This window comes from Streptomyces sp. NPDC005775, assembly GCF_042871565.1.
Lineage (GTDB): Bacteria > Actinomycetota > Actinomycetes > Streptomycetales > Streptomycetaceae > Streptomyces.
Map to the genome: position 1 here is coordinate 1 of NZ_JBIAIU010000023.1, position 57,671 is coordinate 57,671.

The window sequence follows — 57,671 nt, forward strand, 5'->3', positions numbered from 1 at the left end:
CCGAACTGGGCCGACTCCTGCTGCTTGAACACCGCGTCGACCTTGGCCTGGATGTCGGGCGTCGACGGGTCGAACACCATCACGTTCGGCCCGAGGTCACCGCCGCCGGGGATCTGCGGGCCGCCCCCGCCACCGGTGGTCCCGAAGACCTGGAACTCCCAGAGCGAGTAACCGTACTGCGTGGCACGGGCGGTGCCGGTGAGCCGGACGTAGCGGGCGGTCCCGGAGACGTTCAGCGTCTCGTTGCCGCCGGGGCCCGTGGTGGTCGAGTAGGCGGTGCTCCAGGTGCTGTCGTCCGTGGAGAACTCGATCCGGTAGCTCTTGGCGTAGGCGGCCTCCCACCTCAGTGCGATCTGGCTGACCGAGGCGTTGGAGCCCAGGTCGACCTTGATCCATTGGGGATCGGAGAACGCGCTCGACCAGCGGGTGCCGTTGTCGCCGTCCACGGCGGAGGTGGCGGGGGTGCCGCCGTTCTCCTGACTGGACGTGGTCACCGTCCTGCCCTGCGAGAGCAGCGAGGGGGCCGCACTCGCGGAGGTGGACGGCACGAAGGCCAGCAGCGAGACGACGAGGCCGGCGACGGCGGCCAGCACGCCGGTTCGTCTTCTCGCGGTCGATGGCGCGGGTCTGCGGAACAAGGGGGGTGCGTACATGGGGGATTGTCTCCTGAGTCGCGGTACGGGTGCACGACACGAAGCCGGAGAGCGCTCTCTCCGGCCGATGGGGATACTTCTCCCTTGCGTCCCCACGCGTCAATAGGTGTGCAACACCCGCTTGAAAGCAGGCTGTTGAGAACAAGAACTGATGACTGGAACCTCACGATTGACCTCATTGCCTATGGCTTGAGGCCGCCGGCGCAGGGAACGTGACGGTTCGTTGATTCAGGTGCTGACACTGGGCCACGGGCAGCCCGGCCGGCGCGCCAGGGTGTTACCGGACAACTTGCCGACGCCCGGGGACAGCCGGCCCGGCCGCTCGCTATCCTCCGGGGCATGAGCCGTGAGCGTGGCACGGGTCGCGCCGTTGACCAGGCGCGACGGGGGTCGGGGTGAGCGGGACGATGGGCCCTGCTCCGGCGGACGCCCGTACCGCGGAGGTATGGCGCTCGTTCGGCGCCCGGTTGCGCCGGTGGCGCAGACGCGCCGGGCTCACCCAGGCGCAGGTGGGCGCCCGGGTCGGCTACGACCACACCGCCATCAGCAAGCTGGAGCACGGCAGCCGCAGGACGCCGCTGCCTCTCGCCCGCCGTCTCGACGAACTGCTCGGAGCCGCAGGCGAGTTGCTGGCCGCCTGCGAGGCGGCCGAGGGGCAGGAACGGGCACAGGACACGCCGGGCGCGCCCGCCCCCGTGCGGAGCGGTCCGTTGCCCGGGGAGCCCGCGGGCGGCGCCCTCCCCGCGATGCTTCCGCCGGGGACCGTCCTGCCCGCGAGCCTGCCCGCCTACGGACTCGTCTGCCCGGTCCACGGGCGGGACGGCTGCTCGGTCCCCGTACTCACGGATGTCATCGCCCTGCACGCGGCCTTCTGCGCGCTGGGCCCCGACACACAGCCACGCCCGGCCCTGGATCACGACACGGTGCACGCACTGACCGCCCTGCTCGCGGTCTGTCTGCGCGCGGACGAGGAACGGGCCTGGCCCGGAGCGACCGCCGTCGTCGAGCGCACGCTGCACGCCATGCTCCGCTGGATGGCGCTCCCCACGGCTTCGTACCAGACCCAACTGGCGCCTCTGGCCGCCGAGTACGCCCAGTCGGCCGGGTGTCTGCGGCTGCTGTGGGGGCGCAACGGGACGGCGATGGCCTGGCTCGACCGCTCGCTGCTGTGGGCCGCCATGGCCGGTCATGTCGGGACGCAGGTCGCCGCCCTCAGCGATATGAGCACCCTGGCCCGGCTGGAGGGCGACGGCCCGTCGGCGCTGGCCTACGGCGGAGCGATAGGCCAGGCCGCCGAGGGCCGGCACTGGGCCGGAGCCATGAGCGATCTGTACCAGGCGCGCGGTCACGCGGTCCGCGGCGACGCCGCCCGGACCCTGAGACACATCGACCGGGCCTGGTCGCAGATGGACCGGGCCGGCGAGAGCGACGAGACGGAGGCGCCCTGGCTCTCCGTCGCCTCCGTGCGCCTGCGGGTGGAGTCGGGCGCGGCCGGCGCGCTGCGCGATCTCGCCGCGGCCACCGGCGAGCGCCGGTTCGCGCTCCGCGCCGTCGGGGCGGCCCGCACCGCGGTCGGTCTGCTGCCGCCGGGCATGCACTCGGCGCGGATGCTGTTCCTGGCCCGGATGGCCGACGCCCACGCCTGCGCCGGTGACCCGGAGGCGGCACAGGCCGTGGCAGGACCGGTCCTCGACACCACCGAGGTGATTCCGGCGACGCTGCTCGGACAGGAACTGCGCGGACTCCACACCAGACTGCTCTCCCGGGCCGGTGGCACCCCGGACTCCGACGACTTCGTCAGCAGACTGGCGGCGGTGGTGCGCTGACACGCGGAAGGCGGGGCGTGTGGATCACGCCCCGCCTCCCTTCCCCCTGCGGTGGATCAGCTCACATTCAGGGCCACGTCGTCCACGACGAAGCTGGTCTGCAGGTAGGCGTCCTCCTTACTGGTGAACCCCAGCGTCACCGTCTGCCCCGCGGCGGAGCCGACATCGAAGGACTGCTGGACATAGCCGCTGCCCGCGTCGAGATTCGAGTACGTCGCCAGCGTCCGGGAGCCCAGCTTCACGGTGAACGTGTCGTAGGCGCTCGCGTCACCCGCCGACTCGTCGGTGTCGGTGCTCAGATAGAACGACAGCCGGTAGGTCGAGCACCCCGCCGGAACGGTCAGTGACTGCGTGGCCGTGTCGCTGTGGGTGCTGCCCCAGCCACCGAACCAGGCCTGATACGCACCGCTGTGCGCGGGCTTCTCGGAGGTCCGGTTGTTGATGACCCCGCTCGTCTGGGTCCACGGCGTGGTGCCGTTCTCGAAGCCTCCGTTGGCGACGACCTGCCGTGCCTGGCAGGTACCGCCGCCCCCGACGACCAGCGAGTACGTGGTGGTGTGGGTGGCCGTGCCCGTCCCGGTCACGGTGAGGGTGTACGTACCCGCGGTGACCTGTGCCCCGGCGGTGACGGTCATCGTGGACGAGGAGCCCGACTGTACCGAGGACGGGGCGAAGGAGACGCTGACCCCGCTCGGCGCACCCGTGGCCGTGAGCCGCACGGTCTGGGCGGAACCGCCGGTGGTGGCCGTGGACACGGTCGCCGTGACGGAGGCGCCCGGCTGGACACTTCCGGTGACCGGGTTCACCGAGACGGAGAAGTCGTCGGCGGGCGCGGTGGTGCCGACCGCCGTCTTCCACACGGTGTAGGCGACCCCGTCCGCGCTGCGGTCGAGCGCGGTGGCGTTGATGTTGGCCGTGGTGTCGCACGACTGGTGGTAGCACGGGTCGTACGAACGACCCGCGGTGCCGCCCCACTTCGCGGCCTGCGCGGAGGACTTGGTGTCACTCGCCCCGGTCGCGTACCCCGAGGTGGCGATGCCGCCCTGCTGGAACGAGTAGTCGTCGGAACGGCCCTGGCCCTCGACGTTCTCCTCCGGTGCGAGGCCGAGCGACGTCCAGTACTCCTTCATCGGGGCCGAGGCCGTGGAGTTGAGGTTGTTGATGAAGTAGCCGCCGTTGGTGGAGGCGACCATGTCGAAGTTGTAGTACGCGGAGATGGCCGACCGCTGGGCGGCGGAGAGCTGGCCGACGTAGTACTCCGAGCCCTCCAGGCCCTGCTCCTCGCCGTTCCACCAGGCGAAGCGCACGTGCTTGGTCATCGTCGGGTTCTGCTGGGCCAGGGCGAGCGCGTTCTCCAGCAGTGTGGCGGAACCGGAACCGTTGTCGTTGATCCCGGGACCGGCGGACACGCCGTCCAGGTGGGCGCCGAACATCACGGTCCGGTCGGCCGCACCGCCCGGCCAGTCCGCGATCAGGTTGTTGCCCCGGTAGGTGCAGGTGGTGCAGGTCTGCTCGCTGACGGTGTAACCGGCCGCCTGCAGCTTGCCCTTCACGTAGGCGAGCGAGGCGGTGTATCCGCCGCTGCCGGCCCGCCGGTTGCCGCCGTTCTGCGAGGCGATGGTGCCCAGCTGGGCCAGATGCGTCTGCACGTTGGCGACGCTGATGTCGGGGGCCGTGCCACCCGGATTCCCGCCGTCACCGATGGTCAGGGTGTACTGCGCGGTGTGGTCCTGGGTGCCCGCACCCTTGACGGTGAGGGTGTACGTACCGGGCGCGGCGGCCGACGTGGTCGACACGGTCATGGCCGAGGTCGCGCCGGACTGCACCGAGGACGGGCTGAAGGAGACCGTCACCCCGCTCGGCTGTCCGGTCGCCGACAGGTTCACCGTCTGCGCGCTGCCGGACGAGATGGTGGTCCTGACCGTGGACGTCACCGAGCTGCCCTGCTTCACCGAGCCGGAGGCCGGGTCGAGCGCGAGGGAGAAGTCGTTGTTGCCGCTCGGGACGCAGGCCGGGTCGCCGCTCTGGGCGGGGACGCTCACCGCGTCCCAGGCGGCCTTCGTCCGGTTGAACAGCACACAGGTGGCGTCGAGGTTCTTGGCCGAGGTCAGCGTGGCGGTGCGGTAACGCTTGTACGTCATCCCGCTGGTCTTCAGCAGCATCCCGCCGTAGAAGACCTTGCCCGCGCTCTGGATGCCCACGCCGGTCACCGAGGAGCTGTTGCAGGTGGGGCTGGACGGCTTGCCGCCACCGGGGTTCGACCCCTCGGCCAGCAGGTAGAACCAGTGGTTGAGGGGGCCGGCCGCCGCGTGCTCCTCGGTGCTGGGTATGGAGGAGCTGTAGCAGTTCGGGTCGCCGATCTGCCCCGGGTTGTACATGATCCGGATCGGTCCGTCGCCGACCAGGTTGATCTTCTCGCCGACGGTGTAGTCCGGGTCGTCGTACGGGGCGGGCTCATTGGTGTACGCCTCGGTCAGCGCGCCCATGATGTCGCCGGTGGCCTCACCGAGACCGGATTCGTTGTTGGCGCCGCCGGGCGTGTACTGGTCGATGCCGTGGCCGAACTCATGGCCGACGACGTCCATGGCGCCGATCCACTGGTTGGCGTTGTTGTGGCCGATGGAGACGGTGGAGCCGTCCCAGTAGGCGTTCACGTCGTTCAGTCCGACCTTGACCGGCCAGCTGCGGCCGTTCCCGTCGTGGCCGTTGCGCCCCAGCCAGTCACGCAGCATGTCCCATTCGTGCTGGGCAGCCCACATGACGTCGACGCAACCGGTCTCCTTGCTGGAGGCGTTGCCGGTGCCCCATGAGTCGCCCGACTTCGTGAAGACGCTCCCGGTGCTGTAGTCGGCGCAGCTGAGCCCGGGCCGGGCAGGATCGCGCAGCGAGTAACTTCCCCCCGAAGAGGTGGTGTTGATGGACAGCGGAGACGGCCCGTTCCACTGGCTGTTGCCCGTGCCGGCCTTGACGTCGTCGTAGCTGCCGAGCACCTTGCCGGTGCCCGCGTCCACGAAGACGTGCAGCCGGCTCGGTGACTTCGAGGTCCGGCCGGTGAGTACGGTCTCCCATGCGAGCCGGGACTTCGTGCCGGTGGCCCGGACGACCAGCCGATGGCTGTCGATCCGCTCCACCGTGCGGAGCTCCTTGCGCGAGGTGGCCTCGGCGGCCTTGGCGGAGACGGTCGCGGTGACCGGCACGTTGATGCGCCGGGAGACCGCCGACTGGGATCCGCGGATGTGTCCCTCGGAGTCGGCCACCACGACGGCGTCACCGCCGACGACCGGCAGGCCGCGGTAGGTGCGTTCGTACGCGATCGAGTAGAGCCCGTTGACCCAGGGGGTCACCATCTGTCGCTCGTAACGCTCCTCGGGCCCCTTGGCCAGGGCGTCGAGGCCGCCGGCCGCGGCCCGGTCGGCGGCCGACACGGCGGCCGAGAGTGCGGTCGGGGCCGGCGGGGACGGTTCTGCGGAAGCCGACTGGCCACTGGTGGCGACCAGCATTCCGGCGAGGACGGCCAGGGTTGTCCCGGCCGTCATCGGTCTGCGTTTCATCGAGGCTCCTCGTTTCGTGGGGACCTCGGTCACGGGCAGCGGCGTGGGCGGACGGACCCGCCCGTGGTGCCGGTGCCGGTCGTCCGCCCAGGTGGTGTCCGTGATCGGGCGACCGAACACTCACACGTGGACATAGACCCGTCAACGAACTACGGCCGGGCGCAAGGGACTTGGCAAGTCTGGTCAAGTCGGCATGGTGCGATCGCACAGCCGGTGCACAGGAAGGTGCGGCGGGAGGGGCCCGAAAGGCCTGTTGAGGCCTGGGGGCCGGGACGCGGCTGGACAGAGCGGTGGAGTGGATCTATCCTGCATTCACACCAAATGACAGTAGAGACAGACGCGTTGGCGCCAACGTACCATTTATTCGCGTCAATTACAAGGCTTCTGGCGTACCGTCATGTTGCCGATCTCCCCGCACCGCTTCACGGAAGGCTTCACTCGTGACCTCGGAAACCCCCGACGCGGCGGCTGCCGGCACCTGGCAGCTCGGCGACCTCACCGTCAACCGGATCGGTTTCGGCGCCATGCGCCTGACCCAGAACGGCGCCGCGTTCGGCGACGACCGCGGCCCGCACGACCGGGACCGCGCGATCGCCGTGCTGCGCAGGGCCGTTGAGCTCGGCGTGAACCACATCGACACCGCCGCCTTCTACTTCTCACCCCTGCGTTCGGCCAACGAACTGATCAACCGGGCACTGGCCCCGTACGCGGACGACCTGGTCATCACCACCAAGGTCGGCCCCAGCCGCGGGCCGGGCGGCGACTGGCCCGCGTGGGCCAGGCCCGAGCAACTGCGCGGACAGGTCGAGGAGAACATCCGCCAGCTCGGCCGTGACCACCTCGACGTCGTGAACCTGCGGGTGAACGGGCCCGCCCCGATCGGCGAGCACGTCGGCGCGCTGGCCGAGCTGCGGAAGGAGGGGCTCATCCGCCATCTGGGCCTCTCCAACGTCTGGCCCGACCAGATCGCCGAGGCCCGGGCCATCGCGCCCATCGTCTGCGTACAGAACAGGTACGGCGTCGGCGAACGGCGTGCCGACTCCGAGGACATCCTGCGCACCTGCGGTGAACTCGGCATCGCCTTCGTGCCGTTCTACGCGATCGCCGCCGGGGGCCGCGAAGCCGGCGCGGACCACACCGCGGAGCACGAGGCGCTGCTCGACATCGCCCGGGCCCACGACGCCTCTCCGGCCCAGGTCCGGCTCGCCTGGACGCTCGGGCGGGGCCCGCACGTCCTCGCCATCCCGGGCACGGGCGACCCCGCCCACCTGGAGGCCAACGTGGCGGCGGGCGCCCTGCTGCTCACCGAGGACGAGACGCGGCGGCTCACCGCGCTGGGCCGGGCCGACGGCTGACAGCCGGCCGGGGCGGGGGACGAGGCGTCCCGCCCCGGCCGGCTGCGGCCTCCTCCGGCCGACCGCCCGGCGGACGTAGCATGATCCTCATGGAGCAGCGAGAACTGGGCAGGACCGGACGGAACGTGTCGGTCGTCGGGCAGGGCACATGGCAGCTCGGCGGGGACTGGGGTGAGGTGCGCGAGGCCGATGCCTTCGACGTGCTCGACGCCGCCGTCGGAGCGGGCGTCACCTTCTTCGACACCGCGGACGTGTACGGGGACGGACGCAGCGAGCAGCTCATCGGCCGCTACCTGAAGGAGCGCCCCGACGCGGGCGTCCTGGTGGCGACGAAGATGGGCCGGCGCGTCGACCAGGTGCCGGAGAACTACGTCCTGGACAACTTCCGTACGTGGAACGACCGCTCGCGCGCCAACCTCGGGGTCGACACCCTCGATCTCGTGCAGCTGCACTGCCCGCCGACGGCCGTCTACTCCTCGGACGAGGTCTACGACGCCCTCGACACACTGGTCGCCGAGCAGCGGATCGCCGCCTACGGGGTGAGTGTCGAAACGTGCGCCGAGGCCCTGACGGCCATCGCCCGCCCCGGCGTCGCGAGCGTGCAGATCATCCTCAACCCCTTCCGCCTCAAGCCGTTGGACGAGGTCCTGCCGGCCGCGCGCGCGGCCGGGGTCGGCATCGTCGCACGCGTGCCGCTCGCCTCCGGCCTGCTCTCGGGGAAGTACACCGCGGACACCGTCTTCGCACCCGAGGACCACCGCACGTACAACCGGCACGGGGAGGCGTTCGACCAGGGCGAGACCTTCTCCGGCGTCGACTACGGCACAGGGGTGGCCGCGGCGGCGGAGTTCGCCGGACTGGCTCCGGCCGGCGCGACCCCCGCGCAGACGGCGCTGCGCTGGATCATCCAGCAGCCCGGCGTCACCAGCGTCATCCCGGGTGCCCGTTCGGTGGAGCAGGCCCGGGCCAACGCGGCCGCGGCGGCACTGGACCCGCTGCCGCAGACCACGCTCGACGCGGTCCGCGACCTCTACGACCGCAGGATCCGCGCGGCGGTCCACGACCGCTGGTAGCGGACCCCGGCTACCGGCCGGGGGACGGCGGCGCGCTCGTCGAGGTGTCGCCGTCCGGAGTGGTGGCCGAGCTGGATTCGGGCGAGAACAGGCTCATCCCCAGGTAGACGGCGGCGAGGAAGGCGACCGCGCCCGCGATGGCGCTGGCCACTCTCGGTCTGCGTCTGATCGCCTCGCCGGTGCTGCGCCGCCGGGTGTTGCGGGGCCGGCTCGCCGCCCGCCGCCCCCGGCCCTGCGCCTGGGGCAGCCGGTACGTCGTCGGCGCGCCGGAGTCCGCGCCGGAGTGCCGGGCGGCGGGCGAGAGCGGCGCGGGCGTGGGCGCGTAGGCCGCGGCCGGAGCTCGCGGGGGAGCGGGCCGGTGCTGCGGCAGCGGCTCCGCCTGCCCCCGCCAGGCCTCGCTGTGGAACCAGTCGGCGACCTGCTGTGCGGTGGGCCGGTCCTCCGGCTGCTTCGCGAGGAGGCCCAGCAGGTACGAGTCGAAGGCGGCGGACATGTCGACGCCCCGCTGCCGCAGCGGCACGGGAGGCGTGTCCACGTGCTGGTACAGGGTCGCGGTCGGCGTGTCGGAGCGGAACGGCGGCTGCCCGAGCAGCAGTTGGTAGATGACGCAGCCGAGGGAGTACATGTCCGAGGCGGCACCGGCGGTGCGGCCGAGGGCCCGTTCCGGAGCGAGGTAGAGACTCGTGCCCACGATGTGCCCCGTCGTGGTGAGGGCGGCCGAGGGGTCGTCGACGAACTGGGCGATTCCGAAGTCACCGATCTTGACGGCGCCTTCGGCGTCCAGCATCAGGTTTCCCGGCTTGATGTCGCGGTGGACGATGCCCTGCCGGTGGGCGGCCGCGAGTCCGGCGGCTGCCTGGCCGGCGATCCGGGCGACCTGTTCCGGTCCCAGCCGCTCCTGCGCCAGGAGCAGGTCGGACAGGCTCCTGCCCTCGACGATTTCCATCACCAGGAAGAGCCGGTCCTCCCAGGACCCGAAGTCGAACACGGCCACCAGATGCGGGTGGCTCAGCCGGGCCGCGGTCTGGGCCTCCAGCCGGAACCGCGCGGTCGCCGACTCGTCGGCGTGCTCGCCGAGCAGCAGCTTCACGGCGACGGCCCTGCCGAGGACCTCGTCCGTGGCCCGCCAGACCTCACCCATCCCGCCACGGCCGATGGCGGATATCAATCGGTACCGACCAGCAACCAGCACCTGTGCACACCTATCTCGAATAGCTCGCGTAACTCGAACAGCTCGGGCCGAGGACCGCTTCGGCTGCCGCGGCGGCGACCTCGCCCGCAACGGGGAACGAGGTGGGGCACGCGGCAAGATCAGGATATCCGGCGCGCGGGCCCGGGGCGACCGGCCGTCACCCCGCTTCGGCCGCACCGGCGGTGACGGGCCGACAGACCTGGCCGGAAGGCGGCCCTCCGCCGTTTCCGGAAGGCCGGGCGGGTTCCGTGCTTCGCCGGAGCCGTAGGGCGGGACAGCCACGCGCAGGTGGGTCCGGATGCTGAACTCGCCCTGCCCGCCGGGGAAGAGCCGCCCCGCCGCATCCGGATCCGGCTCGCCCCGCCTCATCGGGTCGGCGGTGGCACAGGCCCTGGGGAATGCGCCGGGACCGTCATCCCCGGCCGGAGGAAGCCACCCGGCCCACCGACTCCACCAGGGGCAGCAGCCGGTGCGGTACCCGTTCGCGCAGCGCCACCTCGGTCCGGGTCCTGACGACGCCGGGGAGCTGGATGAGTCGCTGGATCACGTCCTCCAGATGCCCGTTGTCCCGTGCCACCACCCGGGTCAGCAGATCGCCGCCGCCCGTGGTGGAGAAGGCCTCGATGATCTCGGGCACGGCGGCGAGCGCCTCGCCCACGTCGTCGAGATGCCCCTGGGTCACCTCCAGGTGCACGAAGGCCAGCACGGGGTGGCCGAGGGCGGCGGGGGAGAGGAACGGGCCGCTGCCGGTGATCACGCCGTCCCGTTCGAGGCGGTCGATCCGCGCCTGCAGGGTGCCCCGGGCGATGGAGAGGATCCGTGCGTACTCGCGCACGCTCGTCTGCGGCTGCTCGATGAGCAGTCGCAGGATCCGGGTGTCGAGCGCGTCCACCGCCATGGTCCGCCGGCCTTTCCCTGGTACATCGGTCGGGGCAGCGACTGTACCAATGGCGCACTGCCGGGCCCGGCTCCGTCCCGGGCCCTTCCCGTACGCGAGCGGAAGGACCCGGAACGGAGCCGGCGCGTCAGAACCGCACGTCGGAGCAGGCGTAGAACGCGTTGCCCGTGTCGGAGATCGTCCAGACACCGAGGATGAGGTGCTTGCCGGACTTCTGCGGCAGCACACCCGAGTGGGACACGGTCGAGCCCGGCTGCCGGCCGCCGAAGGGGACGGTGAGGAACGGCTGCGGCTCGAGGTCGGCCCGGGTGAGCGGCCGGGACGGGTCGTAGCCGTCCTTGGTGATGTAGTAGCGGAAGTCGGTCGTCGCGTGCCGGGCCTCGATCCGCCAGCGGAAGGTGTAGTTCTGTCCGGCGGTGACCTGGGTGGCGGGCCAGGCGCCGCCCCGGGGGTCGTCGAGCTCGGAGAAGCGGCCGATGCCGCCCGAGCAGATGTGGCCGTCGGCCGGGCCCCGGGTGGGGAACCCCTTGGGCCCTTCCACGCTCGGCGGCTCCCACTGGATCTGGCCGCAGTGCTTGACGGTGCCGATGCCGCAGAGCTGCTGGCGGCTGACGGGGGAGTCGGTGTATCCGTGGCCCTGCGCGCTGCTGGAGGTGGCGAACAGTGCCACGCCGGCCAGGCCGAGCCCGGCCAGTAAGGAAGTGATCTTTCTGCGCATACGTCGCTCCTGGAGATGTGGGGTGATGTCCGGAGAGTGCTGCGGTCTAGACCAAGGGTGAGCGTAGTGATGTCAACCCGACGTGTCCATACCGTCCGGAGCGGGTGGTGCCGGACGGTCGTCTCCGCTCTCCGTGGCGAGGGAAGTCCCGCTCGGCGGGTGCTCGGTGGTCCGTTGGCCGACTGCCGGTGCCTCGCGTCAGTGATCGATTGAGCCATTGGCCCAGTGTTCGGAGGTCAATTTGAGCCAACAGGGCTGCGGGTGCTCTGATGTACCTGTCGATGGCGCTGCGGATCCCGTGGCGCCTTTTTCATGCCGGTACGCGGAACCGGTGAGCGGAGGCGGGGAGCAGTAGTGCTGAAGAAAGCGTTCGTGGCCCGGGACCCGGGACGGCTGCGGCTGCGCTTCGCCGGGCGGGCCGTGCTCGGCATCGGGCTCGCGGTGACGGTGTGCGGTCTGGCCGGGCACTCGCTCGTCGCGGCCATCACCGGAGGGCTGGCCGCGCTGCTCGCCCTGTTCACGGTGACCGATCCCGGCGTCCGCGGGCAGGCCGTCACCACGGCGCTGCTGCCGGCCGTCGGCTTTCCGGTGCTCGCCCTCGCCGCGCTCCTCCACGACCATCCGGTCGCGCGCGACGCCGCCTTCCTCGCGGTCATGGGCGCGGGTGTGTACGCCCGGCGATGGGGCCCGCGCGGCCATTCCCTCGGCGTCTTCGCCTTCATGGCCTTCTTCACCACGCAGTTCCTCCACACGCTGCCCGGGCAGCTGCCCGAGCTCTACTCCGCCGTCGCCCTCTCCCTGCTCTCCTCCTCGGCCGTCCGCTTCGGGCTGTGGTGCTACGAGCGCCGGCTGACACCGCCCGCCGTACCCGCTCCGGCCGGCGGCACGGGCCTGGCCCGGGTCACCACGCGGCAGGCGGTCCAGGCGGCCGCCGGCGGAGCCGTCGCGCTGATGGCCGGGCAGTTCCTCTCCGACCAGCGCTGGTACTGGGCGGTCGGCGCCGCCTGGTGGGTGTTCGTGAACACCGCCTCGCGCGGCGAGACGCTGGTACGCGGCTTCCGCCGGGTGCTGGGCACGCTGATCGGCATCCCCGTCGGCCTCGCCGTCGTCGTCCCGCTGCACGGGGCGCCGGTTCCCACCGCGCTCGTCGTCGCCCTCGGGGTGTTCGGGATCTTCTACACCGCCGCCGTGTCGTACACCTGGATGATGCTCTCCGTGACGGTGATGGCCGGCGCGCTCTACGGATCCCTCGGCGTGCTCGACCCGGACCTGCTCGCCCTGCGGCTCAGCGAAACGGCCGTCGGCGCGCTGGGCGCGATGCTCGCGGTGCTGTGCGTGCTGCCCGTCACCACGCACGCCACGACCGACGCCTGGATCCAGCGTGCCCTGCGCTGCGTGCACGCCTGCACCGAGGAGGCCGCCGCCCGGCTCTCGGGCTCGGCCACCGCCGACCCGGCGCCGCGCGTCGCGGAACTGGAGGCGCTTCTCGGCCGCGTCCGGCTCTCGCTGGCCCCGCTGGTCCACCCGCTGAGCCCGCTGCGCGCCCGCAGGGCCCGGGCCGGACACGTACTCGCCCTGCTCGACGACTGCGCGCGGGAAGTGCGCGGACTGGCCACCGTCGCGGCCGACCCGGAAGCCTCCCACGATGACCGGCTCGCCGCGGCCTGCTGGCGCGTCGAGAGCGCCGTGGAGGCGCTCACCGCCCCCGAGCGCCCGGCCGTCGCAGCGGTGACCGCCGGCCTCCCGGCGTACCCCGCGGCGACTGAACCCGCCCTCGCCCACCTGCACGGTCTGGAGCGCGCGCTCGCCGAAATGGCCGCGCCCCTGCACGCCCCGCCCCGCGCGCCTCTCGTCCCGGCGCGATCCCGCACCCCTGGTCCAGACCTTAGGGGGGCACTGCTACGGTCGCCGCGGAAGATCACGGCGGCTGCCGCCGTCGCGATCAGTCGGCGGAGAGAGGCAGTGCGGTGGACAGCAGCAACGGTGCCGGACGGGCATTCATCGGGTCGTTCACCTCGGCCGGCGGGCGCGGTGTCACCGTAGCCGCCGTGGACGAGGAGACCGGGGCGCTCACCGTCCTCGGGACGACCGACGCCGTACCCGATCCCTCCTATCTCGCGCTCGGCCGGGGCACCGGCCCCGGTGGCGCGGTCCTCTACGCGGTGAGCGAGACCGAGAAGGGCGCGGCAGCCGCCTTCGACATCAGCCACGACGTGCCGCGGCTCCTGGGGGAGACCCGGCCGGTCGACGGCGACGGCCCCACCCATCTCGCACTCGCGGGGGGCCATGTGGTCACCGCCAACTACGGCTCCGGCAGCGTCACCGTCCTGCCCGTGCTCGCGGACGGCTCGCTCGGCGAGGCCGGCTGCGTACTCGCGCACGAGGGCAGCGGCCCGGTCATGGAACGCCAGGAAGGGCCCCACGCCCACCAGATCCTCCCCGACCCGTCGGGGAACTGGGTACTCAGCGTCGACCTCGGCACCGACTCCGTACGGATCGGCGCGCTCGACCCGGACACCGGGGAGCTGCGCCCGCACGGTGAGACGGTGCTGCGGCCCGGCACCGGGCCGCGCCACCTCGCGTTCCACCCCGCGGGCGGTCACGCCTATGTGCTGAACGAGCTGGAGCCCACCGTCACGGTGTGCCGGTGGGACGCCGGCACCGGGGTGCTGGAGGCGGTCGGTGAGACGCCCGTCCTGCCCGCCGGGGCGACCGGCGGCACCCGCCCGGCCAGCTATCCGTCCGAGGTCGTCGTCGCGCACGACGGCAGGTTCCTGTGGGTGGCCAATCGCGGGCACGACAGCATCTCCGTGCTCACCCTCGACGCCACGGGCGAGCAGGCGTCCCTGGTCACGACCGTGAGCTGTGGCGGACACTGGCCGCGCGACCTCGCCCTCGACCCCACCGGCCGGCGGCTGTACGCCGCGAACGAACGGTCCGGGAACGTCAGCTGGTTCACCGTGGACCCGGAGACCGGGGTTCCGGCTCCGGAGGGGTCCCTGGACGTCCCTGCGGCCTCCTGCGTGATCTTCGCCTGAGGCCCTGAGGCCTTGAGGCCTTGAGGCCTTGAGGCCCTGAGGCCCTGAGGCCCTGAGGCCCTGAGGAACGGCGTACGCCCCGGAGGCCCATGAGAGGGCCCCGGGGCGTACGTGTGTCACGGGCGGGCGGGGCGCGCCGTCCGTCCCGCTCCCGTGACGGTCGTACGCACCCGGCCTGCCGTACAGGTCAGTGGGCCTGGGCCCCCTGCACCACCGCCGGGGCGATGCCGAGCGTGGCCATGTACGTCGAGAGCACCAGCTTGCCGATCGCCGGGTACGCGCCGAGCGGCTCGGCGCTCGCGCAGCCGGCCTCCTTCACCGCGGCGTCCAGCAGGCCGTCGGCCACCTCCGGGCCGACCAGGTAGGGCGCCACGGCCAGCTGCAGCGAGCCGGAGCCCTTCAGCTGGTCGGCGATCGAGGCGACCGAGCCCTCGACGTCGAGCGCGGCGGCCATGACCGGCACCGCGAGCCGTGCGGCCAGCAGCATGCCGGTGATCCCCGCCGCCTGCACGGCCTCCTCGCCGCCCACGGTGGCCAGCACGATGCCGTCGGCGGCCGTGGCCACGGTGAACAGCCTGGCGCGGTCCGCGCGGGCGAGACCGGCCTCGGAGAGGCGCACGTGCAGCGCCTCGGCGAGCAGCGGGTGCGGGCCGAGGACGTCGGTCAGCTCGGCCGGAGCCCGGCTGTCATCGATCGCGAGGCGTATCCGCTGCACCAGCGTGCTGTCGGGCCCCGCGAGCAGCGGCACGACGACGGCGGCCGGGCCCTCGGGCTCGGCGACCTCACGGCCGACGGCCTTCGCCTGCTCGAAGCGCGCGACGCGCTCGGCGGCGGCGTGTGCGAGAACGGAGGCAAGGGCGGGGTACTCGGCGTCGTCGCCGTCGAGATAGCCGATCAGGGCATTCAGGCCGGGCAGCTCGGAGCGGGCGATGCTGATCACCTCTTCGGCCAGACTGCGGCTGGCCGAAGAGGGGGTACCGGGAACGGCGAGAACGAGCGCGGCAGCGCCCTCAGGTGCGACCACGGGCTCCGGGCGGCGGTGCCGTCCGGACTGGCGAGGTCGCGGCATTCGTACAGGCAGGCCGGAAGCGGGCCCAGTGGGGGTGCTCATGGCGCCGCATGCTACTGGTTTTGGGTACCCCGCTGCTCGGGGAGGGGCCGGTCGAGCGTTGTCTGTCCGCATTTATCCGATCAGTGGCTTACCGGCCGACTGCCCTGCTCTGTCGCACCCCTGGTGGTGCCTGTTTCGGGTGGGGACACGGCGACCCGCAGCAGTGTGGGGTGGAGCGGCAGCAGCAGACCTCCCGTGGCGAGCGCCCGCGCGATGCGCAGTGAACCGAGCAGCGGATCACCCGAACCGGGGACTGCCCGTGCGTGCGGCAGCTGTCGCGCCAGTTCCTCGCGCAGCGGTACGAGCAGCGGGTCGCCCATCCGGAACAAGCCGCCCGTCAGCGCCACTTCGCACCCCGCGTCATGCGCACCGGCTGGGGGGCACACCGCGGCGGCCGCTTCGGCGATGTGACAGGCGGCTTCGCGGAGGATGGCCTCGGCGACCGCGTCGTGACCCGCGCACGCGGCCACCTCGGGGGCGAAGGAGGCGAGGACCGCGGGCCGGTCGGTCCGTGGATAGAGCCGGCCGGGCAGCTCCGTCGCCGGGCCGAACATCGCCTCCAGCCTGGCCAGCAGCGCCGGGGAGCCGCCGCGCCGCCCGTCGTGGGCGCGCATCGCCGCGTCGAGTCCGGCCCGCCCGATCCAGGCACCGCCCCCGCTGTCGCCCAGCAGGTGCCCCCAGCCGTCGGCCCTTCGCCACTGCGTGAGATCCGTTCCGAGCGCGATCAGGCCGGTGCCGGCGGCCACGACCGCGCCGGCCCGCTGCCCGACCGCCCCGGCGTAAGCGGTCACCGCGTCGGCGGCGAGCGCCAGCTGCCGCAGCCCGAGCGCGTCCGCCAGGGCCGCGGGCAGTTCGGCACGCAACTGGTCGCCGAGTGTGGCCATGCCCGCCGCCCCGATCGCGCCGGTGGCGATGCGGTCTCCGCCGCCCTGCCGCGCCAGCAACTGCCGGACCGCGGGGAGCAACTGATCGAGGAGGTGGGCGGCGTCGATGCCTGACGGGCCGGTCCGCACCGGTTCGGCGCACGCCGCCGTGGCCAGGGGCGCGTCCCCCCTCACGGTGCCCAGCGCCACCCTCAGGCCGGAACCGCCCGAGTCGACGCCGAGGACGTACTCCTCGGTCGCATGCCCGTGTGACTCCATGGAGCGGCTCCCGTGAACAGAGGAATGGCGGCTGAGCGGAGGAATGACGGCTGACTGAGAGGAATGACGGCGGCAGCCTATCCCCAGCCCCTTCGCGACGAGCCGGTGGTGTCGGCGGCGGGGCTCTCCGCTCCACGCCGTCACCGCAGGTGGGGGAAGGGCGGGACACCTGCCGTTACGCCGGTAGGGTGAGCCCGTGACAGCGCGACCGTTGAACGAAGTTGTGGAGCCCGGATGGGCTCAGGCGTTGGCCCCGGCAGCGGGACGCATCGCCGAGATGGGGGACTTCCTGCGGGCGGAGGTCGCGGCAGGCCGTACGTATCTGCCGTCGGGAGCCAATGTGCTGCGCGCGTTCCAGCAGCCCTTCGACGAGGTGCGGGTCCTGATCGTCGGTCAGGACCCCTACCCGACACCTGGCATGGCCATCGGGCTGAGTTTCGCGGTCGCACCCGAGGTGCGTCAGCTTCCCGGCAGCCTGGAGAACATCTATCGCGAACTGCACACGGACCTGGGTCTGCCCCGACCGTCGAACGGCGACCTGACCCCGTGGACGCGCCAGGGCGTGCTGCTGTTGAACAGGGCGCTGACAACCGCACCCCGCAAGCCCGCCGCCCATCGTGGCAAGGGCTGGGAAGAGGTCACCGAGCAGGCCATCCGCGCGCTGGTCGCGCGCGGCACCCCGCTGGTCTCCGTCCTGTGGGGGCGCGACGCCCGCAACCTTCGCCCGTCGCTGGGGGACTTCCCGGCGATCGAGTCCGCCCATCCTTCCCCGATGTCGGCGGACCGGGGCTTCTTCGGGTCGCGCCCCTTCAGCAAGGCCAACGAACTCCTGGCCCGCCAGGGGGCGCAGCCCGTGGACTGGCGCCTGCCGTAGCCGAGCGCCGGTCAGCCGTCGATCGTGGCAGCCCGCACGCACAGGACGTCCGGCAGGTGCGAGGCGAGCTGCTGCCAGCTGTCCCCGTCGTCCGCGCTCGCGTACACCTCCCCGTTGCGGTTGCCGAAGTACACCCCGGCCGGATCGGCGTCGTCGGTGCAGAGCGCGTCGCGCAGCACCGTGCCGTAATGCGCGCCGTCGGGCAGCCCCGCCGACAGGGGTTCCCAGCTGTTGCCCGCGTCGGTGGTCCTGAAGACGCGGCAGCGGTGCCCGGCCGGCACCCGGTCGGCGTCGGCGTTGATCGGGAAGAGGTACGCCGTGTCCGCGCGGTGCGGGTGCGCCGCGACCGCGAAGCCGAAGTCGGAGGGCAGGCCCGCGCCGATGTCCGTCCAGTTGTCCCCGGCGTCGTCGCTGCGGAACACGCCCCAGTGGTTCTGGAGATAGAGCCGGTCGGGGTCGGCGGCGTCCCGGCTGACCTTGTGGACGCACTGGCCGAACTCCGGGTCCGGATCCGGCAGGAAGACCGCCGACACCCCCCGGTTGGCCGGGGTCCAGCTCTCGCCGCCGTCCGCGGTCCTGAACACCCCGGCTGTGGAGACGGCTACGGTGACCGACCGCGGGTCCCGCTCGTCCGTCAGCACGGTGTGCAGCCCTTCGCCACCCCCGCCCGGTACCCACTTCGAGCGCGTCGGATGCTCCCAGAGGGGGCGCACCAGCTCGAAGGACTCCCCTCTGTCCCGCGAGCGGAACAGCGCGGCCGGCTCGGTGCCCGCGTACACGACGTCGGGCGCCTCGGGGCCCGCCGGGTGCAGCTGCCAGACCCGCTCCAGCGAGGTCCCGGTGAACTCCGGGAACTTCACGGCCGGTTGCTTCGGCTCGACCCAGCTCGCGCCCAGGTCGTCCGAGTGGAAGACGGACGGGCCCCAGTGCGCACTGTCACCGCCCACCAGCAGCCGGGGGGCGTCCCCACGCTTGTCGATGGCGATCGAGTAGATCGCCTGAGCATTGAAATGCGGTCCGTCGAACTCCCATGCGCCGCCGCTCCTGCGGCCGATGAAGAGCCCCTTGCGGGTGCCGACGGTGAGCAGAACATCGGTCATGACCGAACCTCCCGAAACGCCGTTGTGCCGGACAGGCGTCAGTCTGCACCCCGCCACTGACAGCGGCGCGCAGGACAGCTCCGAACCCCGCGAGCCCAGCATGTTCCGGACGAGAGTCAGCGGCGCCCCGGGCCGGCTGCCTTCCGGCGGCTCAGGAGGCGGGTCGTGCCCCCGTCGGCCTCGGGGATGTCACGGACGTGGCGGAAGCCGATCCGGCCCAGCAGGGCGAGCGACGCCTCATTGCCGGCGTCCACGGTCGCCAGCACCTCGGTCAGGCCCAGGGCGCCGAAGCCGCGGGCGACCAGCGCCTCGGCGATCTCGGTGCCCAGCCCCTGCCCCCAGGCGGCGGGGGTCACGGCGTAGACGATCTCGTGGCCGTCCACACCGGGGGTGCGGGACGGCTTGATCTCCGCGTGGCCGACCGCACGCCCGCCCTGCCGCACCACCCACACGCCGAACAGGTCCTGCGCGTAGACCTTCGTGAAGATCCGCCCGAAAAGTGCCCGGTCCTCGGCCTCCGCGTCCACGCCGTCGCCCATCCAGCGCCCCACCCGGGCGTCCTGGAAGAGCGCCACGAAGTCTTCCTCGTCGGCGGGCACGTACGGCTCCAGCAGCAGCCGCCGCGTGTGCAGGACGGGAGTCTTCATGCCGCGCGACGCTACCGACCGCCCGCCCGCGGTCGCAACGGACTTGATCAGCGGCCGGGCGCCGCCGTACTGCTGCGCACCACCAGGTTGGTGGCCAGGTCGACACGGGTGGTGGCGGGCTGCCTGCCCCGGCCGAGGTCGAGGACCAGCCGGGCGGCGGTCTCGGCCATCTCGATGAGCGGCTGGCGCACCGTGGTCAGAGGCGGCCCGATCCACCGGGTGAGGGGGAGGTCGTCGAAGCCGACCACGCTGAGGTCCTCGGGAATGCGCAGCCCCAGTTCGCGTGCGGCCTCGTACACACCGAGCGCCTGCAGGTCGTTCCCGGCGAAGACGGCCGTCGGCCGGTCCGCCATGCGCAGCAGCTCCAGGCCCGCGGCATAGCCGGCCTCGTGCTGGAACTCGCCCTCGCGGACCAGATGGGGGTCGATCGGCAGGCCCGCGGTCTCCAGGGCGGCACGGTAGCCGTCCACCCGGGCGCGGCTGCACATCATGCGCGACGGGCCGCTGATGACGCCGATCCGCCGGTGCCCGAGCCCGGTCAGGTGGCGGGTGGCGGCGAGCCCGCCCTGCCAGTTCGTCGTCCCGACCGAGGGGATGTCGTCCCCGGGATCGCCGGCCGGGTCGACCACCGCGTACGGAATGTTGCGGCTGGTCAGCTGGGCGCGCTGGGCGGCGGTGAGGTCGGACAGAACGAGGATCACCCCGACCGGCCTGCGGGCCAGCACGCCGTCCACCCAGGTCTGCCCGGGGGTGAGGCGGCCCGCGCTCTCGGAGAGCACCAGGCTCAGGCCCTCCTCGCGCGCGACGTTCTCCACGCCGCGCACGACCTCCATGGCCCATGCGCTGTCCAGCTCGTGGAAGACCAGATCGATGAGCTGCGACTGGGTTGTGGAGCCGCGTCTGCGCCGGTAGCCGTGGAGCAGGAGCAGCTCCTCGACCTTCGTGCGCGTGCCGGGGGCGACATCGGCCCGCCCGTTCAGCACTTTCGAAACTGTCGGAGCCGAGACTCCGGCCGCTCGGGCGATTTCCGCCAGGGTGGCGGTGCCGTCCGACGACTCGCCGGCGGGCGCCTTCTCCTGATGTGACTGGACGTTTGCGGGGCTCATACAGGGAATCGTAACCGCCTGCCGCAAGGAGGGAGGGGTGGGCCCCCGACGAAAATTCCTCCGCCCGGACCTCTTGACTGGCCCGAAACACGACCGTACGGTTCCGGCAACATTCGCAAGCAGGGCCGAAACATTCGACAGAGGTGCGGTCATGGGGTCGGGAATTTTCACTCAGAGTACGCGTGCGGCGAGATGGACCGCGGCCGGTGCGGCCATGGTCATGGCGGGCGTGCTGGCGGGCTGCGGGTCGGGTGGTGACAGCGGCGGTGACGGCGGCGGCACCCTCACCGCGTACGTCTACGGCGACGACGCGGTCAAGGTCCAGGAGGCCGCGGTCAAGGAGTTCAACAAGACCTCGAAGGTCAAGGTCAAGCTGATTCCGGTACCGGGCACCGAGTACGTCAACAAGCTGCGCAGCGCCATGGGCTCGCCCAGCGCCCCGGACATCTTCTACAACTGGGGCGGCGGCTCCATCAAGCCGTACCTCGACGCCGGCCAGCTGGTCGACCTGACCTCGACCGTCAAGAGCGACGCCACCCTCAAGGACGGCTTCCTCCCGTCCATCGTCGAGGCGGGCAGCCTCGACGGGAAGATCTACGGGGTGCCGATGCGCGGCATGCAGCCCGTGATGCTCTTCTACAACAAGAAGCTCTTCGCCGAGAACAAGCTGGAGGCGCCCAAGACCTGGGAGGAGCTCCAGCACGCCATCACCGTCTTCAAGGACAAGGGCATCACCCCCTTCGCGCTCGGCGGCCAGGAGAAGTGGCCCGAGCTGATGTGGATGGAGTACCTGCTCGACCGGATCGGCGGCCCCGACGTCTTCAAGAAGATCCAGAACGGCGACGCCTCGGCCTGGGGCGACCCCGCGGTCCTCAAGTCCGCCCAGACCGTGAAGGAACTGGTCGACGGCGGTGCCTTCGGCAAGAACTTCAACTCCGTCGACTACGGCAGCGGCGCCGCCCCCACCCTGCTTGCCAAGGGCAAGGCGGCCATGCACCTGATGGGCTCGTGGGAGTACTCGACGCAGCTCGGCAAGGCGCCGGAATTCGCCAAGAAGGACCTCGGCTGGGCCAACTTCCCGACCGTGGCCGGCGGTGTCGGCGACCCGGCCGACGTGGTGGGCAACCCCACCAACTACTGGTCGATCAACTCCCGCACCAAGCACAAGGACGCCGCCATAGCCTTCCTCAAGACCATGGCGTCCAAGTCCTACGCCCAGGCCCTGGTCGACAACGGTGACGTACCGACCACGTCCAACGCCGCCTCCATGCTGAGCGGATCGCCCAACCCGCAGTTCGCGAGCGACCAGTACGACATGGTCCAGAAGGCACCGAGCTTCACCCTCTCGTGGGACCAGGCGCTGGTGTCCCGTATCGCCACCCCGCTGCTCACCGAGATCAGCAAGCTGTTCGCCGGCAAGTCCACGCCCGAGCAGTTCGTCGCCGCGATGAAGGCCGTCAAGTAACAATGTCCCACGTCTCTTCGTACAAAAAGGTGCGCGGAGGAAGGAAGGCGGCCGCCGGCAACGTCGGCCGCCCCTCGGTCGCCTGGGCCGTGCCCGGCATCGTCTTCTTCGCCCTCTTCGCGATCGTCCCGCTGGCGATCGCCGTCTACCTCTCCTTCTGCCGCTGGGACGGGCTGAACTCCCCGTCCCCCGTGGGAATGGACAACTGGACCCGGCTGTTCAAGGACCCGGAGTTCCGTCAGGCCGCCTGGCTCAGCCTGCTCCTCACCTCGATCAGCTGGGTGTTCCAGACCCCCGTGGCGCTGCTCCTCGGCGTCTGGGCGGCGGGCAGGCAGCGCAGCCGGGCCGTACTCTCGGCGATCTTCTTCATTCCGCTGCTGCTCTCCACCACGGCCATCGCGATGCTGTTCCACGCGCTGCTCGACCCCAACTTCGGCGTGATCAGGACGATCGGTCCCTGGTTCGGCATCGACCCGAACATCATGGGCTCCTCCACCGGGGCCCTGCTCACCGTGGCGTTCGTCGGCGGCTGGCAGTTCATGCCCTTCCACACGCTGATCTACCAGGGCGGCACCCGGCAGATCCCCCAGGTCCTGTACCAGGCGGCGGAGATCGACGGAGCGGGCATGTTCCGCCAGTTCTTCCACATCACGCTGCCGCAGCTGCGCCACACCATCACGACCTCCTCGGTCCTGATGATCGTCGGCTCGCTGACCTACTTCGACACCGTACTGATCATGACCAGGGGCGGCCCCGGCACGGACACCACCGTGCTTCCGTACCTCATGTACCGGACCGGTTTCCAGACCTACGACCTCGGCTACGCCGCGGCGATCGCGACGGCCCTGGTCGTGGTGGCCACCGCCCTGTCGCTGATCCTGGTCCGCTTCAGCGGCTTCGGGAACATGCGGTCCACCCGGGAAGGTATGTGACGAGATGTCAATCGACACCCGCCCCGTGGCACGCTCCGCGTCGCCCGTGACCCGGAGCCGGCTGGCCGCCGCCCGGCGGCGCAGGAAGTGGGGCAACCCACTGGCCGGCCTGGGTTCCCTGGTGTGGCTGCTGCTCGTGGTCGTCCCGCTCTACACGCTGATCTCCTCGTCGCTCATGCGCCAGGACGAGGCGCTCAACGGCGACCCGCTGGCCCTCCCGACCCACCCCACGCTCGAGAACTACCGCACCGTTCTGGACAGCGGCTTCTCCACGATGCTCACCAACACGGCGCTGGTCGCCGTGGCCACCGTGGCCATCGTCCTGGTGCTCGCGGTGCCGGTCGCCTATGTCGCGGTACGGACCCGCAGCCGGCTCTCCTCGCTCGCCTTCCGGACCTTCCTGCTCGGCGTCGCGATCCCCGCGCAGGCGGTGATCGTGCCGCTGTACCTGCTGATCAGCAAGATGGGCCTGTACGACAGCCTGCCGGCGATCATCCTGCCGACCGCGGCGTTCGCCATGCCCGTGGCGGTGCTGATCCTCAGCGGCACCATGCGTGACGTCTCCGAGGAGATGTACGAGGCGATGGCGCTCGACGGCGCGTCGCCCCTGCGGATGCTGTGGCAGCTGGCGATCCCGATGTCCAAGGGCGGCATCAGCACGGTGGCCATCTACACGGCCCTCCAGGCGTGGAACGGCTTCCTGTTCCCGCTGATCCTGACCCAGTCGGAGGAGAACCGGGTGCTGACCCTCGGCCTCTTCAACTTCATGTCGCAGTTCGGGATGAACATCCCTGCCGTGCTGGCCGCGATCGTGCTCTCCGTCGTGCCGATCTTCGCCGTGTACCTCGTGGCACGCAAGGCACTGGTCAACGGACTGATGGGGGTGGGCGGCAAGTAGCGCTCCGGGGCCTGTCTTTCGGATCAGGCCCCCACGCCGCCCCGCACCACCGCACTCATGAGAGGAACCCCTGCCCCCATGGCAATCCCCGCTGTCCCGCACGCCCGCAGCACCGAAGCGGCCCCGGCCGCCGACGGCCCCTGGCGCGACCCCTCCCTCACCCCGGAGGAGCGGGTGGCCGACCTGATCCCCCGGATGACCCTGGAGGAGAAGGCCGCGCAGCTGTACGGAATCTGGGTGGGTGCCGACGCCGACGGCGACGGGGTCGCCCCGCACCAGAACGACATGGTCGACCCGGTGGACTGGGACGACCTGACCACCCGCGGACTCGGCCAGCTCACCCGGCCCTTCGGCACCGCGCCCGTCGACCCCGGCGTCGGGGCCCTCGGCCTGGCCCGCGCCCAGAGCCGGATCGCCGAGGCCGGCCGCTTCGGCATCCCGGCCCTCGCCCACGAGGAGTGCCTGGCCGGCTTCACCGCCTGGGGCGCCACCGCCTACCCCGTCCCGCTGTCGTGGGGCGCGGCCTGGAACCCGGACCTGGTCGCCGAGATGGCGCACCGGATCGGCGCCGACATGCGTGCCGTCGGGGTCCACCAGGGGCTGGCGCCCGTCCTGGACGTGGCGCGCGACCTGCGCTGGGGCCGGGTCGAGGAAACGATCGGCGAGGACCCCTATCTGGTGGCCACCATCGGCACCGCCTACGTCCGCGGACTGGAGTCCGCCGGGATCATCGCCACCCTCAAGCACTTCGCCGGATACTCGGCCTCCGCCGGCGCCCGCAACCTCTCGCCGGTGCGGGCCGGGGCCCGTGAGATGGCGGACGTGATCCTGCCGCCCTTCGAGATGGCGCTGCTGGAGGGCGGGGCGCGTTCGGTGATGCACTCGTACGCCGAGATCGACGGCGTACCCGCGGCAGCCGACCCGGCCCTGCTCACCGGACTCCTCCGGGACACCTGGGGGTTCACCGGGACCGTCGTCGCCGACTACTTCGGCATCGGCTTCCTGGAGACCCTGCACAAGGTCGCCGCCGACCGTGCGGACGCCGCCCGGCTCGCACTGACCGCCGGCGTCGACGTGGAGCTGCCCACCGTCCGCAGCTACGGTGACGTCCTCGTCACCGCCGTGCGGGACGGTGCGGTGGAGGAGGCGCTCGTCGACCGGGCCCTGGGGCGTGTCCTGCTGCAGAAGTGCGAACTCGGACTGCTCGACCCGCAGTGGTCGCCGCTGCCCGCCGCGCTGAAGGACGCCGACCCTGAAGAGGCCCGCGACACCGTCGACCTCGACCCGCCGGAGAACCGGGCCCTGGCCCGGGAACTCGCCGAGCAGGCCTGCGTACTGCTCGCCAACCCCGGCGGCACGTTGCCGCTGCGGGACGCCGGACGGATCGCCGTGGTCGGGCCCCGTGCGGACGACGCGCTGGCCATGCTCGGCTGCTACTCCTTCCCCAGCCACGTCGGGGTCTCGCACCCCGAATTCGACATGGGGATCGACGTGCCGACGGTGCTGGAGTCGGTGCGCGGGGAGTTCCCCGGCTCCGGGGTCGGCTTCGCCGCGGGCTGCGAGGTGGACGGCACGGACACGTCCGGGATCGCGGAGGCCGTCCGGCTGGCCCGGGACTCCGACGTCTGTGTCGCCGTGCTCGGTGACCGGGCCGGTCTCTTCGGCCGCGGCACGTCCGGCGAGGGCTGTGACGCCACCGACCTCGCGCTGCCCGGTGTGCAGGCCGAGCTCCTGGACGCCCTGCTGGCCACCGGGACCCCGGTGGTCCTGGTGCTGCTGACGGGCCGCCCGTACGCGCTGGGACGCTGGGCGGACCGGACGACGGCGATCGTCCAGGCCTTCTTCCCGGGCGAGGAGGGCGGACCGGCGCTGGCCGGAGTGCTCTCCGGGCGGGTCAACCCCTCCGGCCGGCTGCCGGTGAGCGTTCCGCAGGGTCCGGGCGGTCAGCCGTGGACGTATCTGCAGCCGCCGCTCGGGCTGGTGAGCGGGGTCAGCAACCTGGACCCGACACCGCTGTACGCCTTCGGGCACGGTCTGTCGTACACGACCTTCGACTGGGGGCAGGGCGATCCCGCCCCGGCCGATATCCCCACCGACGGCTCCGCCGACATCGAGGTCACGGTCCGCAACACCGGGGAGCGCGAGGGGGCCGAAGTGGTGCAGCTCTACCTCCACGACCCGGTGGCCCAGACCACCCGGCCGCAGGTGCGGCTGATCGGCTACGCCAGGGTTCCGCTCGCCGCCGGTGCGGCGGCCCGGGTCCGGTTCCGCTTCCACGCGGACCTGGCGTCGTTCACCGGCGTCGGCGGCCGTCGTGTCGTCGAGCCCGGTGAGCTCGAACTGCGGCTCGCCGCCTCCAGCGACGCGTCCGATGTCCGCCGGACGCTGCGGCTGCGCCTCACCGGTCCCGAGCGCGTGGTCGACCACACGCGACGGCTCGTCTGCGGCACCTCGGTCGAGTCCGCCTCCGTACCGGAGCCGGCCGCGCGCTGACCGGCGCCGTCGCACAGCCGCACCATCCCTCTCGTGAACCTCCCCGCCACCGAGCGGTCCGCCCGTCGGCTGCGGGGAGGTTCACGAAACTTTCGAAGCATCTTCATCGAACGCGCGTCGATCCCGGCACCCAGGTCCCGGGAGGCGCGTCCACCGAAAGGGATATGTCATGCGCAAGACAACCCAGGCTGCGATGATCGGCACCGCCGCAGCGGCCCTGCTCGTCTCCTCCTTCACCCTCAGCGCATCGGCGGCCCCGGAGCACTCCGGCTCCCACGGGAAGCCGAAGCCTCCCGCCGCCGACACCCTGGGCAGCCTCGGCAAGCGGGCCGACCTGCGCATCGGCACCGCGGTCGACATGGCGGCACTCGCCGCGGACGCGCCCTACCGGGCCAAGGCCGCGGGCGAGTTCACCTCCGTCACCCCCGAGAACGTCATGAAGTGGGAGGTCGTCGAGCCGCAGCGGGGCACGTACGACTGGGCGGCTGCCGACGAACTGGTCGACTTCGCCCGGGCCAACGGACAGCTGGTGCGCGGCCACACCCTGGTCTGGCACAACCAGCTCCCCGCCTGGCTCACCGGCGGCGACTTCAGCGCCGACGAGCTGCGCGCCATCCTGCGCAGGCACATCACCGACGAGGCCGGCCACTTCAAGGGCCGGATCTGGCAGTGGGACGTCGTCAACGAGGCCTTCAACGACGACGGCACCCTGCGCGACAGCATCTGGCTGCGGAAGCTCGGCCCCGGCTACATCGCGGACGCCTTCCGCTGGGCCCACCAGGCCGACCCCAAGGCCAAGCTGTTCATCAACGACTACAACATCGAAGGCGTCAACGCCAAGAGCACGGCCCTCCACAAGCTGGTCGTGGAGCTGCTCGAGCAGCACGTACCGATCGACGGCGTCGGCATCCAGGGCCACCTCTCCGTCCAGTACAACGCCCCGCACGACATCGCCGACAACATGAAGCGGTTCGACGACCTCGGGTTGGAGACCGCGATCACCGAGGCCGACGTCCGCATCCCGATGCCGTCCGACAGCACCAAGCAGGAGGCCCAGGCCGAGGGGTACGACGTGCTGCTGCGCGGCTGCCTGCTCACCCGCCGCTGCACCGACTTCACCGTGTGGGGCTTCACCGACAAGTACTCCTGGGTGCCCGACACCTTCGAGGGCGAGGGTGCGGCCAACCTCTTCGACGAGAACTACGCGGCGAAGCCCGCGTACAAGGCCCTGACCCAGGACCTGAAGCTCGCCGCGGGCCGGGACTGAGTGCCTACCGGAAGGGCATCGGCATGACGAACGGACTCCGGATCACCGGAGTGAGAATCACCCCGGTGGCCTTCCGGGACCCGGCGTTGCTGAACGCCGTGGGCGTGCACGAACCGTACGCCCTGCGGGCGATCGTCGAGGTCGACACCGGAGAGGGGCTCGTCGGGCTCGGCGAGACCTATGCCGACGAGGGCCATCTGCGCCGCCTGCGGGCGGCCGCGGACGCCCTCACCGGGATGGACGTGTACGCACTCGGCGCCATGCACCGCAAGGTGGCCGGGGCCCTCGCCGGGGACGACGGCACCGGCGGTTCGGGACTGACCGGAATGATCACCAGTAGCAGCGCCGTCGACCGGGTCTTCTCCCCGTTCGAGGTCGCCTGTCTGGACCTCCAGGGCAAGGCCGCCGGCCGCCCGGTCAGTGATCTGCTGGGCGGTGCGGTGCGCGACTCCGTCCCGTTCAGCGCCTACCTCTTCTACAAGTGGGCGGGGCACCCGGGCGCCGCCCCCGACGACTGGGGCGCGGCGCTGGATCCGGACGCCGTCGTCGCCCAGGCACGGCGCATGATCACCGAGTACGGGTTCACCGCGATCAAGCTCAAGGGAGGCGTCCGGCCGCCCGAGGAGGAGATCGAGGCGGTCCTCGCCCTGCGCGAGGCCTTCCCCGGAGTCCCGCTCCGGCTCGACCCCAACGCGGCCTGGAGCGTGCCCACTTCGGTCGCCGTGGCCCGCCGGCTGGAGGGCGTCCTCGAATACCTGGAGGACCCCACCCCCGGACTCGGAGGCATGGCGGAGGTGGCGCGGCAGACCCCGGTCCCGCTCGCCACCAACATGTGCGTCGTCGCCTTCGACCACCTGGCGCCCGCCGTGGAGCAGGGCGCCGTGCAGGTGGTGCTCTCCGACCACCACTACTGGGGCGGCCTGCACCGCTCGAAACTGCTCTCCGGGATCTGCGACACCTTCGGCATGGGGCTGTCCATGCACTCCAACTCCCATCTCGGGATCAGCCTGGCCGCGATGACCCACCTGGCAGCGGCCACACCCCATCTCACCTACGCCTGTGACACCCACTGGCCATGGAAGACGGAGGAGGTCGTCGAACCCGGCGTGCTCGAGTTCGCCGACGGGTCCGTGCGGGTCCCCGAGGGGCCGGGGCTGGGTGTGGAGCTCGACCGGGACGCACTGGCCCGGCTGCACGAGCAGTACCTCGACTGCGGTCTGCGCAACCGGGACGACACCGGCTACATGCGGCGGATCGACCCGGGCTACGAGAAGAAGTCACCGCGCTGGTGACCGGCCGCGGAGCCCGCCACCGGCTCCGCGGCCCCTGCTCCCCACCCCTCCACAGGACATCGAGGATCTCTCATGGCCCCTCTCGACTGGGCCGCCCTGGGCGGCTACTTCCTGGTGATGCTGCTCATCGGCCTCTGGTCGCACAAGCGCGTCGGTGACGTCAGCGACTACTTCACCGGGGGCGGCCGGATGCCCTGGTGGCTGTCCGGCATCTCCCACCACATGTCCGGCTACAGCGCCGCCGTGTTCGTCGCCTACGCGGCCATCGCCTACAGCTACGGAATCACCGTCTACGTCTGGGCGTTCCTGCCGCTCGCGCTGGGCACCGGCGTCGGTGCCTGGCTGTTCGCCCCGCGCTGGAACCGGCTGCGGCAGCGGTACGCCGTCGCCTCGCCGCTGGAGTACCTCGCCAAGCGGTACAACGTCCCCACCCAGCAGGCTCTCGCATGGAGCGGCGCCCTGCTCAAGGTCTTCGACGTCGCCGCCAAGTGGGCGTCGGTGGCGATCCTGCTCAACGTGTTCACCGGTATGTCGATGACGGCCGGCATCCTGATCACCGGCGTGGTCACCCTGCTGTACTGCACCGTCGGCGGGCTGTGGGCCGACGCGCTCACCGACTTCGGCCAGTTCGTCATCCAGGGCTTCGCGGCCCTGGCCATGGTCTGGGTCGTCCTCGACAGACTCGGCGACGGCGTATCGGGCCTCGGCACGATCTGGCACCGGCTGCCGGAGGGGCACGGCCACCCGCTGGTGGGTCCGTACACCGCCACCTTCCTCGGCGCGTACGTCGTCGTGAAGCTCTTCGAGTACAACGGCGGCATGTGGAACCTGGCCCAGCGCTACATGGCCACCGACACCCCGAAGGCCGCCCGCCGGTCGGCCGGACTCTCCGCCGTGCTGTACGTGGTGTGGCCCGCGGTCCTGCTGTTCCCGCCGCTCGCCGCGGCCGTGCTGCTGCCGGACATCTCCGACCCGCAGAAGGTCTACGCGCTGATGGCGGAGTCGTATCTGCCGGCGGGCCTGGTGGGGCTGACCCTCGCGGGGATGTTCTCCCACACGATGGCCATGGCATCCTCCGACGCCAACGCGGTCTCGGCCGTGGTGACCCGCGACATCATTCCGGCCCTCGTCCGCGGCGCCAGGAACCTGCCCCCGGCGACCGGGCTGCTCATCGCCCGGGTCTGCACGGTCGTGTTCATCAGCGTCAGCATGGTCGTCGCCATCGAGGCCGATCACTTCGGCGGGGTGCTCGGCATCATCGTCGGCCTGGTCGCCGCCGTGATGGGGCCGATCTCCATCCCGATGCTGCTCGGTCTGCTGCCCCTCTTCCGCCGCTGCGGTCCGAGGGCCGCGCTGTCCTCCTGGGGGCTCGGACTCCTCGGCTACGTCCTGGTGAAGTTCGTGCTCGACAGCACCGACCAGACCCTCGTCATCGTCACTCCGCTGGTGACCTCGCTGGTGGTGTACGTCGTCGTGGGGCTGCTCGCCCCCGAGCCCGACGCGACGGCCGACGCGATCGTCGCCGCGGTCTCGGGTCCGGACGGCGACGACGGGCCGGCCACGGCCGCGCAGCCGCAGCCCGTGGTGCCCGGCTCCGCCGGCTGACCCGGCACCGCCCTGTCCGACGTCTGTTCCGGGCAGCCATCCACCCGATTTGTCATGGGTATGAACAAATAGGAGAGCAGTATGGACGACGACAACGTTCCACAGCACGCCGGCCGCAGAGCGGTGCTGGGGCTGGGGCTGGGCCTCACCGCGCTCACCGCGACCCCCCTCGGCTCCCTCCTCGGTCTGTCCGCCGAGGCGTCCGCGAGCGGTCACGGCCCATCGGTGCGGCCGACGGACCCCGGCGCGTACATCTCGTTCACGTCCCGGCGCAACAGCTTCCCCCTGGTCAGGAACGGGCGGGCGGCCCCGATCCTGGTCAGCGACCAGGACTGGGCCGGCGTCGTCCGGGTGGCCGGTGACCTGCAGAGCGACATCGAACGCGTCACCGGCGTCCGTCCCACCCTCTCGCACGGCCCCCGGCCCCAGGGCCGTGAGATCACGATCATCGGCACGGTGGGCCGCAGCTCCCTGATCGACGGACTGATCGCCCGCGGCAAGCTCGACGTCTCCACGATCCGGGGCACGTGGGAGACCAGCCTCCAGACCGTCGTCGACAAGCCCCTGCCCGGCGTCGACCGGGCGTTCGTGATCGCGGGCAGCGACCAGCGCGGCACGATCTTCGGCACGTACGACGTCTCGCGCGGGATCGGTGTCTCACCCTGGTACTGGTGGGACGACGTCGCCCCCGTACAGCGGAACGAGATCCACGTACTGCCCGGCAGGCACACCCAGGGCACCCCGGCCGTCAAGTACCGCGGCTTCTTCATCAACGACGAGAACCCGGCACTCGGCACCTGGGCCCCGGCCTTCTTCGGCCCGGGCAAGGCCCCCGGCTTCGAGAACGGATTCAACGCCGACTTCTACGCCAGGATCTTCGAGGTGATGCTGCGACTGAAGGCCAACTACCTCTGGCCGGCCGTCTGGGGGCGCGCGTTCGCCGAGGACGACCCGCTCAACCACGCCACCGCCAAGGCGTACGGCGTCGTCATGGGCACCTCGCACGAGGCGCCGATGATGCGCGGCATCGAGGAGTGGAACCGCCACGCGGTCGCGGCGGTACGTGACAGTGCCGGCACCGTCACCACCCCCGGCCACGACCCCTACGGCGGCACCGGCGAGTGGTCCTTCCGCCGCAACGCGGAGGCGATCAAGGCCTACTGGGCCGACGGCATCCGCCGGATGGAGGACGAGGACTTCGAGGGTGTCGTCACCCTCGGCATGCGCGGGAACGGCGACGTCAGCCTGCCCGACGGCGACGGCATCGAGCTGATGACCGAGATCATCGCCACCCAGCGCGAGATCCTGGCCGAGGTCTCCGGCAGGGACGTCACCACCATTCCGCAGGTGTGGACGCTCTACAAGGAGGTCCAGCACTACTGGGACCGCGGACTGCGGGTCCCCGACGACGTCACGGTCGTCCTCACCGACGACAACTGGGCCAACATCCGCAAGCTGCCCGACCTCCGCGACGACGCCCGCGAGGGCGGGTACGGGCTGTACTACCACTTCGACTACGTCGGGGCCGGCCGCAACTACAAGTGGGTGGACACCGCCTCCCTGCCCAACATGTGGGACCAGCTCCACCAGTCGGTCGCCTACGGCAACCACGGCCTGTGGGTCACCAATGCCGGCGACCTCAAGGGCAACGAACTGCCCACCCAGTTCTTCCTGGAGTACGCCTGGAACCCCGAGCGCTGGACCCTGGACCGGCTGCCCGAGTGGGAGGAGCGGTACGCCCGGCAGAACTTCGGCGAGAAGCAGGCCGCCGACGTGGCCTCCGTCCTGCGCGCGTACGCCCGGCTCCAGTCGCGGCGCAAGCCCGAACTGCTCAACCGGAAGATCACCCTCGACCCCGCCAAGAACCCCGCCAAGGACAGCTCGGCGATCGTGAACGACGACGAGGCGACCCCGTTCAGCATCGTCGACTACCGCGAACTGGAGCGCGTCACGCAGGAGTGGCAGCGGCTCGGCGCCGAAGCCGAGCGGGTGGGGCGCCGGCTGCCCGCCTCCGCCCAGGACGCCTGGTACGAACTGGTCGGCTACGAGGTCATGGCCACCGCCAATCTGTACGCACTGCGCGAGGCGGAGTTCACCAACCTGCACTACGCGGCCCAGGGCCGGGCCCGCACCAACGACCTGGCGGCCGCCGCCGAGGCCCGGCTCGCCGACGACCTGGCCCTGGCCGAGCGCTTCAACACCCAGGTGGCGGGCGGCAAGTGGCAGGGCTTCCAGACCCAGCCGCACATCGACTACGGCGACGTGGCCCGTTACGGACCGAACGCACCCTGGCAGCAGCCCGAGATCGACAACGTCGCGCTCAAGGACGTCCTCTTCCCCGCGGTCAAGCGCATCGACCTGCCGGCGGGCGCCGAGATGGGTGTGGCCGTCGACGGTTCGGCGGCATGGTGGCCGCACGAGCGGAGCCCGGCCGTGCTCCCGGTCTTCAGCCCGTACCAGAGCCAGCCCGCCCAGTACATCGAGGTGTTCAACCGGGGCCGTGCCCCGTTCGACTACCGTGTGCGCACCGGTGCCTCCTGGCTGACCGCCGACCGTGTGCGGGGGCGGGTCGAACAGCAGGACCGGATCACCCTGCGCGTGGACTGGGACAGGGCTCCGAAGGGGCTCACGGAGGTACCGGTCACCGTCACCGGGCCGCTCGGGCAGGCAGTGGTCGTCAAGGCGGTCGTCGACCGCCCCGCGCTGTCCCGCTCGCGCCTCGACGGCTTCGTGGAGGCCAACGGGTACGTCTCCATCGAGGCCGACCACTACAGCCGGGCCGTCGCCGGCGGCGGCATCAGCTGGCAGCGCATCCCGGACATCGGCCGGACCGGTGCGGGGATGGAGCCCTTCCCGGTCACCGCGCCCCGGCAGGCCCCCGGTGGGGGCAGCCCGCGGCTGGAGTACCGCGTCAGCCTGTTCACCACCGGCCCGGTCACCGTCCACGCGTATCTCTCGCCCCGCAACAACCCGCTGCCGACCGACGGGCTGACGTACGCGGTCTCCCTCGACGACGCGCCACCGCAACCGGTGAACGTCACGAAGGTGACGGGAGCCGACGACGGCACCATGAACGCGCAGTGGGCCCGGCACACCTCCGACAACGTCAACATCACCAGTACGGTCCACCAGGTCACCGCGGCCGGAGTGCATGTGCTCAAATTCTGGATGGTCGACCCGACGGTGGTGCTGCAGAACCTGGTGGTCGACACCGGCGGCCTCAAGCCCAGCTACCTGGGCCCGCCGGAGAGCCTCCGGCTGCGCTGAGACCGGAGGTCCGGGTCATGTCCCGCCCGGCGCGTGACGCGCCGGGCGGACGCAGGGAGAGCAGAACGATGACGAGCGAGCACGAGAACACCGGCGCGCCCGCCGGTGACCTGGAGATCACCCCCGTTGGGGCGGGGGTGTCGATCAGCGTCACGGCACCGCCGGGAGAGCTCTCGTTCCTCTGCACCCCGGCCCGGGCCCGGGAACTGGCCACCGCTCTCGGCCTCGCGGCGGACGAGGCCGAGAGCGCGCGGCCGGTGGACCCGGTCACCGTCAGGGCGGACGAACTGCGCCGCGGGGACGTACGCGACGGCGACCGCACCATGACGGTGGACTCCGTCCGGATCGACGGGGCCACCGCCCACATCGCCTGGAAGTCGAGCGCCGGGCGGAGCTGGAACCAGCTGTACGACGCCGACGCCCGCATCACGCTGCGCCGCCGCGGCCGGCGCCCCGGCCACTGAGGCGCCGGTCACCGCGCAAGCTCTCGTTCTCCGCGTCCGCCCTGTCGTGCGTGGCCGCGGGGCGGGGCGCACTCTGGAGAGGAGGCCTTGGAGGTGAGCGCCATGACACAGAAGGCTGTCGGATGGCACATCGAGCTGGAATTCGAGGAAGACACCGATCGCACGCGCGCGGCCGCCCTGGTGCGGCTCTCGGACGGGAGCGAGGTCCGCGCCCACGGTTACGCCAGCCGCCACCCCTCCGACTCCGGGCAGCCCCGGGTGGGCGAGGAGATCGCGGGGGCCCGCGCACTCAACGAACTCGCGATGAAACTGCTGACCAAGGCGCACGACGAGATCGACGAGGCGTCCGGCCGTACGTCGTACCCGCTGACCTGATCGAGCGGTTCTCCGTTCCGCCTCTGTACGGGGACGTCCTCTTGTACGAGAGGCGTCGTAATTTGACGGACGTCGTAGTACGGGATGTATCGTACTAGCGATCCTTCCGTACCCGGCGAAACGGAGTCCGTCGTGAGTGCCCTTTTCGAGCCCTACACCCTGAGGTCGCTTGTCGTGCCCAACCGGGCATGGATGGCACCCATGTGCCAGTACTGCGCCGCAGTGGAAGGGCCCGAAACGGGTGTTCCCACCGACTGGCACTTCGCCCACCTCGCCGCCCGGGCCACCGGCGGCACCGGTCTGATCCTCACCGAGGCGACGGCCGTCAGCCCCGAGGGACGCATCAGCCCGGCCGACCTCGGCATCTGGAACGACACCCAGGTCGCGGCGTTCCGCCGGATCACGGACTTCGTGAAGGCGCAGGGTTCGGCCATCGGGATCCAGCTGGCCCACGCCGGCCGCAAGGCCTCCACGGCCGCACCCTGGACCGGTGGCGGCCCGGTCGGCCCCGACGCCCACGGCTGGACGCCGGTCGCTCCCAGCCCGCTGCCGTTCGACACCGGCTACCCCGTGCCGCATGAGCTGACCGTCGATGAGATCCAGGGCGTCGTAGCCGACTTCCGCGAGGCCGCGCGCCGAGCCGTCGAGGCGGGCTTCCAGGTCGCCGAGGTGCACGGCGCGCACGGCTATCTGGTCGGGCAGTTCCTGTCGCCGCACAGCAACCACCGCACCGACGCGTACGGTGGCAGCTACGAGAACCGCGTCCGCTTCGCCCTCCAGGTCGTCGACGCCGTCCGGGAGGTGTGGCCCGAGGACCTGCCGGTCTTCTTCCGGATCTCCGCCACGGACTGGCTCACCGAGAACGCCGAGGACGAGCGTGAGGGCTGGACCGCCGACGAGACGGTACGGCTGGCCGAGGAGCTGCGGGCCCACGGCGTCGACCTGCTCGACGTCTCCACCGGCGGAAACGCGCCCCGCGCCCGCATCACGACCGGACCCGGATACCAGGTCCCCTTCGCCGAGCGTGTGAAGCGGGAGACCTCGCTGCCGGTCGCCGCCGTCGGCCTGATCACCGACCCGCAGCACGCCGAGAAGATCCTTGCCGAAGGGAGTGCGGACGCCGTGCTCCTCGGGCGCGAGCTGCTGCGCAACCCGTCGTGGGCGCGGTACGCGGCCCGCGAGCTGAGTGGCCGGGTGCACGCCCCCGAGCAGTACGAGTACGCGATCTGACCGCACGCCCGAAGCGCTCCTGCGCCCTCCTCGCACGTCCCGGCGCCCGCGAGGAGGGCGGTTGCGTACGTACCGTCCGGATCGCGGCATCCGTTCACCGCGCATTCACCCGGGATGACGGCTGGGGCATTCCCTCCCGCGCCGCGGGGACCTACGCTCGGCCGGGAATCGATCAACGTTGCGCACAGCCGTACCCCGGCTGCTGACAACGTTGTCCAGCCTCCCCGGAAGGTACCGCGACATGCCCCCCAGACAGCTGACCGCGATCCGGCGACTCGCCGCGCGAACAGCGGCCGTGGTCATCACCGGCACCCTGGCCGCCGCCGTCCTGCCCCCCGCCGCAGAGGCCGCCGCGCCCGTCACCCGCCCCACCGCCTACGTGGACCCGCTGATCGGCAGCGCCAACGGCGGCAACACCTTTCCCGGTGCCACCCTCCCGTACGGGATGATCGCCTGGTCGCCGACGAGCACCCGGGGCGACCAGACGAGCACCGGCGCCGCGAACGGTTACGAGTACGACGCCACCCGGCTGCGCGGACTGAGCCTCACCCATGTCAACGGCGCCGGATGCAACCCCGGCGCGGCCGGGGACATCCCGATCATGCCGTTCGTCGGGGACGTCACCTCGTCGCCGTCCGCCGACACCAAGGACGCCGTCTACGCGGCGGACTTCTCGCACGACGACGAGCGAGCCGTCCCCGGCCGCTACACCCTCGGCCTCGACTCCGGAGCCACCGCCGACCTCGCGGTGAGCCGCCGTGCCGGCGTGGCCGACTTCGCCTTCCCGGCGGGGAAGCCCGCCAACCTGCTCTTCCGCGTCTCCAACTCGCTCAACGGCAGTGAGGAAGCCCAGGTGAAGATCGACACCGCGCACCGCAAGGTGACGGGTTCGGTGCTCACCGGCGCCTTCTGCGGCCGGCGCGCCAACGGCGGCACCAACAACCGCAAGAGCTACTACCGCCTCTACTTCAGTGCCTCCTTCGACCGCGCCTTCTCCTCCACCGGCACCTGGAAGGACGGCACGCTCGCCCCCGGCTCGACCGAGGGCAGCGGCGGCGAGGGCTACGCCACGGGCGCGGACCGGGCGGGCCGCGGATCGGGCGGCTGGGTCGGCTTCGACACCTCGGCAGACAACGACGTCCACATGCGGATCGGCATCTCCTACGTCAGCCAGGCCGGCGCCGAGACCAACCTGAGGAAGGAGATCGCCCCGCACGCGGGCGTCGGTGACGTCGCCGCCGCCGCGAGCCGGGCCTGGGACCGCGAGCTGAACTCCGTACGCACGGGCGGCGGGACCGAGGAGCAGCGGACCACCTTCTACACGGCGCTCTACCACTCCCTGATGCAGCCGAACCTGATCAGCGACACCGACGGACGCTACCCCGGGATGGACGGGCGCTCGCACCGGATCGAGCGCGGACAGGGGGCGCAGTACAGCAACTTCTCCGGCTGGGACCAGTACCGCGCCCAGATACAGCTGCTCGCCCTCCTCAAACCGCGGATCGCCGGGGACTTCGCCCAGTCGCTGTACAACTTCGCCCGGCAGAACGGCGGCGTGTGGGACCGCTGGGTGCACATCAACGGCGCCACCCACGTCATGACCGGTGACCCCAGTGCGGCCACCCTCGCCACGTTCTACGCCATGGGGGTGCGGAACTTCGACTACGAAGGCGCTTACGAGTCGCTGGCGCGCCAGGCGACCGTCCCCGTGGACGACGGGCTCTCGGACGCCGGCTGCCCGGGACAGTGCACCGGCCAGCGGCCCAACCTGGCCCAGTACCTGGAGTCGCACTACGCGCCCCAGGATGTCTGCCACTGCTGGGGCGGCGCCGCCGAGACGCTTGAGGACGCGGTCGCCGACGCCGCGCTCGGCCGCTGGGCCGAACTGCTCGGGCGCGACGAGGAGGCCGCGGCGTTCAAGGAGCGCGGCGGCTGGTGGCGCAACGTGTACAACCCCGGGGCCACGGACGGGGCGGGCACCAACGGCTACATCCAGGCGCGCGACCTCGACGGCTCCTGGGTCACGCCGTTCAGCCCGGGCAGCGACCGCGGCTTCGCGCAGGGCACCAGCGCCACGTACACCTGGATGGTCCCGCAGGACGTCCAGGGGCTCGCCGAGGCGATGGGCGGCCGGGACGTGGCGGCGCAGCGCCTGGACGGCTTCTTCCACAAGGCCGACGGCTCCTGGTCGGTGAAGGGCGGCGACTCCGTGCGCTACGACCCGACGAACGAGCCCGGAATCCACGCCCCTTGGCTCTACAACGCCCTCGGGCAGCCGTGGAAGACCCAGGAGACGGTGCGCGAGATCCTGGACACGGTCTACGGGACGGGCCCGCGCGGTCTGCCCGGCAACGACGACCTGGGCACCATGTCGGCCTGGTACGTATTCTCCGCGCTGGGTCTGTACCCGCAGACGCCGGGCGGTGGTGAACTGCTCCTGGGTGCCCCGCTGTTCCCGAAGGCGGTGATCGGCCGGCCGCACGGCCGGGACATCACGATCACCGCGCCGGCCGCCGATGCCACCCACGCCTACGTCGACGCGGTGACGGTGGACGGGCGCGTCCACGACCGGTCGTGGACGGACGCGAGCCTGCTGGAAAGGGGCGGAAAGCTGGTCTTCCGGCTTTCCCAGGAGGCCAACACCTCCTGGGCCACCGCCCCTTCGGGGCTGCCGCAGTAGGCGCTCCTGCCTCGTGCCGGATCCCCGCGTCCCGTTCGCGGGGATCCGGCACAGGTGCGCCCTGCTCGTCCCGGCCTGATTTATATCGTTGAAAATTCCCTGTGCACGACTGTTGTTTTGCGTTTGATGCTGTGGCTCAATGTTGGATTATGTGCCGTGCCTCACAGCTTCCAGGCACCTGAGCTCTCTCGACAGGACGACGCCTTGAGACGACAAATCCCCCGCTCCCGTGCCGTGATCAGAACGGTGGCCTGCGCCACCGCCCTTCTGATACCCGTCGGTGCCTCCCTGGTCCCGGCCGCCGCCGCGACCCCGGCCGCAGCCTCCGCGACCACGTTCACGGCCGGCGATCCGGCCACCGCCGTCCACGGGCTGAAGGGCGAGTACTTCAGCATGTCCGCGCCCGGCGCGCGGGACTTCGACAAGCTCGGCGCGGTCGCCCTGGACCCGCAGATCAACTTCCCCGGCCTCACCGGCGCGTTCGAGTCCGCCACCGGTCGCACCGAGAACACCACGGCGCGCTGGACCGGCAACATCACGGCTCCCGAGGACGGCGACTACACCTTCGCCGCGAGCGGCGACAACGGCTTCCGGCTCTTCATCGACGGTCAGGCGGTGATCGACCACTGGGAGCCGGACTGGGACAACGAGCAGACCAGCAGGCCGATCGCGCTCAAGGCCGGCGTGCCGCACACGTTCAAGCTGGAGATGTTCCAGGACATCGGCGGCGCGAACATGTTCCTGCGCTGGTCCAGCGCGACCCTCGCGCGGCAGCTCGTGCCCGAGTCCGCCTTCACCCCGCCGGCCGACTTCGAGGTCTACCCGGTCGGCCTGAGCGTCGCGGACGACGGGCTGCGGCTCCAGGCGACCTTCGACGACAAGGTCAGCGACTACGCGGCGCTGAAGGACCACCTCACGATCGAGGCCGACACCTCACCGATCCCGGTGAAGTCCGTCGCCCCGGTGCCCGGCAACCCCAAGGCACTCGCCGTCACCCTCACCGGGCCCGTCCTGAAGGGCCAGCAGGTCAGGTTCGCGTACGACGGCGAATCCGGTCTGCGGGCGGGCGGCGAGACCGTCCCGCAGATCAGCCGCAGCGCCCGCAACCTGTCCACGCACCGGCTCACCACCACCTGGGGCGACAAGGTCGACCGCGACCACCCGCTGCCCGAGTACCCCCGGCCCCAGCAGGTGCGCGACGACTGGAAGAACCTCAACGGCCCCTGGGAGTTCGCCGGGGCCGCCGCCGGCGAGCAGCCCGTCTTCGGGAAGAAGCTCGGTGAGCGCATCACCGTGCCGTACCCCGTCGAGTCGCAGCTCTCGGGCCTTGAGCGCCACGAAGACCACATGTTCTACCGCAAGCTCGTCACCGTTCCGAAGAACTGGGCCGTGAAGGGTGACAAGCACGGCAAGGGCAAGAGCAACCGGTTGAAGCTCAACTTCGGCGCCGTCGACTACCGGGCGACGGTCTGGGTCAACGGCAAGCAGGTCGCCGAGCACACCGGCGGCTACACCGCCTTCAGCGCCGACATCACCGACGCGGTCAAGGGCAGCGGCCCGCAGGAGATCGTGGTCGCGGTCACCGACACCACCGGCCCCGACCAGCCGACGGGCAAGCAGTCCGCCAACCCCGGCGGCATCTTCTACACCGCCTCCTCCGGCATCTGGCAGACCGTCTGGATGGAGCCCGTCGCACCGGCCGCCGTCGACTCCCTGACGACCACCCCGGACATCGACAAGGGCCGGCTCGCCCTGACGGTCAACTCCGAGGACGCCTCGAAGTCCGCGCGGATCACCGCCGTCGCCCGGGACAAGAAGGGCAAGGTCGTCGGCCGGGTCACCGGCCCGGCCAACCGTGAGCTGAGCCTGCCCGTTGCGAAGCAGCACCTGTGGACGCCCGACGACCCGTACCTCTACGACCTCGAGGTCACCCTCAAGGACGGCCGCTCCAAGGACAGCGTCGACAGCTACTTCGGCATGCGCTCCTTCGGCGTCGCCGAGGTCGGCGGCTACCAGAAGCTCGTCCTCAACGGGAAGCCGTTCTTCTCCCTCGCCCAGCTCGACCAGGGCTTCTACCCCGACGGCCTGAACACGGCGCCCAGCGACTCCGCCCTCGTCTTCGACCTGAAGGCGCAGAAGGACCTGGGCTTCAACTCCGTCCGCAAGCACATCAAGGTCGAGCCCGCCCGCTGGTACTACCACGCCGACCAGCTGGGTCTGCTGGTGTGGCAGGACTTCGTCTCCGGCAACCTCACCGGCGAGAAGGGCCACAAGGCCTTCCTCGACCAGGGGGCCGAGATGATGAAGCAGTTGCACAACTACCCGTCGATCGGTGCCTGGATCGTCTTCAACGAGGGCTGGGGCGAATGGGACCGCACCGAGACCGGCAAGATCACCGAACAGGTCCAGGCCGCCGACCCCTCCCGCGTCGTCAACGCCCACAGCGGTGTCAACTGCTGTAACTCCAAGGGTGATTCGGGCAAGGGCGACATCATCGACCACCACGACTACAACAACACCGACCCGGCCTTCCCGGACGCCAACCGCGCGGCGATGGACGGCGAGCACGGCGGCTTCACCCTGCGGATGCCCGGACACATGTGGCCGGGCGCGCCCACCGCGATCTACAGCGGTGTCGCCGACAAGGACGCCCTGACCGCCAAGTACGTCGAGAACACGCGCACGCACTACCTGGAGGCGGCGGGCGCCGAACTCTCCGGCTCCATCTACACCCAGGTGACCGACCTGGAGAACGAGCTCAACGGGCTCTGGACGTACGACCGCCGCGAGATCAAGGTCGACGCCGCCCAGGTGCGGAAGATCAACCAGGAGGTCATCGCCGCCGGCGCGGCCGCCGGTGAGCGGGACGAGATCAAGGGCGGCGGCGCCTGGTCCCTCGACGAGAACACGGGCACCAGGGCCGCCGACAGCGGTCCGAACCACAAGGACCTCACCCTCTCCGAGGGAACGTCCTGGACACCCGGAGCGCGGGGCTCGGCGCTGAAGTTCAACGGCGAGGGCCAGTACGCGCAGACCGACGGTCCGGTCGTCGACACCACCGGTGACTACACCGTGTCGGCCTGGGCGTCGCTGGACGCGCTTCCCGGTAACTACGCGACCGTCGTCAGCCAGGACGGCCGGCGTCAGGAGAACCCGTTCTACCTCCAGTACGGTCAGGGCGCGTTCGCCTTCTCCACCCCGGGCGCACACCGTGCCCGGCTGGAGATGACGCCCGAACTCGGCCGGTGGTACCACGTGGTCGGCGTGCGCAGCGGTGACGAGATCAAGCTGTACGTCGACGGGAAGCTCGCCGCGACCGCGGCAGCCGGGACCGCCGATGTCAGCACCGGCCCGCTGTCCGTGGGCCGTGCCAAGTGGTCGGGCGGCAACACCGACTTCTGGAACGGTTCCGTCGACCAGGTCGCGGTGTACGACAAGGCGCTGACGGCCGACGAGGTGAGCGCTCTGCACGAGACCGGGCAGCCGTAACCGAGAGCTTCCCGGCGAAGCACTGCACCACTGCACCACTGGACCGCTGCCTGCTGCCGCTCTGCGGCAGCGGGCAGCGGCATGCGCCCCCGCGGGCCCGGAGCCCGGGGGCTGTGTGAGGATCGCGGCATGGGAGAGCCGCTGATCCGTCACCGTCGCGACGACGACCTGAAGGCGTGCGTCGAGGCGCTGGCCACCGTGCACCGGGCCGACCGCTACCCGGCCGAGTGGCCGGCCGACCCGGGTGGCTGGCTGACGCCCGACGGCATGCTCGACGCCTGGGTGGCGGTGGAGGACCAGCGCGTCCTGGGCCATGTGGCACTGACCCGTACGGACGACGTCCTGGCGGCGGACGTGGGACGTGCGCCGGCGGAACTGGCTTCGGTGGCGCGGCTGTACGCGACGGCATCGGCTCGACGGCGCGGTGTCGCGCGTGCCCTGCTCGCGACCGTGACGAGGGCCGCGGCAGCCGAGGGGCTGCGCGCCGTCCTGGAGGTGGAGGACGGCGGCAGAGCCGCCGTGGCGCTCTACGAACGGGCCGGGTGGCGCCATGCCGGCAGCCGCCCCGGTGACTGGACGACGGCCGACGGCCGGACGGCACTGTTGCACACGTACGTCGCCCCGGCTGCCGGGACGCGGTAGACGACCGACGGCCCGGACACGACGCGACCGCGTCGTGTCCGGGCCGTGGCCCGTCAGGGCGGAGTCTCAGCTCACGGCGCCCAGGGCGCCTCCACCGCCCAGGTGGTGTCCTCGGTGAACGTGGCCGGGTTGTCCCAGGCGTGCCCGCCGCCCGGCGTGGCCAGCCAGACCTCCGAGTCGATGTGGCGCAGATAGCTGCCCGGCAGATTGGCGCTGGACAGCCGTACCCCTCCCGTACCGGCGACGGTGCACCACGTGGCGTCGGCCCTGAACAGGGCCGAGCCGTCATTGGCGTCCCGCCGCACGCGGAAGTTCTGGTGCCGCAGGTACTCGCCGGGATAGTTGCGGGACTCCAGCGAGTAGCAGGTGCTGTTGGCGAGCCCGGTGACGATCTTCCAGGTGGCGTCGTTCTTCAGCAGCGCGCCGCTCGCGCCGTCGACGACCGCGGTGAAGGCGAGCGCGTCCTGGTGGCGCAGGTACTTGTCGGTGTACCCGGGAGTGGTGACCCGAAGGGACTTGTACTGGCCGGTGGGCAGGGTCACCGGGGGAGCGGGGTTCTTCGAGGCGTTGATGAGGGCCTGGTTGGCCGCTCTCACCCGGGCCGCGTCCACTTTCATGACCTGGCGGTCGTAGGTGAGCAGCCCGTTGGCCTCGTTCTCGACGTCGGTGATCTCCGTGTACACGGAGGCGGAGAGCCCTGCGGGCAACTGGCCGAGGCGGATGCTGTCGAGCAGCCCGACGAACCGGTTGTTCAGCGCGGAGACGCTCGCCTGGTCCTCGTAACTGAATCCGCCGCCGGGGAACCACTCGTGCCCGGGGACCTTGTAGCCGAGGCCGCCGAACTCGCCGAGCACGGCCGCGCGGGTCGACGTCGGCGCGGTGTTGCCGGGGCCCACGTAGATGTGGTTGTCGACCACGTCCCCGTTGCCGCCGTCCACCGACCCGCAGCAGTTGACCCCGCTCATGTTGTTCACCAGCCGGGACGGGTCGTACGCCTTCACCTCATTGGCGATCCTCGCCTGGTCGTACTGCCCCCAGCCCTCGTTCTGGTCCACCCACATCACCAGCGAGGGCGAGCTGCGGTGCTGGTCGATGACGGCGTGGAACTCGGCCTCCCATTGGGTGCGGGCCGCGGTGGCGGGGCTCTTGCCGGTGTCCATGGCGGGCATGTCCTGCCAGACCAGGAGTCCCAGCTTGTCCGCCCAGTAGAACCAGCGCTGCGGTTCGACCTTGATGTGCTTGCGGACCATGTTGAAGCCGAGGTCCTTGTGCGCCTGGAGGTCCGACTTGAGGGCCGCGTCGGTCGGCGCGGTGTAGATGCCGTCGGGCCAGTAGCCCTGGTCCAGCGTGCCCGTCTGGAAGACGAACTTCCCGTTCAGGACCGGGCGCAGGACGTTGTCCACCTTCGCCACGGCGATCGAGCGCATGCCGGCGTAACCGCCCACCGTGTCGGTGACGGCCGATCCGTCGAGCAGCTCCGCCTTCACGTCGTACAGGAAGGGGTCGTCCGGACTCCACAGCCGGGCGTTCGGAACCGGCACGGAGATTTCGGACCCCGCGGCCCCGGTGGCGGTGCCGACCACGTTGCCGCCGCTGGAGACGGTGACACGGGCGCTGCGCCCGGACGCGGACGCGGCCTGTGCCTTGACCCGCAGCGTGCTGTCGCCGAGGTTCGGCGTCATGTCCAGGCGGGTGATGTGGGCCGCCGCGACCGGCTCCAGCCAAACGGTCTGCCAGATGCCGGATGCCGCGGTGTAGAAGATGCCGCCGCCGCTGTGGGGCTGTACGTCATTGATGCGCTGCTTGCCGACGGCCTGGCCGCCGGTCTGCGTCGGGTCGTAGACGGAGACCACGACGGTGTTCGTCCCACCGCCCAGCCGCGGCGTGATGTCGTACGCGAACGAGTCGTAGCCGCCCTTGTGGGCACCGACCTGGGCGCCGTTGACCCAGACCGTGGTCTGCCAGTCGGACGCGCCGAAGTTGAGCTCGACCCGGCGGCCGTTCCAGTCGGCGGGCACGGTGAAGGTGCGCTTGTACCAGAGCTTGTCGTTCTCGGTGATCTTCCGCTGGATGCCCGAGAGCGCCGACTCCGCGACGAAGGGCACCCGGATCTGATCCGGGAACGACGCGGGCTGCCCGGCGTCCCGGCCGGTCACCGCGAAGTCCCAGAGGCCGTTCAGGTTGGACCAGTCGGGGCGCGTCAGCTGGGGGCGGGGGTACTCGGGCAGTGGCTTGTCGACCGGGACCTGGTCGGTCCACGGTGTCGTCATGGGAGGGGGCTTGGGTGCCCAGGCGGCGGCGCCGGCCGGAGCCGAGCCGATCCCGGTCAGCGCGGTGGACACCAGCGCCAGCAGTCCGGTCGTGGCGATCGCCCGTCTCCACCACGGCCTTCGGCCTGCCACACGTAAACGGCTCATCGGTCGTCTCCTTCGTTCTGTTCGGCCCCGGTACGGGGAAACTCCCCGCGCCGGGTGGCGCGGGGAGCGGTGCGGGATGGCGTGGAACAGTCAGGGAGTCAGACCAGCCGCCAGAGGTGGTCGTCGGTTCCGTTGTCGTCGAACTGCACGACGTGGGCGCTGTCGGCCGTGGACATGTTGTCCACGCCGAGGACCTTTCCGGAGTGGCGGTTGCGGACGCGGTACCAGCCGTCGCCGTCGGGGACGAGCTGCCAGAGGTGGTCGTCGGTTCCGTTGTCGTCGAACTGGACGACGTGGGCGCTGTCGGCCGTGGACATGTTGTCCACGCCGAGGACCTTTCCGGAGTGGCGGTTGCGGACGCGATACCAGCCGTCGCCCTCCGGGACGAGCTGCCAGTCGTGGTCGTCGGTGCCGGTGTCGCCGAACTGGACGACGTGCGCGCTGTTGGCCGTGGACATGGTGTCGACGCCGAGGACCTTGCCGGAGTGCTGGTTACGGATCCGGTACCAGCGGCCCGAGAGCCAGGGCTCCGCGCCCGGATCGGCTGTGGGGAAGGAGGTGATGCGCAGCCTCGCCGCCCCCATGGGGACGAGGGTGATCTCCTCCACCGGCTCGGCGGTGCCGGCCGGGCCGTCCTGGAGCGGGGCGACGACACGCTCGGCGTCCGCCGTCCACTCCGGGATCCGGCGGGCCTTCGCGGTGATCGTCAGCGGGGTCCCGTCGAGCGTGAACGGGTTGGCGTCCCTGACGTGCGGGACAGGGTGGTGACGCAGCGAGGCGGACGGCTTCCGGTCGTCCAGGACGAGCCCGTAGTTCCACGGGGTCGTGGCGTGCACCGCGTACTCCGGGAACTGGTCGCTGCCGCCGATGCGCTCGTACTCCTCACCGATCCGCAAGGAGTACGTGAGCGGGCCGCGGTCCACGCTCACGGCGCCGTGGTTGTGCTCCCAGGTGCGGACCGTGGTCTTCTGCGGGAAGCGCAGCGTCACCTTGTCGCCGTCGGCCCAGGTGCGGTCGACGCGGGTGAAGGCCGGTCCGGCCGGCGCGGTGACCGGGCGCCCGTTGACCCTGATCTCCGGGCTGTCGCACCAGGCCGGCACGCGCAGCACCAGGGGGAAGCTCATCCGCTTCGGCGCCTTCAGGGTCAGCGTCACGCTGTCCGTGAACGGGTAGCCGGTCTCCTCGGTGAACGTGACCTCCGTGCCGTCCGCCACCTTCGCGGTGACCTCGCAGCTCGCGTACATCGCGGCGGCGAGACCGCCGTCGGGAGTGGCGAGCCACAGCTCCTCGACGAAGTAGGGCCAGCCCATGCCGTAGTTGTGCGGGCAGCAGCGGTACTGGTCGACGCCGGGCAGGAACGCCTGCATGGCGAAGCCGTTCTGGAACTGCCGGTCGCTCTTCGGGACGTCGTCCAGGTCGACGCTGTTGGCGCTGGTGATGTAGTGGACGGCCCTGCCCGACGGATCGAGCGAGGCGGGCAGCGAGTTGAACGCCAGCTCCTCGCAGCGGTCGGCCCACAGCGGGTCGCCGGTGATCCGGGTGAGCAGCTGATGGCTGGCCATGAACTCGACGATTCCGCACGTCTCGAAGCCCTGCCGCGGATCGCCGTGCCCGGGCCGCGCGTTCTCGTCCCCGGCGAAGCCGCCGCCCGGGAACTGCCCGTACTGCTCCATCGCCTTGCCGTACGTCCCGTACGTGTTCCGGGTGTCCTCGGCAGAACCGCTGCGCAGCGCGTACTGGGCCGGCTCGCGGAAGCCCTGCGCGATGTTCACGTTGTGCAGGTTGACCAGGTTGTCGCCCCAGTCGGCGCCGTTCGCGTGGATCTTGTCGGCGAGATCCAGCAGGAAGGTGTCGCCGGTGCGGTTGAAGAGCCAGAAGACGCTGTCCAGGCCGTCGCCCCAGCGCAGGGCGACCCAACTGGTGTTGAAGGCCCCGGGCCCCTGCGCGTTCATGTACCGGAAGAACCGGCTGAGGAAGGGGATGACCCGGGTGTCACCGGAGTACTCCTGCCAGGAGCGCAGGGCCTGTATCAGCGGCAGGAAGGGCCAGAAGTCCGGGCCGCCGTTCAGGGACGTGCGCAGTGACCTCGGTCCGAAGAAGCCGTCGGACTGCTGCGTGGCGAGGATCGCGTCGAACCAGCGGCGTACGGCGGCCAGGGCCTCGGTGTCGCCCGTGACGATCGCGAGGTCGGTGTATCCGCGCAGCCAGTAGGGGACTTCCTCCCAGCCGCCGAGTTCGGGGCGGACCCAGCCGGTGGCGGCGAAGTCCAGGAAGTGCGAGAACTCCTCGTAGCGGCCGCACAACCCGTCCAGCTGGAGCTTCAGCTGCCCGGCCAGCCAGCCGTGAGCGGTGACCCGGCCGGGCGGGAGCTTGAGGAAAGCGGTCGGACGCAGCGGTGCGGCGTTGGGGGAGTAGTGGCCGCCGCGGGCCGGTTCCGCCCGGTGTCCGGCGGCGGTCGCCGTGGTGGCCCAGCGGCCGGACGCCGCCGTGGTGGCGGCGACGGTGGCCAGCGCGCCGGCCATGAGTTGTCTGCGGTTCAGGGGCATGCGGGAGCTCCTGCTCTCGGCCGGCCGTACGGGGCTCCGGCGCGGGGACGGCACATGACACGTACGGGATGGCCATGACGCCCACCGGCCCGGGGCGGATCCGGACGCGCGCACGGCACAGCACGCCGTCGCGACCGGAGGGGTGGCGCGGCAACGTGCTTGCAACGTTGGAAAATGGGGTACCGGCGGTATGACAGCACGGCGTCGGGCGGCTGTCCAGGGGTGCGGCGGCAACTGGTGGGGAGGGAACCCCCGGCCGGTGCCGGGCAACTCCGACACATTTTGGAAACGCATCGACAACGCTCTTGCCGCGTGCGCCGCGGCGCCTATATAACGTTGTAAACCGAGCCGCCGACAGGCCGCACAAGCTCTCACGACCGCAGTTCGTCCAGGTAGCGGGGTCGTGAGGAATGCAGTGGCATCAGCCGCCGAGCGGCAGCCGATGCATCGTCCAGCCATGCCCGACCGCACGCCCATCGGCGTGCCGTCATCCCGCCAAGGAGCTCCCGCGCATGATGATCCAGCGTCGAACCCGTACCCTCGCCGTGGCCTGCCTCCTCGCCGCCACCGCCACGCTGGCCGCCTCCGGCTGCTCCAAGTCGGAGACCTCGGACACCGCGACCACCGACAACAGCCAGGGCGCGCAGGCGGCCAAGACCCCTGAGTCCTCCTCCGGTTCGGGCTGCTCGCTGCAGACCTACGGTGCGCCGAAGCTGGACCTGAAGAACGCCGTGGTCGGCTTCTCCCAGTCGGAGAAGGAGGCCAACCCGTTCCGGATCGCCGAGACCCAGTCCATCAAGGACGAGGCCAAGAAGGTCGGCGTCAAGAAGCTGCTCACCACCAACGCCCAGTCGCAGCTGTCCAAGCAGATCAGCGACATCCAGGACATGCTGTCCCAGGGCGCCCAGTTCCTCATCGTCGCCCCGCTGAACTCCGACGGTCTGGAGCCGGCGCTGAAGGCCGCCGCCGCCAAGAAGGTCCCGGTGCTCACGATCGACCGCAAGGTCAACGCCACCGCCTGCAAGGACTACGTGGCGTTCCTCGGCTCCGACTTCGTCGAGCAGGGCAAGCGCGCCGCGGACGCGATGATCAAGACGACCGGTGGCAAGGGCAAGGTCGCCATCCTCCTCGGCGCCTCGGGCAACAACGTCACCACCGACCGCACCAAGGGCTTCGTCGACCAGCTCAAGGCCGAGGCCCCCGGCCTGGAGATCGTCGCCCAGCAGACCGGCGAGTTCGCCCGTGACAAGGGCCAGCAGGTCATGGAGCAGCTCATCCAGTCCAAGCCCGACATCACCGCCGTCTACGCGGAGAACGACGAGATGGGCCTCGGTGCCGTCACCGCGCTGAAGGCCGCCGGCAAGAAGCCCGGCAAGGACGTCAAGATCGTCTCCGTGGACGGCACCCGCAACGCCGTCCAGGCCCTGGTCAACGGCGAGTACAACGCCGTCATCGAGTCGAACCCGCGCTTCGGCCCGCTGGCCTTCGCGACCGCCCAGAAGTTCTACGGCGGCGAGGAGATCCCGGAGAACGTCATCATCACCGACCGCGCCTACGACGAGTCCAACGCCAAGGCCTCGCTCGGCGGCGCGTTCTGACCGCGACCGGCCCCACCTGCCCGTAGCGCCGGCGGCGGCCGACCGGCCGGGGCGGCCGCGTACCGATCCGTACGCGGCCCCCGGCCCGTACCGGACCCGCCGGACCACCGGCCGCCGTGACGCCGCCACCCGTCACGGCGGCCCCCGGGCCCACACCCTTGCAAGAGCGGAAGGCCAAGAACAGCCATGGCACCACCCGAAGCAGTACCGCAGCCGCCGCAGCCGGCCGACGACGTGAAGGAGGCATCCGCGCCGGCCGCCGGCGTGAAGGAGAAGCCCGCACCGGCCGCCGGTGTGTCACCGGACTCCGCGTCGGCCGCGTCCGTCCTCGAAGCCCGCTCGGTGAGCAAGCGCTTCCCGGGCGTCGTAGCCCTGGACGACGTCTCCTTCTCCCTGCGCGCCGGCGAGACCCACGCACTCGTCGGTGAGAACGGCGCCGGCAAGTCCACCCTGATCAAGGTGCTGACCGGCGTCTACCGGCCCGACGAGGGCGAACTGCGGCTGGCCGGGGAACGCATCACCTTCGCCCGGCCGTTCGAGGCGCAGCAGGCAGGCATCTCCACGATCTACCAGGAGGTGAACCTCGTCCCGCTGATGAGCGTGGCGCGCAACATCTTCCTCGGCCGCGAGCCCAAGAACCGGCTCGGCCTGATCGACTTCTCCCGGATGCACCGCGAGACGACCGAACTGCTCGACGGCTTCGGCGTACGTGTCGACCCGAAGAGGCCCCTGCACACCCTGGGCATCGGCACCCAGCAGATGGTCGCGCTGGCCCGTGCCGTGTCGGTCAACGCCCAGGTCGTCATCATGGACGAGCCCACCTCCTCGCTGGAGCCGCGCGAGGTCGAGACCCTCTTCCGGGTGATCGAGGACCTGCGCGCCCGCGGCATCGCCGTGCTCTACGTCAGCCACCGCATGGACGAGCTCTACCGCATCTGCGACCGCGTCACCGTGCTGCGCGACGGCCGGCACATCCACACCGGGGACCTCGCCGACCTCGACCGCATGCAGCTCGTCTCGATGATGCTCGGCCGCGACATGGCCGAGGTACGCCGCGACGGCGTCACCAGCTTCGGCTCCGAGGGCCACGACGCCTCACGCACCCCCGTACTCACCGCGACCGGCCTCTCCCGCGACCACCAGCTCCACGACATCTCCCTGTCGCTGTACGCGGGCGAGGTGCTCGGCCTCGGCGGGCTCCTCGGCTCCGGCCGCAGCGAGACCGCCAAGGCCCTGGCCGGCGCGCTCGCCCTGGACTCCGGCGAACTGAACATCGGGGGCCGCACCCTGCGCCGCCTCACCTCCGCCGGCGCCATCCGGGCGGGCATCAGCCTGCTGCCCGAGGACCGCAAGGCCGAAGGCATCGTGCCCGGTCTCTCCGTCCGCGAGAACATCGTGCTCGCCGCGATGCCCCGCCTCTCCCGCGCCGGCATCGTCTCGCGCGCCAAGCAGGACCGCATCGTCGACATCTTCATGAAGCGGCTGCGGATCAAGGCCGCGAGCCCCGAGCAGAAGGTCGGCGAGCTCTCCGGAGGCAACCAGCAGAAGGTCCTGCTGGCCCGCTGGCTCTGCCTGGAGCCCAAGGTCCTGCTGCTCGACGAACCCACCCGCGGCATCGACGTCGGCGCCAAGGCCGAGGTCCAGAGCCTCATCGACGACCTCGCCCGCGAGGGTCTCGCCGTCCTGCTCATCTCCTCCGACATCGAGGAACTCATCGAGGGCGCCGACCGCATCGTCGTCCTGCGCGGTGGCGCGGTCGCGGGCGAACTGTCGGGCGACGAGGTGGCCGAGAGCCATCTGCTCGAAGTGCTCGCCGACCATTCACCGGCGCCCGCGGGGAAGTCCCCGGCCGCCAAGGAGGACCCCCGATGACCCAGGCCGCCCTTTCCACCCCCGCAGCCCGGCCGCTGGCCCGGCTGCGCGACCCCGCCTGGTACCAGGAGTACGGCGTCTACCTCGCCGTCGCGGTCGTCCTCCTCTTCAACGCCCTGTTCACCGAGCACTTCATGACCGCGGACAACCTCCGCACCCAGCTCGTACAGGTCGCCCCCATCGTCATCGTCGCCCTCGGCATGGCGCTCGTCATCGGCACCGAGGGCGTCGACCTCTCCGTCGGGTCGACCATGGCGCTGGCCACCGCGCTGCTGCCGCTCTACCTCGGGTACGGGCTGGTGCCCGCCCTCGTCATGGCGCTGCTGGCCGGCGCCGTCGTCGGAGCGATCAACGGCTCACTGGTCTCGCTCGTCGGGCTGCAGCCGATCGTCGCCACCCTCGCGCTGTTCGTCGGCGGGCGGGGCCTCGCCCTGGTCATGGCGGACGGCCAGCTCCAGCAGATCGTCAACCCCGACCTGCTGTCGCTCGGCACCGGCTCCTTCCTCGGCATCCCGCTGGTCGTGCTCATCGCCGGCGTCCTCGCGGTCGCGGTCGCCTTCCTGGTCCAGCGCACCACCTTCGGCCGTCAGGTCGTCGCCATCGGCGGCAACCGGTCCGCGGCCGCCCTCGCCGGACTTCCCGTACGACGGGTGCTCATCGGCGTGTACGTGCTCTGCGGCGTCCTGGCCGCCCTCGCGGGCATCCTCGCCACGGCAAGGCTCACCGCCAGCGACCCCTCCTCGCTCGGCACCCTCATGGAACTCTCCGCCATCACGGCGGTCGTCGTCGGCGGCACCCCGCTCAACGGCGGCTCCATCCGGGTCCTCGGCACGGTCGCCGGCGCCCTCCTGATGCAGTTGCTGCGCGCCACCCTCGTCAAGCACGACCTGCCCGACTCCACCGCACAGATCGCCCAGGCGGCCATCATCATCGCCGCCGTCTACGTCGCCCGGGAGCGTCGGTCCCGATGAACGAAACCTCACCCGCCCCCGTTGCCCAGGCCCCGGCACCGCTCAAGACCCCCGCAGCGGCCGGCGGTGGCGCACCCCGCCCCGCGCCCGGGCAGCGCATCGCCGAACTCCTCCAGCGCCAGGGCGTGCTCGCGGTCCTGCTTACGGTCGTCATCGTCGCGTCCTTCGTCTATCCGACGTTCGGCACGCTCGACAACGCCCGCGGCGTGACCATCCAGGCCTCGTTCCTCGCCGTGGTCGCCCTCGGTATGACCCTGGTCATCATCACCGGCGGCATCGACCTGTCCGTGGGTTCCGTCTTCGCCCTGGGCGGGGTCCTCGCCGCCTGGGCCTCCCAATGGGGCTTCCTGGCCGCCCTGTTCGTCCCGCTCGTGGTGTGCGGTGCGATCGGACTGCTCAACGGCTTCCTCGTGGCCCGCGCCGGAATGGCACCCTTCATCGTCACGCTCGCCACCTTGCTGGGGGCGCGCGGTCTGCTCCTCGCGATCACCGACGAGGGCGCCACCACCTACCTGATCCCCAAGGGCTCCGCCTTCGCCGAGCTCGGACAGGGCAGCGTCTGGGGCTTCGGCTATCCGATCCTGATCGCCCTGGTGCTGTTCGGCATCGGCGGACTGGTCCTGCAGCGCACCTCGTTCGGGCAGACACTCTTCGCCGTCGGCGGCAGCAGTGATGCGGCCACGCTGATGGGCCTGCCCGTCGCCCGCACGAAGGTCCTCGTCTACACGCTCAGCGGACTGCTGGCCGGACTCGCCGGCGCGCTCAGCGCCGCCAGGCTCTCCTCCGGCGTCACCATCGTCGGCGTGGGCATGGAGCTCGACGCGATCTCCGCCGTGGTCATCGGCGGCACCCTCCTGATCGGCGGCGCCGGATCGGTCAGCGGCACGCTCTGGGGCGTACTGCTGCTGGCCGTCATCCAGAACCTGATCAACCAGATCGGCTCACTGAACTCCTCGTACCAGTCGGTCGTCAGCGGCGGGTTCCTTATCGTTGTCGTCGTGGCCCAGCGCTATCTGGCGCGCAGCCGCAGAACCACCTGAACCGGTGCCGGGGCCCCGAGTCCCGGCACCGTTCGAGCCGAGCCGGCGGAGCCGGGCCACCGCGCCTCAACGCGCGACCAGTCGATCCAGGGAGTGCCGTGGGCGTCAGCCTCAAGGACGTTGCGCAACGGGCGGGCGTGTCCATCAAGACCGTGTCGAACGTGGTGAACAACTATCAGCACGTCACACCGAAGATGCGGGCCAAGGTGCAGCAGGCCATCGACGAGCTCGGCTACCGGCCGAACCTCACCGCACGCCACCTGCGCAAGGGCCGCACCGGCATCATCGCCCTCGCCGTCCCCGAGTTCGGCAACCCGTACTTCGCGGAGCTGGCCGGAGAGGTCGTCGACGCGGCCGCCCGGCACGACTACACCGTGCTCGTCGACCACACCGGCGGGCTGCGGGAGAAGGAGCTCCTGGTCAGCCAGGGATTCCGGTCCCATGTGATCGACGGCCTCATCCTCAGCCCGATCCATCTGGAGACCGAGGACCTGATGGCACGCACCGAGACCGCGCCGCTGGTGCTGCTCGGCGAGCGCGAGTACGAGGCCCCGTACGACCACATCGCCATCGACAACGTGGCGGCGTCCCGCGAGGCCGTGCGCCACCTCATCGACCACGGCCACCGCAAGATCGCCTTCCTCGGCTCGCGCACCGGACGCGAACGTCAGCCGGCCCACCTGCGGCTGCGCGGCTGGCGCGAGGAGCTCGCCGCCGCGGGCATCGAGGCCGACGAGTCGCTCGTCGTCGTCACCGACGGCTACGGCCGCGAGGACGGGGCCGCGGGCATGGCCGCCCTCCTGGACCGCGGGGAGCGGCCCGACGCGGTGTTCGCGTACAACGACCTCATCGCCATCGGGGCCATGCGCACCCTCTCCGCACGCGGGCTGCGCATCCCCGAGGACGTCGCCGTCGTCGGCTTCGACAACATCGAGGAGAGCCTCTACGGGGCCACCACCCTCACCACGGTGGCCCCCGACAAGGAGGCCATCGCCCGGCTCGCCGTCGACAGCCTCGTCGAACGCCTTTCCGGCGACCCGGTGTCCGAACCCCGGCGGCCCCGGCCCGGCTACCGCCTCATCGTCCGCGAATCCACCGTCCCCCGGCCGCCCGCCGGACCGTAGGCCCGGCACCGGACCCCCACATCGGCGGGGGAGTCCGGCGATTGTGTCCAGGCCCGCCGTCCTCGCCCCGCCGGGCCGTCCGCTCGTCCCAAGGATCTCTGATGCCTCGCCCCACCGTGAACCGCAAACCGTTCGGCGCCCACGGGCACACGGACGTCGACGTCTGGACGCTCGACTCCGGTACCGGAGTCCGGGCCGAGATCCTCACCTACGGCGGCATCCTGCACCGTCTCACCGTGCCGGACACCGTCGGAGCGCCCGCGTCGGTCGTGCGGCCGCTGGTCTCCCTCGACGACTACACGGGCAAGAACCCGTTCTTCGGCGCCCTCATCGGCCGCTTCGCCAACCGCATCGCGCACGGCCGCTTCGACCTCGACGGGGTGTCGTACCGCGTCCCCGCCACCGACCGGGGCCACGCCCTGCACGGCGGCCCCGACGGCTTCCACACCCGCGTCTGGCAGGCGGCGGGCGAGGCCACCGACACGGCCGCCACGCTGCGGCTCACCCTGCACAGCCCCGACGGCGACATGGGCTTCCCCGGCGCGCTGGACGTCGCCGTGACGTACAGCCTCGACACGGAGGGCACCCTCGCCCTCGACTACACCGCCACCACGGACCGCCCCACCGTCGTCAACCTCACCAATCACGCCTACTTCGACCTCACCGGACAGGGCGACATCCGCGGCCACACGCTCCAGGTGGACGCGGACCACTACCTCCCCGTCGACGACGAGGGCATCCCGGAAGGGCCCGCCGCGGCGGTGCTCGCCACGCCGTTCGACCTCACCGCCCCGCAGCGCATCGCAGAGCGCATCGCGCTCCCGGACGAGCAACTGCGCCTCGCCGGCGGCTTCGACCACTGCTGGATCCTCAACGGTTCCGGCACACCGGGCGGCCTGAGCCGGGCCGCCCGGCTCACCGCTCCGGGAGCAGAGCGGGTCATGGAGGTGTGGACCACCGAACCGGGCATCCAGGTCTACACCGCCAACCAGCTGGACGGCACGCTGGCCGCACCCGACGGCGGGCGCCACGAACGCCACAGCGCCGTCTGCCTGGAGACCCAGCACCTGCCCGACTCGCCCAACCGCCCCGACCACCCCGGCACCGTCCTGCGCCCGCACGACGTCTTCACCAGCCGCACCGAACTGAGGTTTCCGCACCTCACCCCGGCAACGGGCTGAAGGACGCGCCACCAGGGGCGGCCGGTGCGGGAATGCGGGAATGGGCCGGGCTGTTCCGACGTCCATGACCTTCTTCGTGGACGTGACCGTCCGGGGCTACGAGCTCGATACGCAGGGACATCTCAACCAGGCCGTCTACCTCCAGTACGCCGAGCACGCGCGCTGGGAGCTGCTGCGGGCCGCCGGACTTCCCCAGGAGAAGCTGCTGGCCGACGGGGTGGGCCCCGTCGCGCTGGAGGTCACGGTCAAGTTCCGCAAGGAGCTGCGGGGCGGGGAACGAGTGCGGGTGTCCTGCCGGTTCGAGTACGGGCAGGGCAAGACGTTCACGGTCGCCCAGCAGATTCTCAAGGAGGACGGCACGGTGGCGGCGGAGATCACCGGTGTGGCCGGCGTCCTCGACCTGACGACGCGCAGGCTGGTCGCCGATCCGGCCGGCCGGCTCGCCGCGCTCGCCAAGGAGCCGCAGCTGCTGAGCGGCTGACCTCCCGTCAGCGGACCTTGCGGCCCGCCGCCAGCGAGGCCACCGCCTTCTGGAGGCGGGCCGCCCTGACTTCGGGGGTCGTGGCCGTCATGAGACGCAGGAGCACCAGGTAGCGGTCCGACCTGCTGAGTCGCTCGTAGAACGTCTTGGCCGGCTCATCCGCTTCCAGGGCCGCGACGAGGTCGGCCGGGGCGGTGGCCCTGCTCTGCGACGGGTACGCCGCGTCCCACCGCCCGTCCGACCGTGCCGCCTCCACCTCGGCGAGCCCTGCGGCGCGCATCCGGCCGGCTTCGGTCAGCGCCGCCACCTTCTCCACATTGATCAGCGACCACGCGCTCCGGCGCCGGCGGGGCGTGATCCGCTGGAGGTAGTACATCGCGTCGAAGGACCTGCGCTGTCCGTCGATCCAGCCGAAGCAGAGCACGGAGTCGATGACTTCGGCGGCGCTCACCGACTCCACGCCGGAGCCGCGCTTGGCGATCTTCAACCAGAGCCCGGCCCGGTCGGCGTGGTGCTCCTCCAGCCATGCTTCGAGCTGGGAGACCCGCGCGAAGGAAAGTGCGTTCTCCGGGGTGTCCAGGGTGTCCGTCATCGACCTGCGCCTCCTGCGGCTGCCGCGCCTCGTGCCCGGCTGCGACGCCACGGTAGTCACTGTTCAGGACGGATTCCGTCCTAAAGCGTAGGGGTCTAACTACGACAGGTCTCGTATCATGGGGAGCCCGGGGAGCCCCGGACGATGCGACGATGCGGAGCGACAGTGACCCCTGCCAGCGCCACAGACACGGCAGCCGGAGCCCGTACGCTGGCCCACCCGGCGCGTGAGGAGATCAGGCTCGAGTCGGTCCTGCACGCGCTCTCGGACCCGGTGCGACTGTGCGTGGTACGCGAACTGGCCGCCGCCGACGCCGAGCTCACCTGTTCGCGGTTCGACCTTCCGGTGACCAAGTCCACCAGTACGCACCACTTCCGGGTGCTGCGTGAGAGCGGCATCGTCCAGCAGATCTACCGGGGAACGGCCAAGATGAACGGGCTCCGGCGCGAGGACCTGGAGGCGCTCTTCCCCGGACTGCTCGACCGCGTGCTCGAAGCGGCGGACCTCCAGGCCGGCCGCCTCGACGAGGGCTGACCGCCCGCGGCCCAGGGCTGCCCGGGGCCGCCGGTGGTCGCCGCGAGCCGCCGCGGCCCCGCGCGACCGTCCGTCACGCCGGGCCGCCACCGCGTGCCGCCCCCATCAGCCCCGGCCAGTCGGGGATCTTGACCGGCCCCCGGCCGAGCGAACGCCCCAGTGCCGCCTCCGCCCGTTCGATCGACAGCCAGCCGTCCCACTCCACCGGCCGCAGTCCCCAGGACCGGAGTACCGCCAGCGGGTCCGGGGAGGACGGCCGCCCGGCCAGCAGGGGCGCATCCTCGATCAGCGACGCGACGGTCTCCTTCGCGCACGAGCGGTTCGACCCGATGACCCCCGTCGGACCGCGTTTGATCCACCCCGCGACGTACTCCCCGGGTGACGGCACCCCGCCCCGCAGTACCCGTCCGGCCCGGTGGGGCACCGTGCCGTGCACCGCGTCGAACGGAAGTCCGGGCAGCGGCATCCCCCGGTAGCCGACCGCCCGCAGCACGAGTTCGGCCCCGATCTCCTCGTACGTACCGGTGTCACGCACCCCGCCGTTTCCGTCCGGGGCCGTACGGGCGAACCGGACACCCGCCACCCGGCCGTCCCGCTCCAGCAGCTCGACCGGGCGCAGGAAGAACCGCAGCCCGATGGTCCGGGAGCGGCCGTCGCCCGCACGGGGCACCTCCGTGGCCCAACCGCGCAGGACATCGAGGTTCCGCCGCACCAGTGCCGGCAGGGGAGGCGAGCCCGGCGCGGCATCGCCGTACGCCGGGTCCAGGGCGAGCTCCGCCGGATCCACGACCATCCGGGCCCCGGGGAGCGAGCCCAGCTCGCGCAGTTCCTTGGTGGTGAACCGTGCCTGGGAGGGGCCCCGCCGGCCGGCCATGTGCACCTCGCGCACCCGGCTGCCCGCGAGCACGCCGAGCGCGGGCTGCGGCACATCG

Annotated in this window: 42 protein-coding genes (1 of these 42 running past the window's edge); 28 read left to right on the plus strand and 14 right to left on the minus strand. The window is 71.3% G+C overall.

Annotation, left to right across the window (positions count from 1 at the left end; all coding sequences use genetic code 11):
• Window positions 1-653 (minus strand): discoidin domain-containing protein (locus ACFYPA_RS35230; protein WP_389136667.1); only part of this gene is annotated, 653 nt, incomplete at its 3' end.
• Window positions 654-1,060: 407 nt separating this feature from the next.
• On the opposite strand from ACFYPA_RS35230, the gene ACFYPA_RS35235 reads away from it, so the two are divergent.
• Window positions 1,061-2,479, plus strand: coding sequence for a helix-turn-helix domain-containing protein (locus ACFYPA_RS35235; RefSeq protein WP_389136669.1), 1,419 nt, complete (start codon window positions 1,061-1,063; stop codon window positions 2,477-2,479).
• Between the two features lie 56 nt (window positions 2,480-2,535).
• Here the strand turns inward: ACFYPA_RS35235 and ACFYPA_RS35240 are convergent, their stop codons facing one another.
• Window positions 2,536-6,015, minus strand: coding sequence for a M28 family peptidase (locus tag ACFYPA_RS35240; protein ID WP_389136721.1), 3,480 nt, complete (start codon window positions 6,013-6,015; stop codon window positions 2,536-2,538).
• Window positions 6,016-6,470: 455 nt separating this feature from the next.
• Between ACFYPA_RS35240 and ACFYPA_RS35245 the strand changes: the two genes are divergently transcribed.
• Entirely contained in the window at window positions 6,471-7,385 is a 915-nt protein-coding gene (locus tag ACFYPA_RS35245) for an aldo/keto reductase (RefSeq protein ID WP_359354924.1), read from the plus strand.
• 80 nt (window positions 7,386-7,465) lie between these two features.
• Window positions 7,466-8,458, plus strand: a complete 993-nt coding sequence (locus ACFYPA_RS35250; protein ID WP_359086302.1) for an aldo/keto reductase — start codon at window positions 7,466-7,468, stop codon at window positions 8,456-8,458.
• Window positions 8,459-8,468: 10 nt separating this feature from the next.
• Here ACFYPA_RS35250 and ACFYPA_RS35255 read toward each other — a convergent pair whose 3' ends face one another.
• The 3 genes from ACFYPA_RS35255 to ACFYPA_RS35265 form a co-directional block, all read right to left on the minus strand.
• Window positions 8,469-9,767 (minus strand): serine/threonine-protein kinase, encoded by a 1,299-nt coding sequence (locus tag ACFYPA_RS35255; RefSeq protein ID WP_389136723.1) that lies wholly within the window; start codon window positions 9,765-9,767, stop codon window positions 8,469-8,471.
• 295 nt (window positions 9,768-10,062) lie between these two features.
• Complete coding sequence (locus ACFYPA_RS35260) at window positions 10,063-10,548, minus strand: Lrp/AsnC family transcriptional regulator (protein ID WP_359086298.1); 486 nt, start codon at window positions 10,546-10,548, stop codon at window positions 10,063-10,065.
• Between the two features lie 127 nt (window positions 10,549-10,675).
• Entirely contained in the window at window positions 10,676-11,266 is a 591-nt protein-coding gene (locus ACFYPA_RS35265) for a lytic polysaccharide monooxygenase (protein ID WP_389136672.1), read from the minus strand.
• Window positions 11,267-11,620: 354 nt separating this feature from the next.
• On the opposite strand from ACFYPA_RS35265, the gene ACFYPA_RS35270 reads away from it, so the two are divergent.
• Window positions 11,621-13,309 carry an FUSC family protein gene (locus ACFYPA_RS35270; protein ID WP_389136674.1) on the plus strand — a complete coding sequence of 563 codons (1,689 nt, stop codon included), beginning with the start codon at window positions 11,621-11,623 and terminating at the stop codon, window positions 13,307-13,309.
• Complete coding sequence (locus tag ACFYPA_RS35275; protein WP_389136677.1) at window positions 13,234-14,304, plus strand: lactonase family protein; 1,071 nt, start codon at window positions 13,234-13,236, stop codon at window positions 14,302-14,304. Before ACFYPA_RS35270 ends, ACFYPA_RS35275 begins: the two co-directional genes overlap by 76 nt.
• Before the next feature lie 187 nt (window positions 14,305-14,491).
• On the opposite strand, the gene ACFYPA_RS35280 is transcribed toward ACFYPA_RS35275, so the two are convergent.
• Entirely contained in the window at window positions 14,492-15,415 is a 924-nt protein-coding gene (locus ACFYPA_RS35280) for a hypothetical protein (protein WP_359086291.1), read from the minus strand.
• A gap of 80 nt (window positions 15,416-15,495) precedes the next feature.
• Entirely contained in the window at window positions 15,496-16,557 is a 1,062-nt protein-coding gene (locus ACFYPA_RS35285) for an N-acetylglucosamine kinase (RefSeq protein WP_389136679.1), read from the minus strand.
• Window positions 16,558-16,753: 196 nt separating this feature from the next.
• On the opposite strand from ACFYPA_RS35285, the gene ACFYPA_RS35290 reads away from it, so the two are divergent.
• Window positions 16,754-17,431, plus strand: a complete 678-nt coding sequence (locus ACFYPA_RS35290) for a uracil-DNA glycosylase (protein ID WP_389136681.1) — start codon at window positions 16,754-16,756, stop codon at window positions 17,429-17,431.
• Window positions 17,432-17,442: 11 nt separating this feature from the next.
• Here the strand turns inward: ACFYPA_RS35290 and ACFYPA_RS35295 are convergent, their stop codons facing one another.
• From ACFYPA_RS35295 to ACFYPA_RS35305, 3 genes are all read right to left on the minus strand, one after another.
• Entirely contained in the window at window positions 17,443-18,531 is a 1,089-nt protein-coding gene (locus tag ACFYPA_RS35295; RefSeq protein ID WP_359320156.1) for an exo-alpha-sialidase, read from the minus strand.
• A 116-nt stretch (window positions 18,532-18,647) separates the two neighbouring features.
• On the minus strand, window positions 18,648-19,178 hold the full coding sequence (locus ACFYPA_RS35300; RefSeq protein ID WP_359086283.1) for a GNAT family N-acetyltransferase: 531 nt from the start codon (window positions 19,176-19,178) through the stop codon (window positions 18,648-18,650).
• Window positions 19,179-19,225: 47 nt separating this feature from the next.
• The gene (locus ACFYPA_RS35305; RefSeq protein ID WP_389136726.1) at window positions 19,226-20,161 is read right to left on the minus strand and encodes a substrate-binding domain-containing protein; all 936 of its coding nucleotides are present in this window, start codon (window positions 20,159-20,161) and stop codon (window positions 19,226-19,228) included.
• 337 nt (window positions 20,162-20,498) lie between these two features.
• On the opposite strand from ACFYPA_RS35305, the gene ACFYPA_RS35310 reads away from it, so the two are divergent.
• The 14 genes from ACFYPA_RS35310 (at window position 20,499) to ACFYPA_RS35375 (ending at window position 42,383) form a co-directional block, all read left to right on the plus strand.
• Complete coding sequence (locus ACFYPA_RS35310; protein ID WP_359086311.1) at window positions 20,499-21,749, plus strand: extracellular solute-binding protein; 1,251 nt, start codon at window positions 20,499-20,501, stop codon at window positions 21,747-21,749.
• A 2-nt stretch (window positions 21,750-21,751) separates the two neighbouring features.
• On the plus strand, window positions 21,752-22,681 hold the full coding sequence (locus ACFYPA_RS35315) for a sugar ABC transporter permease (RefSeq protein ID WP_359086279.1): 930 nt from the start codon (window positions 21,752-21,754) through the stop codon (window positions 22,679-22,681).
• Between the two features lie 4 nt (window positions 22,682-22,685).
• Window positions 22,686-23,579 (plus strand): carbohydrate ABC transporter permease, encoded by an 894-nt coding sequence (locus tag ACFYPA_RS35320; protein WP_359086277.1) that lies wholly within the window; start codon window positions 22,686-22,688, stop codon window positions 23,577-23,579.
• 78 nt (window positions 23,580-23,657) lie between these two features.
• Window positions 23,658-26,072 (plus strand): glycoside hydrolase family 3 N-terminal domain-containing protein, encoded by a 2,415-nt coding sequence (locus ACFYPA_RS35325; RefSeq protein ID WP_389136685.1) that lies wholly within the window; start codon window positions 23,658-23,660, stop codon window positions 26,070-26,072.
• A 169-nt stretch (window positions 26,073-26,241) separates the two neighbouring features.
• A complete protein-coding gene (locus ACFYPA_RS35330; RefSeq protein WP_389136688.1) occupies window positions 26,242-27,339 on the plus strand; it encodes an endo-1,4-beta-xylanase in 1,098 nt (365 codons plus the stop codon).
• A 23-nt stretch (window positions 27,340-27,362) separates the two neighbouring features.
• On the plus strand, window positions 27,363-28,631 hold the full coding sequence (locus tag ACFYPA_RS35335; protein ID WP_359086271.1) for a glucarate dehydratase family protein: 1,269 nt from the start codon (window positions 27,363-27,365) through the stop codon (window positions 28,629-28,631).
• A gap of 72 nt (window positions 28,632-28,703) precedes the next feature.
• The gene (locus ACFYPA_RS35340; RefSeq protein WP_359086270.1) at window positions 28,704-30,236 is read left to right on the plus strand and encodes a sodium:solute symporter family protein; all 1,533 of its coding nucleotides are present in this window, start codon (window positions 28,704-28,706) and stop codon (window positions 30,234-30,236) included.
• An 81-nt stretch (window positions 30,237-30,317) separates the two neighbouring features.
• Complete coding sequence (locus ACFYPA_RS35345) at window positions 30,318-33,503, plus strand: glycosyl hydrolase 115 family protein (RefSeq protein WP_389136691.1); 3,186 nt, start codon at window positions 30,318-30,320, stop codon at window positions 33,501-33,503.
• A gap of 68 nt (window positions 33,504-33,571) precedes the next feature.
• Window positions 33,572-33,967, plus strand: a complete 396-nt coding sequence (locus ACFYPA_RS35350; RefSeq protein WP_359086268.1) for a hypothetical protein — start codon at window positions 33,572-33,574, stop codon at window positions 33,965-33,967.
• 102 nt (window positions 33,968-34,069) lie between these two features.
• Entirely contained in the window at window positions 34,070-34,342 is a 273-nt protein-coding gene (locus ACFYPA_RS35355; protein ID WP_389136693.1) for a DUF1876 domain-containing protein, read from the plus strand.
• Window positions 34,343-34,474: 132 nt separating this feature from the next.
• On the plus strand, window positions 34,475-35,572 hold the full coding sequence (locus ACFYPA_RS35360; RefSeq protein ID WP_359086266.1) for an NADH:flavin oxidoreductase/NADH oxidase: 1,098 nt from the start codon (window positions 34,475-34,477) through the stop codon (window positions 35,570-35,572).
• 241 nt (window positions 35,573-35,813) lie between these two features.
• Window positions 35,814-38,252: a GH92 family glycosyl hydrolase gene (locus tag ACFYPA_RS35365; RefSeq protein ID WP_389136695.1), complete on the plus strand. Its 2,439-nt coding sequence runs from the start codon at window positions 35,814-35,816 to the stop codon at window positions 38,250-38,252.
• A 204-nt stretch (window positions 38,253-38,456) separates the two neighbouring features.
• Window positions 38,457-41,741 (plus strand): LamG-like jellyroll fold domain-containing protein, encoded by a 3,285-nt coding sequence (locus ACFYPA_RS35370; protein WP_389136697.1) that lies wholly within the window; start codon window positions 38,457-38,459, stop codon window positions 41,739-41,741.
• 129 nt (window positions 41,742-41,870) lie between these two features.
• Window positions 41,871-42,383, plus strand: coding sequence for a GNAT family N-acetyltransferase (locus ACFYPA_RS35375; RefSeq protein WP_359320180.1), 513 nt, complete (start codon window positions 41,871-41,873; stop codon window positions 42,381-42,383).
• A 71-nt stretch (window positions 42,384-42,454) separates the two neighbouring features.
• Here ACFYPA_RS35375 and ACFYPA_RS35380 read toward each other — a convergent pair whose 3' ends face one another.
• On the minus strand, window positions 42,455-44,725 hold the full coding sequence (locus tag ACFYPA_RS35380; RefSeq protein ID WP_389136729.1) for an AbfB domain-containing protein: 2,271 nt from the start codon (window positions 44,723-44,725) through the stop codon (window positions 42,455-42,457).
• 173 nt (window positions 44,726-44,898) lie between these two features.
• Window positions 44,899-47,346: an RICIN domain-containing protein gene (locus ACFYPA_RS35385; protein WP_389136700.1), complete on the minus strand. Its 2,448-nt coding sequence runs from the start codon at window positions 47,344-47,346 to the stop codon at window positions 44,899-44,901.
• Window positions 47,347-47,858: 512 nt separating this feature from the next.
• On the opposite strand from ACFYPA_RS35385, the gene ACFYPA_RS35390 reads away from it, so the two are divergent.
• The 7 genes from ACFYPA_RS35390 to ACFYPA_RS35420 all read left to right on the plus strand — a co-directional run bounded on the left by ACFYPA_RS35390 (window position 47,859) and on the right by ACFYPA_RS35420 (window position 55,613).
• The gene (locus tag ACFYPA_RS35390) at window positions 47,859-48,944 is read left to right on the plus strand and encodes an ABC transporter substrate-binding protein (RefSeq protein ID WP_359320188.1); all 1,086 of its coding nucleotides are present in this window, start codon (window positions 47,859-47,861) and stop codon (window positions 48,942-48,944) included.
• Window positions 48,945-49,130: 186 nt separating this feature from the next.
• Window positions 49,131-50,816, plus strand: coding sequence for a sugar ABC transporter ATP-binding protein (locus tag ACFYPA_RS35395; RefSeq protein ID WP_359354958.1), 1,686 nt, complete (start codon window positions 49,131-49,133; stop codon window positions 50,814-50,816).
• On the plus strand, window positions 50,813-51,787 hold the full coding sequence (locus ACFYPA_RS35400; protein ID WP_359086253.1) for an ABC transporter permease: 975 nt from the start codon (window positions 50,813-50,815) through the stop codon (window positions 51,785-51,787). The genes ACFYPA_RS35395 and ACFYPA_RS35400 overlap by 4 nt, the downstream gene beginning before the upstream one ends.
• Window positions 51,784-52,827: an ABC transporter permease gene (locus ACFYPA_RS35405; RefSeq protein WP_359320191.1), complete on the plus strand. Its 1,044-nt coding sequence runs from the start codon at window positions 51,784-51,786 to the stop codon at window positions 52,825-52,827. Before ACFYPA_RS35400 ends, ACFYPA_RS35405 begins: the two co-directional genes overlap by 4 nt.
• A gap of 98 nt (window positions 52,828-52,925) precedes the next feature.
• Complete coding sequence (locus ACFYPA_RS35410; protein ID WP_359086249.1) at window positions 52,926-53,951, plus strand: LacI family DNA-binding transcriptional regulator; 1,026 nt, start codon at window positions 52,926-52,928, stop codon at window positions 53,949-53,951.
• Between the two features lie 101 nt (window positions 53,952-54,052).
• Window positions 54,053-55,132: an aldose epimerase family protein gene (locus ACFYPA_RS35415; protein ID WP_359320194.1), complete on the plus strand. Its 1,080-nt coding sequence runs from the start codon at window positions 54,053-54,055 to the stop codon at window positions 55,130-55,132.
• A gap of 64 nt (window positions 55,133-55,196) precedes the next feature.
• Window positions 55,197-55,613, plus strand: coding sequence for a thioesterase family protein (locus tag ACFYPA_RS35420; protein ID WP_359086246.1), 417 nt, complete (start codon window positions 55,197-55,199; stop codon window positions 55,611-55,613).
• A 7-nt stretch (window positions 55,614-55,620) separates the two neighbouring features.
• Here ACFYPA_RS35420 and ACFYPA_RS35425 read toward each other — a convergent pair whose 3' ends face one another.
• Entirely contained in the window at window positions 55,621-56,205 is a 585-nt protein-coding gene (locus ACFYPA_RS35425) for a YdeI/OmpD-associated family protein (RefSeq protein ID WP_359086245.1), read from the minus strand.
• Between the two features lie 144 nt (window positions 56,206-56,349).
• Here ACFYPA_RS35425 and ACFYPA_RS35430 point away from each other — a divergent pair, with 144 nt between their 5' ends.
• Entirely contained in the window at window positions 56,350-56,739 is a 390-nt protein-coding gene (locus ACFYPA_RS35430; RefSeq protein WP_359320200.1) for a helix-turn-helix transcriptional regulator, read from the plus strand.
• Between the two features lie 73 nt (window positions 56,740-56,812).
• On the opposite strand, the gene ACFYPA_RS35435 is transcribed toward ACFYPA_RS35430, so the two are convergent.
• A protein-coding gene (locus tag ACFYPA_RS35435) for an FAD-dependent oxidoreductase (RefSeq protein WP_359086241.1) crosses the window boundary here: on the minus strand, window positions 56,813-57,671 show its 3' portion. Its footprint extends 515 nt past the window's final position; the window shows 859 of its 1,374 coding nt (coding positions 516-1,374); its start codon lies off the right edge, out of view — the gene reads right to left on this strand; the stop codon is at window positions 56,813-56,815.

Coding starts and splice junctions, on each gene's coding strand:
- ACFYPA_RS35285 (WP_389136679.1), bottom strand. CDS start 16,557: ATGGAGTCACACGGGCATGCGACCGAGGAGTACGTCCTCGGCGTCGAC.
- ACFYPA_RS35395 (WP_359354958.1), top strand. CDS start 49,131: ATGGCACCACCCGAAGCAGTACCGCAGCCGCCGCAGCCGGCCGACGAC.
- ACFYPA_RS35415 (WP_359320194.1), top strand. CDS start 54,053: ATGCCTCGCCCCACCGTGAACCGCAAACCGTTCGGCGCCCACGGGCAC.
- ACFYPA_RS35315 (WP_359086279.1), top strand. CDS start 21,752: ATGTCCCACGTCTCTTCGTACAAAAAGGTGCGCGGAGGAAGGAAGGCG.
- ACFYPA_RS35240 (WP_389136721.1), bottom strand. CDS start 6,015: ATGACGGCCGGGACAACCCTGGCCGTCCTCGCCGGAATGCTGGTCGCC.
- ACFYPA_RS35375 (WP_359320180.1), top strand. CDS start 41,871: ATGGGAGAGCCGCTGATCCGTCACCGTCGCGACGACGACCTGAAGGCG.
- ACFYPA_RS35355 (WP_389136693.1), top strand. CDS start 34,070: ATGACACAGAAGGCTGTCGGATGGCACATCGAGCTGGAATTCGAGGAA.
- ACFYPA_RS35320 (WP_359086277.1), top strand. CDS start 22,686: ATGTCAATCGACACCCGCCCCGTGGCACGCTCCGCGTCGCCCGTGACC.
- ACFYPA_RS35250 (WP_359086302.1), top strand. CDS start 7,466: ATGATCCTCATGGAGCAGCGAGAACTGGGCAGGACCGGACGGAACGTG.
- ACFYPA_RS35425 (WP_359086245.1), bottom strand. CDS start 56,205: ATGACGGACACCCTGGACACCCCGGAGAACGCACTTTCCTTCGCGCGG.
- ACFYPA_RS35280 (WP_359086291.1), bottom strand. CDS start 15,415: ATGAGCACCCCCACTGGGCCCGCTTCCGGCCTGCCTGTACGAATGCCG.
- ACFYPA_RS35430 (WP_359320200.1), top strand. CDS start 56,350: ATGCGACGATGCGGAGCGACAGTGACCCCTGCCAGCGCCACAGACACG.
- ACFYPA_RS35335 (WP_359086271.1), top strand. CDS start 27,363: ATGACGAACGGACTCCGGATCACCGGAGTGAGAATCACCCCGGTGGCC.
- ACFYPA_RS35350 (WP_359086268.1), top strand. CDS start 33,572: ATGACGAGCGAGCACGAGAACACCGGCGCGCCCGCCGGTGACCTGGAG.
- ACFYPA_RS35235 (WP_389136669.1), top strand. CDS start 1,061: ATGGGCCCTGCTCCGGCGGACGCCCGTACCGCGGAGGTATGGCGCTCG.
- ACFYPA_RS35295 (WP_359320156.1), bottom strand. CDS start 18,531: ATGACCGATGTTCTGCTCACCGTCGGCACCCGCAAGGGGCTCTTCATC.
- ACFYPA_RS35330 (WP_389136688.1), top strand. CDS start 26,242: ATGCGCAAGACAACCCAGGCTGCGATGATCGGCACCGCCGCAGCGGCC.
- ACFYPA_RS35265 (WP_389136672.1), bottom strand. CDS start 11,266: ATGCGCAGAAAGATCACTTCCTTACTGGCCGGGCTCGGCCTGGCCGGC.
- ACFYPA_RS35310 (WP_359086311.1), top strand. CDS start 20,499: ATGGTCATGGCGGGCGTGCTGGCGGGCTGCGGGTCGGGTGGTGACAGC.
- ACFYPA_RS35405 (WP_359320191.1), top strand. CDS start 51,784: ATGAACGAAACCTCACCCGCCCCCGTTGCCCAGGCCCCGGCACCGCTC.
- ACFYPA_RS35420 (WP_359086246.1), top strand. CDS start 55,197: ATGACCTTCTTCGTGGACGTGACCGTCCGGGGCTACGAGCTCGATACG.
- ACFYPA_RS35325 (WP_389136685.1), top strand. CDS start 23,658: ATGGCAATCCCCGCTGTCCCGCACGCCCGCAGCACCGAAGCGGCCCCG.
- ACFYPA_RS35365 (WP_389136695.1), top strand. CDS start 35,814: ATGCCCCCCAGACAGCTGACCGCGATCCGGCGACTCGCCGCGCGAACA.
- ACFYPA_RS35400 (WP_359086253.1), top strand. CDS start 50,813: ATGACCCAGGCCGCCCTTTCCACCCCCGCAGCCCGGCCGCTGGCCCGG.
- ACFYPA_RS35345 (WP_389136691.1), top strand. CDS start 30,318: ATGGACGACGACAACGTTCCACAGCACGCCGGCCGCAGAGCGGTGCTG.
- ACFYPA_RS35300 (WP_359086283.1), bottom strand. CDS start 19,178: ATGAAGACTCCCGTCCTGCACACGCGGCGGCTGCTGCTGGAGCCGTAC.
- ACFYPA_RS35260 (WP_359086298.1), bottom strand. CDS start 10,548: ATGGCGGTGGACGCGCTCGACACCCGGATCCTGCGACTGCTCATCGAG.
- ACFYPA_RS35385 (WP_389136700.1), bottom strand. CDS start 47,346: ATGCCCCTGAACCGCAGACAACTCATGGCCGGCGCGCTGGCCACCGTC.
- ACFYPA_RS35340 (WP_359086270.1), top strand. CDS start 28,704: ATGGCCCCTCTCGACTGGGCCGCCCTGGGCGGCTACTTCCTGGTGATG.
- ACFYPA_RS35390 (WP_359320188.1), top strand. CDS start 47,859: ATGATGATCCAGCGTCGAACCCGTACCCTCGCCGTGGCCTGCCTCCTC.